The 56,126-nt window shown below is 71.9% G+C and carries 56 protein-coding genes and 1 riboswitch (2 of these 57 only partly in view); of the genes, 36 read left to right on the forward strand and 20 right to left on the reverse strand.

Annotated features, from left to right (window positions below):
* A protein-coding gene (locus tag ACIP4Z_RS20350; protein WP_401309915.1) for an APC family permease crosses the window boundary here: on the reverse strand, positions 1-961 show its 5' portion. 302 nt of this gene lie to the left of the window's left edge; only the first 961 of its 1,263 coding nucleotides appear in the window; its start codon is at positions 959-961; the stop codon falls past the left edge of the window.
* A gap of 215 nt (positions 962-1,176) precedes the next feature.
* Between ACIP4Z_RS20350 and ACIP4Z_RS20355 the strand changes: the two genes are divergently transcribed.
* A complete protein-coding gene (locus ACIP4Z_RS20355; RefSeq protein WP_401309918.1) occupies positions 1,177-2,016 on the forward strand; it encodes a hypothetical protein in 840 nt (279 codons plus the stop codon).
* Between the two features lie 112 nt (positions 2,017-2,128).
* On the opposite strand, the gene ACIP4Z_RS20360 is transcribed toward ACIP4Z_RS20355, so the two are convergent.
* The 3 genes from ACIP4Z_RS20360 to ACIP4Z_RS20370 form a co-directional block, all read right to left on the reverse strand.
* Complete coding sequence (locus ACIP4Z_RS20360; protein ID WP_355336408.1) at positions 2,129-3,169, reverse strand: rod shape-determining protein; 1,041 nt, start codon at positions 3,167-3,169, stop codon at positions 2,129-2,131.
* Positions 3,166-3,681: a hypothetical protein gene (locus ACIP4Z_RS20365; RefSeq protein ID WP_401309921.1), complete on the reverse strand. Its 516-nt coding sequence runs from the start codon at positions 3,679-3,681 to the stop codon at positions 3,166-3,168. The genes ACIP4Z_RS20360 and ACIP4Z_RS20365 overlap by 4 nt, the downstream gene beginning before the upstream one ends.
* 226 nt (positions 3,682-3,907) lie before the next feature.
* A complete protein-coding gene (locus tag ACIP4Z_RS20370; RefSeq protein WP_355336410.1) occupies positions 3,908-4,135 on the reverse strand; it encodes a dodecin in 228 nt (75 codons plus the stop codon).
* Positions 4,136-4,278: 143 nt separating this feature from the next.
* Here ACIP4Z_RS20370 and ACIP4Z_RS20375 point away from each other — a divergent pair, with 143 nt between their 5' ends.
* A complete protein-coding gene (locus ACIP4Z_RS20375) occupies positions 4,279-5,403 on the forward strand; it encodes a PP2C family protein-serine/threonine phosphatase (protein ID WP_401309925.1) in 1,125 nt (374 codons plus the stop codon).
* A 13-nt stretch (positions 5,404-5,416) separates the two neighbouring features.
* Here the strand turns inward: ACIP4Z_RS20375 and ACIP4Z_RS20380 are convergent, their stop codons facing one another.
* From ACIP4Z_RS20380 to ACIP4Z_RS20395, 4 genes are all read right to left on the reverse strand, one after another.
* Complete coding sequence (locus ACIP4Z_RS20380) at positions 5,417-6,817, reverse strand: glutamate decarboxylase (protein ID WP_355336412.1); 1,401 nt, start codon at positions 6,815-6,817, stop codon at positions 5,417-5,419.
* A 134-nt stretch (positions 6,818-6,951) separates the two neighbouring features.
* Positions 6,952-7,509: a DinB family protein gene (locus ACIP4Z_RS20385; RefSeq protein ID WP_401309928.1), complete on the reverse strand. Its 558-nt coding sequence runs from the start codon at positions 7,507-7,509 to the stop codon at positions 6,952-6,954.
* Between the two features lie 77 nt (positions 7,510-7,586).
* The gene (locus tag ACIP4Z_RS20390) at positions 7,587-7,952 is read right to left on the reverse strand and encodes a YbjQ family protein (protein WP_355336414.1); all 366 of its coding nucleotides are present in this window, start codon (positions 7,950-7,952) and stop codon (positions 7,587-7,589) included.
* A 55-nt stretch (positions 7,953-8,007) separates the two neighbouring features.
* The gene (locus ACIP4Z_RS20395; protein ID WP_391043022.1) at positions 8,008-9,414 is read right to left on the reverse strand and encodes an ATP-binding cassette domain-containing protein; all 1,407 of its coding nucleotides are present in this window, start codon (positions 9,412-9,414) and stop codon (positions 8,008-8,010) included.
* A gap of 165 nt (positions 9,415-9,579) precedes the next feature.
* On the opposite strand from ACIP4Z_RS20395, the gene ACIP4Z_RS20400 reads away from it, so the two are divergent.
* Both ACIP4Z_RS20400 and ACIP4Z_RS20405 read left to right on the forward strand, forming a co-directional pair.
* Positions 9,580-10,314 (forward strand): DedA family protein, encoded by a 735-nt coding sequence (locus ACIP4Z_RS20400; RefSeq protein WP_401309932.1) that lies wholly within the window; start codon positions 9,580-9,582, stop codon positions 10,312-10,314.
* A gap of 362 nt (positions 10,315-10,676) precedes the next feature.
* A complete protein-coding gene (locus tag ACIP4Z_RS20405; protein ID WP_391043026.1) occupies positions 10,677-12,095 on the forward strand; it encodes a threonine/serine exporter family protein in 1,419 nt (472 codons plus the stop codon).
* Positions 12,096-12,178: 83 nt separating this feature from the next.
* Here the strand turns inward: ACIP4Z_RS20405 and ACIP4Z_RS20410 are convergent, their stop codons facing one another.
* Entirely contained in the window at positions 12,179-12,673 is a 495-nt protein-coding gene (locus tag ACIP4Z_RS20410; RefSeq protein ID WP_188283474.1) for an inorganic diphosphatase, read from the reverse strand.
* A gap of 87 nt (positions 12,674-12,760) precedes the next feature.
* On the opposite strand from ACIP4Z_RS20410, the gene dacB reads away from it, so the two are divergent.
* The 15 genes from dacB (at position 12,761) to ACIP4Z_RS20485 (ending at position 28,659) form a co-directional block, all read left to right on the forward strand.
* Positions 12,761-14,170 carry a D-alanyl-D-alanine carboxypeptidase/D-alanyl-D-alanine-endopeptidase gene (gene dacB, locus ACIP4Z_RS20415; protein ID WP_401309936.1) on the forward strand — a complete coding sequence of 470 codons (1,410 nt, stop codon included), beginning with the start codon at positions 12,761-12,763 and terminating at the stop codon, positions 14,168-14,170.
* Between the two features lie 370 nt (positions 14,171-14,540).
* Positions 14,541-15,710 (forward strand): zinc-dependent metalloprotease, encoded by a 1,170-nt coding sequence (locus tag ACIP4Z_RS20420; protein ID WP_355337274.1) that lies wholly within the window; start codon positions 14,541-14,543, stop codon positions 15,708-15,710.
* A 173-nt stretch (positions 15,711-15,883) separates the two neighbouring features.
* A complete protein-coding gene (gene tilS / locus ACIP4Z_RS20425) occupies positions 15,884-16,879 on the forward strand; it encodes a tRNA lysidine(34) synthetase TilS (RefSeq protein WP_401309940.1) in 996 nt (331 codons plus the stop codon).
* A gap of 54 nt (positions 16,880-16,933) precedes the next feature.
* A complete protein-coding gene (gene hpt, locus ACIP4Z_RS20430) occupies positions 16,934-17,488 on the forward strand; it encodes a hypoxanthine phosphoribosyltransferase (protein ID WP_355337280.1) in 555 nt (184 codons plus the stop codon).
* A gap of 258 nt (positions 17,489-17,746) precedes the next feature.
* Positions 17,747-19,798, forward strand: a complete 2,052-nt coding sequence (gene ftsH, locus ACIP4Z_RS20435; RefSeq protein WP_355337283.1) for an ATP-dependent zinc metalloprotease FtsH — start codon at positions 17,747-17,749, stop codon at positions 19,796-19,798.
* A 145-nt stretch (positions 19,799-19,943) separates the two neighbouring features.
* Positions 19,944-20,552, forward strand: a complete 609-nt coding sequence (gene folE, locus ACIP4Z_RS20440; RefSeq protein WP_188283469.1) for a GTP cyclohydrolase I FolE — start codon at positions 19,944-19,946, stop codon at positions 20,550-20,552.
* Positions 20,553-20,773: 221 nt separating this feature from the next.
* Positions 20,774-22,618 (forward strand): phosphatidylglycerol lysyltransferase domain-containing protein, encoded by a 1,845-nt coding sequence (locus ACIP4Z_RS20445; protein WP_391162505.1) that lies wholly within the window; start codon positions 20,774-20,776, stop codon positions 22,616-22,618.
* A 23-nt stretch (positions 22,619-22,641) separates the two neighbouring features.
* Positions 22,642-23,511 (forward strand): dihydropteroate synthase, encoded by an 870-nt coding sequence (gene folP, locus ACIP4Z_RS20450; RefSeq protein WP_391043034.1) that lies wholly within the window; start codon positions 22,642-22,644, stop codon positions 23,509-23,511.
* On the forward strand, positions 23,508-24,041 hold the full coding sequence (locus ACIP4Z_RS20455; RefSeq protein WP_355337292.1) for a nuclear transport factor 2 family protein: 534 nt from the start codon (positions 23,508-23,510) through the stop codon (positions 24,039-24,041). Before folP ends, ACIP4Z_RS20455 begins: the two co-directional genes overlap by 4 nt.
* A gap of 136 nt (positions 24,042-24,177) precedes the next feature.
* Positions 24,178-24,537: a dihydroneopterin aldolase gene (folB, locus tag ACIP4Z_RS20460; protein ID WP_355337295.1), complete on the forward strand. Its 360-nt coding sequence runs from the start codon at positions 24,178-24,180 to the stop codon at positions 24,535-24,537.
* The gene (gene folK, locus ACIP4Z_RS20465; protein ID WP_355337298.1) at positions 24,534-25,157 is read left to right on the forward strand and encodes a 2-amino-4-hydroxy-6-hydroxymethyldihydropteridine diphosphokinase; all 624 of its coding nucleotides are present in this window, start codon (positions 24,534-24,536) and stop codon (positions 25,155-25,157) included. The genes folB and folK overlap by 4 nt, the downstream gene beginning before the upstream one ends.
* A gap of 106 nt (positions 25,158-25,263) precedes the next feature.
* Positions 25,264-25,758, forward strand: coding sequence for a DUF3180 domain-containing protein (locus ACIP4Z_RS20470; RefSeq protein ID WP_401309947.1), 495 nt, complete (start codon positions 25,264-25,266; stop codon positions 25,756-25,758).
* A gap of 457 nt (positions 25,759-26,215) precedes the next feature.
* A complete protein-coding gene (locus tag ACIP4Z_RS20475; protein WP_355337304.1) occupies positions 26,216-26,743 on the forward strand; it encodes a cysteine dioxygenase in 528 nt (175 codons plus the stop codon).
* Entirely contained in the window at positions 26,740-27,180 is a 441-nt protein-coding gene (locus ACIP4Z_RS20480; RefSeq protein WP_401309950.1) for a rhodanese-like domain-containing protein, read from the forward strand. The genes ACIP4Z_RS20475 and ACIP4Z_RS20480 overlap by 4 nt, the downstream gene beginning before the upstream one ends.
* A gap of 444 nt (positions 27,181-27,624) precedes the next feature.
* Complete coding sequence (locus tag ACIP4Z_RS20485) at positions 27,625-28,659, forward strand: hypothetical protein (RefSeq protein WP_401309953.1); 1,035 nt, start codon at positions 27,625-27,627, stop codon at positions 28,657-28,659.
* Between the two features lie 13 nt (positions 28,660-28,672).
* Here the strand turns inward: ACIP4Z_RS20485 and ACIP4Z_RS20490 are convergent, their stop codons facing one another.
* From ACIP4Z_RS20490 to ACIP4Z_RS20500, 3 genes are all read right to left on the reverse strand, one after another.
* Positions 28,673-29,653: a sigma-70 family RNA polymerase sigma factor gene (locus ACIP4Z_RS20490; RefSeq protein WP_401309956.1), complete on the reverse strand. Its 981-nt coding sequence runs from the start codon at positions 29,651-29,653 to the stop codon at positions 28,673-28,675.
* An 80-nt stretch (positions 29,654-29,733) separates the two neighbouring features.
* Positions 29,734-30,876, reverse strand: a complete 1,143-nt coding sequence (locus ACIP4Z_RS20495) for an NADH-quinone oxidoreductase subunit D (protein WP_355337313.1) — start codon at positions 30,874-30,876, stop codon at positions 29,734-29,736.
* Between the two features lie 59 nt (positions 30,877-30,935).
* Positions 30,936-31,916, reverse strand: coding sequence for an SAM-dependent methyltransferase (locus ACIP4Z_RS20500; protein WP_401310139.1), 981 nt, complete (start codon positions 31,914-31,916; stop codon positions 30,936-30,938).
* A gap of 224 nt (positions 31,917-32,140) precedes the next feature.
* Here ACIP4Z_RS20500 and ACIP4Z_RS20505 point away from each other — a divergent pair, with 224 nt between their 5' ends.
* Complete coding sequence (locus ACIP4Z_RS20505; RefSeq protein WP_355337316.1) at positions 32,141-33,175, forward strand: carbohydrate-binding protein; 1,035 nt, start codon at positions 32,141-32,143, stop codon at positions 33,173-33,175.
* A gap of 19 nt (positions 33,176-33,194) precedes the next feature.
* Here ACIP4Z_RS20505 and ACIP4Z_RS20510 read toward each other — a convergent pair whose 3' ends face one another.
* The 3 genes from ACIP4Z_RS20510 to ACIP4Z_RS20520 form a co-directional block, all read right to left on the reverse strand.
* On the reverse strand, positions 33,195-34,154 hold the full coding sequence (locus tag ACIP4Z_RS20510) for a 1-phosphofructokinase family hexose kinase (protein WP_355337319.1): 960 nt from the start codon (positions 34,152-34,154) through the stop codon (positions 33,195-33,197).
* 192 nt (positions 34,155-34,346) lie between these two features.
* Positions 34,347-35,510, reverse strand: a complete 1,164-nt coding sequence (gene nagA, locus ACIP4Z_RS20515) for an N-acetylglucosamine-6-phosphate deacetylase (protein ID WP_401309961.1) — start codon at positions 35,508-35,510, stop codon at positions 34,347-34,349.
* On the reverse strand, positions 35,510-36,442 hold the full coding sequence (locus ACIP4Z_RS20520; RefSeq protein WP_401309964.1) for an ROK family protein: 933 nt from the start codon (positions 36,440-36,442) through the stop codon (positions 35,510-35,512). Before ACIP4Z_RS20520 ends, nagA begins: the two co-directional genes overlap by 1 nt.
* Before the next feature lie 418 nt (positions 36,443-36,860).
* Between ACIP4Z_RS20520 and ACIP4Z_RS20525 the strand changes: the two genes are divergently transcribed.
* The 3 genes from ACIP4Z_RS20525 to otsB all read left to right on the forward strand — a co-directional run bounded on the left by ACIP4Z_RS20525 (position 36,861) and on the right by otsB (position 39,336).
* Positions 36,861-38,111, forward strand: a complete 1,251-nt coding sequence (locus ACIP4Z_RS20525; RefSeq protein ID WP_355337328.1) for an extracellular solute-binding protein — start codon at positions 36,861-36,863, stop codon at positions 38,109-38,111.
* A gap of 74 nt (positions 38,112-38,185) precedes the next feature.
* On the forward strand, positions 38,186-38,422 hold the full coding sequence (locus ACIP4Z_RS20530; protein WP_188285385.1) for a DUF3263 domain-containing protein: 237 nt from the start codon (positions 38,186-38,188) through the stop codon (positions 38,420-38,422).
* A 71-nt stretch (positions 38,423-38,493) separates the two neighbouring features.
* Positions 38,494-39,336 (forward strand): trehalose-phosphatase, encoded by an 843-nt coding sequence (otsB, locus tag ACIP4Z_RS20535; RefSeq protein WP_391043051.1) that lies wholly within the window; start codon positions 38,494-38,496, stop codon positions 39,334-39,336.
* A 15-nt stretch (positions 39,337-39,351) separates the two neighbouring features.
* Here the strand turns inward: otsB and ACIP4Z_RS20540 are convergent, their stop codons facing one another.
* Both ACIP4Z_RS20540 and ACIP4Z_RS20545 read right to left on the reverse strand, forming a co-directional pair.
* Positions 39,352-40,773: a trehalose-6-phosphate synthase gene (locus ACIP4Z_RS20540; RefSeq protein ID WP_355337335.1), complete on the reverse strand. Its 1,422-nt coding sequence runs from the start codon at positions 40,771-40,773 to the stop codon at positions 39,352-39,354.
* Positions 40,774-40,889: 116 nt separating this feature from the next.
* The gene (locus ACIP4Z_RS20545) at positions 40,890-41,858 is read right to left on the reverse strand and encodes a glucosyl-3-phosphoglycerate synthase (protein ID WP_355337338.1); all 969 of its coding nucleotides are present in this window, start codon (positions 41,856-41,858) and stop codon (positions 40,890-40,892) included.
* Between the two features lie 205 nt (positions 41,859-42,063).
* Positions 42,064-42,193, forward strand: a riboswitch (SAM riboswitch).
* 17 nt (positions 42,194-42,210) lie between these two features.
* Here ACIP4Z_RS20545 and thrC point away from each other — a divergent pair.
* From thrC to ACIP4Z_RS20600, 11 genes are all read left to right on the forward strand, one after another.
* A complete protein-coding gene (thrC, locus tag ACIP4Z_RS20550; RefSeq protein WP_401309971.1) occupies positions 42,211-43,503 on the forward strand; it encodes a threonine synthase in 1,293 nt (430 codons plus the stop codon).
* Positions 43,500-43,775: a MoaD/ThiS family protein gene (locus ACIP4Z_RS20555; RefSeq protein WP_188285379.1), complete on the forward strand. Its 276-nt coding sequence runs from the start codon at positions 43,500-43,502 to the stop codon at positions 43,773-43,775. The genes thrC and ACIP4Z_RS20555 overlap by 4 nt, the downstream gene beginning before the upstream one ends.
* 476 nt (positions 43,776-44,251) lie before the next feature.
* Positions 44,252-44,458, forward strand: coding sequence for a cold-shock protein (locus ACIP4Z_RS20560; RefSeq protein ID WP_093715500.1), 207 nt, complete (start codon positions 44,252-44,254; stop codon positions 44,456-44,458).
* 308 nt (positions 44,459-44,766) lie between these two features.
* The gene (gene groL, locus ACIP4Z_RS20565; RefSeq protein ID WP_188285378.1) at positions 44,767-46,392 is read left to right on the forward strand and encodes a chaperonin GroEL; all 1,626 of its coding nucleotides are present in this window, start codon (positions 44,767-44,769) and stop codon (positions 46,390-46,392) included.
* A 297-nt stretch (positions 46,393-46,689) separates the two neighbouring features.
* Positions 46,690-47,871, forward strand: coding sequence for an ATP-binding protein (locus tag ACIP4Z_RS20570; protein ID WP_401309976.1), 1,182 nt, complete (start codon positions 46,690-46,692; stop codon positions 47,869-47,871).
* Positions 47,872-47,879: 8 nt separating this feature from the next.
* Positions 47,880-48,284 (forward strand): roadblock/LC7 domain-containing protein, encoded by a 405-nt coding sequence (locus ACIP4Z_RS20575; protein ID WP_355338031.1) that lies wholly within the window; start codon positions 47,880-47,882, stop codon positions 48,282-48,284.
* Positions 48,281-48,655 carry a DUF742 domain-containing protein gene (locus ACIP4Z_RS20580; RefSeq protein ID WP_355337348.1) on the forward strand — a complete coding sequence of 125 codons (375 nt, stop codon included), beginning with the start codon at positions 48,281-48,283 and terminating at the stop codon, positions 48,653-48,655. The genes ACIP4Z_RS20575 and ACIP4Z_RS20580 overlap by 4 nt, the downstream gene beginning before the upstream one ends.
* Positions 48,630-49,247 (forward strand): ATP/GTP-binding protein, encoded by a 618-nt coding sequence (locus ACIP4Z_RS20585; RefSeq protein ID WP_355337351.1) that lies wholly within the window; start codon positions 48,630-48,632, stop codon positions 49,245-49,247. Before ACIP4Z_RS20580 ends, ACIP4Z_RS20585 begins: the two co-directional genes overlap by 26 nt.
* Positions 49,248-49,301: 54 nt before the next feature.
* Positions 49,302-50,651: a cytochrome P450 gene (locus ACIP4Z_RS20590; RefSeq protein WP_355337354.1), complete on the forward strand. Its 1,350-nt coding sequence runs from the start codon at positions 49,302-49,304 to the stop codon at positions 50,649-50,651.
* Between the two features lie 594 nt (positions 50,652-51,245).
* On the forward strand, positions 51,246-52,157 hold the full coding sequence (locus tag ACIP4Z_RS20595) for a cytochrome P450 (protein WP_355337357.1): 912 nt from the start codon (positions 51,246-51,248) through the stop codon (positions 52,155-52,157).
* Between the two features lie 47 nt (positions 52,158-52,204).
* The gene (locus tag ACIP4Z_RS20600; RefSeq protein WP_391043565.1) at positions 52,205-52,969 is read left to right on the forward strand and encodes an enoyl-CoA hydratase-related protein; all 765 of its coding nucleotides are present in this window, start codon (positions 52,205-52,207) and stop codon (positions 52,967-52,969) included.
* Between the two features lie 18 nt (positions 52,970-52,987).
* Here the strand turns inward: ACIP4Z_RS20600 and murQ are convergent, their stop codons facing one another.
* Both murQ and ACIP4Z_RS20610 read right to left on the reverse strand, forming a co-directional pair.
* The gene (gene murQ, locus ACIP4Z_RS20605) at positions 52,988-53,932 is read right to left on the reverse strand and encodes an N-acetylmuramic acid 6-phosphate etherase (RefSeq protein ID WP_355337360.1); all 945 of its coding nucleotides are present in this window, start codon (positions 53,930-53,932) and stop codon (positions 52,988-52,990) included.
* Between the two features lie 40 nt (positions 53,933-53,972).
* Positions 53,973-54,941 (reverse strand): SIS domain-containing protein, encoded by a 969-nt coding sequence (locus ACIP4Z_RS20610; RefSeq protein WP_391043062.1) that lies wholly within the window; start codon positions 54,939-54,941, stop codon positions 53,973-53,975.
* A gap of 89 nt (positions 54,942-55,030) precedes the next feature.
* On the opposite strand from ACIP4Z_RS20610, the gene ACIP4Z_RS20615 reads away from it, so the two are divergent.
* Positions 55,031-55,384, forward strand: a complete 354-nt coding sequence (locus ACIP4Z_RS20615) for a hypothetical protein (RefSeq protein ID WP_391043064.1) — start codon at positions 55,031-55,033, stop codon at positions 55,382-55,384.
* A 25-nt stretch (positions 55,385-55,409) separates the two neighbouring features.
* Positions 55,410-55,676, forward strand: a complete 267-nt coding sequence (locus ACIP4Z_RS20620) for a DUF4031 domain-containing protein (RefSeq protein WP_355337366.1) — start codon at positions 55,410-55,412, stop codon at positions 55,674-55,676.
* Between the two features lie 15 nt (positions 55,677-55,691).
* Here the strand turns inward: ACIP4Z_RS20620 and ACIP4Z_RS20625 are convergent, their stop codons facing one another.
* Positions 55,692-56,126, reverse strand: the 3' portion of a protein-coding gene (locus ACIP4Z_RS20625) for a hypothetical protein (RefSeq protein ID WP_401309983.1). It continues 246 nt past the right edge of the window; only the last 435 of its 681 coding nucleotides appear in the window; the start codon falls outside the window, past its right edge; its stop codon occupies positions 55,692-55,694.

Here is a 56,126-nt window from a genome sequence, read left to right on the forward strand (position 1 = left end):
TGACCGGGGTCCCGTGGCGCGGATGGACGGCGGCGAGCGCGTACGGGAAGTGCCGGTCGCGTGCCATCGCCAGGGTGGTACGGGAGACGCCGAGGATCAGCGCCAGCAGGGAGCCGAGGGCGGCCACGGCCGCGCCGACGCGGACCACCGGGGCCAGACCCGGCACCCCGGCCGTACGGACGGCGTCGGTGAGGGGCGCGGCCGAGCGGGCCAGGGCGTCGGGCCCGAGAACGGTCAGCAGGGCGACGGCGACGGCCGCGTAGACCACGAGGGTCACGCCGAGCGCCAGCGGGATCGCGCGGGGGACGGTCCGCGCCGGGTCCTTCACCTCCTCGCCGAGCGTGGCGATCCTGGCGTACCCCGCGAAGGCGAAGAAGAGCAGACCGGCGGCCTGGAGCAGGCCGTGCGGGCCGGAGGCGGCACCATCCCACGCCAGCCGTCCCGCGTCGGCCCGCGTACTGGTCAGGCACGCGGTGACCGCCGCCGCGAGGACCGCGAGGGTCACCGCCACGATCAGCCGGGTCAGCCAGGCGGCCTTCCGTACGCCCAGGCAGTTCACGGCCGTCAGGGCCACCACGGCCGCGACCGCCACCGCGCGGCGGTGCTCGGGCCACGCGTACGCCCCCACCGTCAGCGCCATCGCCGCGCACGAGGCCGTCTTGCCCGCCACGAAGCTCCACCCGGCCAGGTAGCCCCAGAGGGGGCCGAGCCGCTCCGTGCCGTACACGTACGTCCCGCCGGAGCGCGGGTGGCGGGCCGCCAGACGCGCCGAGGACGTCGCGTTGCAGTACGCCACGACGGCAGCGACCGCCAGGGCTGCGAGGAGCGCGGTGCCCGCGGCGCGGGCCGCGGGAGCGAACGCCGCGAAGACCCCGGCGCCGATCATCGCCCCGAGGCCGATCACCACGGCGTCCCCCACACCGAGGCGCCGCCTCAACTCTCCCGCCGCCGCACCCGTCACGCCCGCATGCTCCCAGCCCCCTGGCGCCCCCCGCGATCCCCGCCGACCACATTTCCGCCCCCGGCCACGCCGTGTTCACCTCCGGCGGCCGCGGCGGCGGGAGCCGCGAGGTCCCGCGCCGGTCAGTGGCGAGCGGCGGGCCCGGCTGCTGCAACTGGCGGGAGGTCGGGGGGCGTCCTGGGGGGAGGGGGCGGGTGGGAACACCGGGGGGTGGCATGGGCCGACGGGTGCCGGACGGGGTGGCGGACTGGCTGCGGGCGAGGGACCCGGCGCCGGGCGGGTCGAGGACGACGGGGCCGAAACCGTGGCTGCGGGCCGACGTACCGGGAGCGTGTCCCGTACCGGACAGAGAGCGCGCCTGGACCGAGCGGTGGCTGCGGTGGTGCGCCGAGGAGTTCGGGCCCGCGACCGCGCACCGCGAGATCGCGCTGCCGGGCTTCGTCCCCGCGGACTTCAGCGGCACGCGGGAGCGGGTCGAGCCGCTGGTGCGGCGGATCGGCGCGGTGATGGGCGCGGACGTCTCCGGCGTCCGTGTGCTGCTGGTGGACTTCCCGGAGCGGGTCCCGGGCAAGAGGCACCAGGTCGGTGAGTACCGCAAGGTGCTCGGCCGGGCGGTGATCGAACTGGACCGCGGTGTGGCCGCGCGGCCCGACGCGTTCGCGGGGCTCGTCGCCCACGAGCTGGCGCACGCCCGGCTGGTCGGCGAGCGGCGGGTGGCCGGGCTGGGCATCTCCCGCGCGGAGGAAGAGCGCCTCACCGACCTGGTGACCGTCCACCTCGGCATGGGCGTCCTGACGGCCAACGCCGCGGACGACTACGTGAAGGCGGCCGGGTACTCGGTGGTGCCGGTCGGCGATCTCACCGACCGGATGCTCACCGGCCGCGGGGACGAGCCCTGGTACCGGATGGGGTACCTGAGCCCGGCGGAGTACGGCTACGCCCTCGCCTGCTGGAGCACGGCGCGCGGCGAGACGGACCCGCCCTGGGCCCGGCAGCTGAGGGCGAGCGTGCGGGACGCCTTCGTACGGGGCCTGGCGTACCGGGCCGCGCGCTGAAGGCGCGTCCTGGGAGGGCACCCGCCATGGGGGAGGGTGCCCTCGGACGGCCCTGGGTGTAGGGACCCGGAGGGTTGTCGACGCGGGTGACCGGGGCTGGTGGTCAAGACACCTAGACCGTCAGGGGGTCGAGGACCATGGGGCGGACCCGGCCCTCGATCATGGCGCCGAGGCCCTGGACGGCGACGGTGTCGGGGCGGGGGGCGATGTGGACGGGCATGCCGGTGGCCTGGCCGAGCATGAGGTCGAGGCCGGGCATGAGGGCGCTGCCGCCCGCCAGCATGATGCCCCGGTCGGCGAGGTCGGCGACCAGGTCGGGCGGGCAGGCGCGCAGCACGGTGGTGATGGCGTCGAGCACGGAGGTGAGCGGGGTGCGCATCGCGTGGCGCACGCCCTCGGTCTCGACGAGGACGGAGCGGGCGAGGCCGCTGACGACGTCGCGGCCGTGGACCTCGGTGGTGACCGTCCCGCCGGTGCCGGGGGAGCCGAGCATCTGGTGCAGCGGCCGTACCGACTGGCTGGGCAGCATCAACTCGTGGTGGTTGCGCAGGTGCTGGACGACCGCGCGGTCGATGGCGTCACCGCCGACCGGCACCGTCTCCGCGGCCACGATGGACCCCAGCGACAGCACGGCGACCTGCGTCGTACCGGCGCCGCACACCACGATCATCGTGGCCTCGGGGTGCTCGACGGGCAGCCCGCAGCCGACCGCCGCGGCGATCAGCGTGTCCACCAGCTCGACCTTGCGCGCGCCGAGCCCGTACAGCGTCTCGATGGCCGCGCGCCGCGCGATCGGCTCGCTGCCGTGCGGCATGCACACCGCGGCGCGCAGCACCGGCATGCGCCGCCACCGCTTGCCGAGCTTGTCGCCGAGCACGTGCTTGAGCATGCGCCGCGCCATCTCGATGTCGACGACCGCGCCGCCCGCGACCGGCCTGGCCACCCGGATGTGCCCGGGGGTGCGCCCGGCCATCTGCTCGGCGCGCTCGCCGACCGCGATCAGCGCGCCGGTGCGTACGTCGACCGCGGCCACGCTCGGCTCGTCGGCGACGACGCCGACGTTGCGGACGTAGACGCGGGTACGGGCGGCGCCGATGTCGACGGCGACCGTGCAGCGGCGGAGCTGTTCCAGTGTGGGGCTCGTGTACGTCACAGCCGGCCCCCGGCGCCCGGGGCGGAGGTGCCGTGCCGCCCGCCGTGCGAGCCGCCGTGCGACCCGTGACCGTGCCCGGCCGGTTCGTACGTGGCCAGCGCCCAGATGATGAAGACGTCGATGGCGATCATGACCACGGCCCAGACCGGCTGGTACGGCAGGAACATGAAGTTCGCCACCAGGTTGAGCCCGGCGATCAGGATGCCGCCCCAGCGCGCCCAGGCGGAACCGGCCAGCAGGCCGAAGCCGACGAGGACGGCGACCACGCCGAGCGCCAGGTGGATCCAGCCCCAGGACGTGACGTCGAACTTGTAGACGTAGTCCCGCGTGGAGACGTACACCGAGTTCTTCCTGATGCCGACGATCCCCTCCAGGATCGCCAGCGCGCCGCCGAACACCAGCATCATCCCGGCGAAGACGGTGCCACCGGCGGCCCACGCGGACTCGCGAGGCGTGGGCGGCGGGGGTGTGTACCCCGGCGTGGGCGGCGGGGTGGGCGTCTCCTGGCTCATACGGGCTCCCGAGAGTGCGTCAGCGTCCACGGCGGGGCCGAATCCGGCTATGACCCGCCTTAATGACAAAAGGATCTGACGCCCTGTCGGATACGGCGACCGGTGATACGCCGAACGGGGGCGGGGCCGCGCCGAGCGGGTGACACCGTACGGCCGACCGGGGCGGTGCCGCAGCGCCCGTCGCGGGCCCGGCGCCCCTGACGGGGCGCACCCCGTGCGGCGGGCGCTACCCGGCGGAGCCGTCCGTGTCCTCCAGACGGAACCCCACCTTCAGCCCCACCTGGTAGTGCTCGACCTCGCCGTCCACGATGTGCCCGCGGACCTCGGTGATCTGGAACCAGTCGAGACCGCGCAGCGTTTGCGCGGCCCGCTTGACGCCGTTCCTGACGGCGGCGTCCACGCCTTCGTGCGAGGTGCCGACGATCTCGGTGACCCGATAGGTGTGCTCGGCCATGACGGACCTTTCCTTCGGAGGTCCCTCCACCGTGCCGCAGACGGGCGCGGCCCGCATCACCGCGGGACGCATCCGTCCCGTTCCGTCCCGGACGGCTCCGCCGGGGCATCCCCTTCACCCCGAATCGGGCATATTATCCTCAAGTGGACGATGTGCGGACTGTGACCCCTTGGCCCACCGCCATGATGCGCTGGGTTCCGGCCGCCATGATCGTCGGCGGACTGGTCTTCGACCTCGTCACGCCCAATCCCTACACCGGCGACACGATGCTGGCCGGAGCCTGTGTACTGGCCGGCGCGATCCAGTCCGCCCGCATCGCGGTCCTCACCTGTCTGGCGTCGCTGGTGGGCGTCTTCGTGCTCACCGTCCACGGCGGCATCATCCGCGAGGGCGTCGGCGTGGCCGAGATCCTGAACGTGGTGCTCTCCGCCGTCATCGGCCTCGCCGTCAACCGGGCGCTGACCCGCTCGGGGCGGCGGCTCGCCACCGTGCGGGACGTCGCCGAGTCGGCCCAGCGCGCCCTGCTGCCCGACCCGCCGCCCCGGATCGGCCCGCTGGACATAGCCGCCCGGTACGAGGCCGCCCAGAGCGGGGCGCGGATCGGCGGTGATGTCTACGCGGCCGAGCAGACCCGCTACGGCGTACGGCTGCTGATCGGGGACGTGCGCGGCAAGGGGATGGGCGCGGTCGCCAGCGTCGCGGTGCTGCTCGGCGCCTTCCGCGAGGCGGCCGACGAGGAACCCGACCTGCCGGGCCTCGCGCGGCGCCTGGACCGGGCGCTGGACCGGGACCGGGAGCGGCGCGGCGGCGGCAGCGGCGAGGAGTACCTGGAGGGCTTCACCACCGGGCTGCTGGCCGAATTCGTCCACCGCCCCGAGGACCCCGAGGAGGTGTGCGACACCCTGCGGCTGCTCAACCGCGGCCACCCGCCGCCGTACCTGCTCGACGGCGGCACCGTACGTACCCTCGAAGCCGCCGCCCCCGACGTGCCGTTCGGCATGAGCGACCTCGGCGGTGTGCGCACGGTGCCCGAAGAGCTGGCCTTCCCGCCGGGCGCCACACTGCTGCTGGTCACCGACGGCGTGACCGAGACCCGCGACCGCGAAGGCGTCTTCTACGACCCCGAGATCCGGCTCTCCGGCCTCGGCCCGGTGACCGGCCCGCAGCACGCCATCGACGTCCTGCTGCGGGACCTGGTCACCTGGACCGGCGGCGCGCCCGTCGCCGACGACCGCGCGGTGCTGGCGGTGAGCCTCAGCCAGCCGTGAGACCCCCGGACAGCTAGTGGTGGAAGGCGGTCGCCACGTTCTCCGGGCGGTTCAGCGGGTGCGGCTGGCGGCGCAGCTCCGGCAGCAGGCGGCCCAGGTCCTCCATCAGCAGGTCCGCCAGGTCCTCGGAGAAGCCGTTGCGGCAGACGATGCGCAGCACCGCGAGATCGGTGCGGTCGGCCGGATAGGTGTACGCCGGGACCAGCCAGCCGCGTTCGCGCAGCCGCCGCGACACGTCGAAGACGTCGTAGTTCTCCACCCCCGGCGCGGTGGTGAAGGCGAAGACCGGCAACTGGTCACCCGCGCTGACCAGCGTGAAGTCCTCCAGCTTCGCGATCCGCGCCGCCAGCGACATCGCCACGTCCCGGCTGGCCTGCTGCACCGCGCGGTAGCCGTCCCAGCCCAGCCGCAGGAAGGAGTAGTACTGCGCCACGACCTGCGCGCCCGGCCGCGAGAAGTTCAGCGCGAAGGTCGGCATGTCACCGCCGAGGTAGTTCACCCGGAAGACCAGCTCCTCCGGCAGCGCCTCGGTGTCCCGCCACAGGGCCCAGCCCACGCCCGGGTACACCAGGCCGTACTTGTGGCCCGAGGTGTTGATCGACGCCACCCGCGGCAGCCGGAAGTCCCACACCAGGTCCTCGTCGAGGAACGGCGCGATCATGGCGCCGGACGCGCCGTCGACATGCACCGGGATGTGCGTACCGGTCCGCTCCTCGTACGCGTCCAGCGCCGCGCAGATCTCCGCGACCGGCTCGTACGACCCGTCGAAGGTCGAGCCCAGCACGGCCACCACACCGATGGTGTTCTCGTCGCACAGGGCGAGCGCCGACTCCGCGTCCAGGTGCAGCCGGTCGCCCTCCATCGGCGCCAGCCGCGCCTCGACCTCCCAGAAGGCGCAGAACTTCTCCCAGCACACCTGCACGTTCGCGCCCATCACCAGATTGGGCCGCGCGGTCGCCGGATAGCCGGGCGTGCGCCGCATCCAGCGGCGCTTGAGCGCCATCCCCGCGAGCATGCACGCCTCGGACGAGCCGGTGGTCGAACAGCCCACCACCGAGCTGGGGTCCGGCGCGTTCCACAGGTCGGCGAGGATCGCCACGCAGCGGCGCTCCAGCTCCGCCGTACGCGGGTACTCGTCCTTGTCGATCATGTTCTTGTCGGCGCACTCCGCCATCAGCACACTGGCCTGCGGCTCCATCCACGTCGTGACGAACGTCGCCAGATTCAGCCGCGAATTGCCGTCCAGCATCAGTTCGTCGTGCACGATCTGGTACGCGGTGTGCGGCGGCATGGGTCCGTCCGCCAGCTTGTGCTTGGGCGGAGCCGTCATCCGGCCGTCGACCGGGTCCGCCTCACCGAAGAACGGGTTGACGGCGATGTTGCGGGCGGAGTCCGTGCCTTTGTGCAGTGACATGTCAGCCTTCCGTGGCGAGCCCGGCAGCGCGTGCGCGGGCGTCTTTCCCGACCCGCCCAGCCTGCACCCGCCCGCCGCCCCGCGCCCGCTCCCGCCCCGGAACTTCCCCCAGGAGACTGGGCCGGGCGTCCGGCTCAGGACTCGGTGAGCACGAGCCACTTCCTGCCGTCGATCAGCTCACGGACGGCGTCCAGGTGACCCGCGTGGCAGGCCGTCTCCACCGTGACGTGCAGGATCGCCTCGCGCAGGTCCAGAATGCCGCCGTCCGGCCCGAAGAGTTCGGTCGGCCACCAGGCCGGGGCGGCGCTCGGCGCCGTCGAGGTGATCACGGCGTCCGCGAGCGCCGTCTCCTGGCGGTAGAGGTCGAGCACGCCCTTGGCCGAAACCTCCGGGCCCACCTTCCAGGCGTCGTCGGGGCCGGTCAGCGCCGCGTCGATCACGGCCTTCTCCCCGGCCACCACCCCGCGGAACCAGAAGCGCTCCACGTCCAGCGCGAGGTGCCGCACCAGCCCCGCGCAGCTCCACCCCGACGGCAGCACCGGCCGGTGCAGCGCCTCCTCGTCCAGCCCCTCCAGAATCCCCAGCACGTGACGCCGCTGGGCGTCCAGGTACGACAGCAGCATCGTGGTCTCGGGGTCCGGGGACGAGGTGTCCTGCACGGCATCCTCCTTGAGGTCGGCGACGCCCAGCATTCCACCGGGGTACGACAGGACCCCGGACCGGGCGCCGCCCCTCAGGTGCCCCGGACCTCATGCGCCCCGCGCGGCGGCTACTCGCGGGCGAGGACCACGGCGGTGCCGTACGCGCAGACCTCGGTGCCGAGGTCCGCGGCGTCGGTGACGTCGAAGCGCATCATGAGGACGGCGTTGGCGCCGCGCGCCTTGGCCTGTTCGACGAGGCGCTCCATGGCCTGGTTACGGGTCTGCACCAGCGTCTTCGTCAGGCCCTTGAGCTCGCCGCCGATCATGGACTTCAGCCCGGCGCCGATCTGACTGCCCAGGTGCCGCGAGCGGACGGTGAGGCCGAAGACCTCACCGATGACCCGCTCGACCCGGAAGCCGGGCACGTCGTTCGTCGTGACGACAATGATCTCGGCGCCCTGCTCCTGGCCGCCGCCGTACTCTTCGATTCCCATATCGGCAGCCTGCCCCGCACCTCCCCGCTCCGCACCCGCGAATACGCCGACGCGGCTATTCCAGGCGGGGGGCCTGGACCGGGGCGGGACAGATGCGCTGGCCCTCGTGGTCGAAGACGTACAGGTGGGCGAGGTCCACCAGCAGGGGCACGCGGTCACCGCGGCGGACGCGGATGTCGGGGCCGGTGCGGACCACGAGGTCGCCGGTCTGGGTCTCGGGCGCGCCCAGGGGGCGGTCCATCACCGTCACCGGAGCGCGGCCGGGCGCGTGGTTGGGCCGCGGCGGGACGCCGCCGCCGTTGGAGCCGCCGTCCCGCGCCGGCACCGACGCCTGGATGCGCCGCGCGGCTTTCTGGGCGAGCTTGCCGAGGCTGGTGCCCGAGCCGTTCGCCGCGCGCCGGGTGCCCGAGCGGGACGGCGCCTGCGCGGGCCGCGGGGCCTCCAGCTCGGGGACGACGGCGGGCCGCGACCCGGTGTTGAGGTGCACCAGCGATTCGTGGCCCTGGTACTCCACATGCTCGACGATCCCGCTCAGCACGACCTCGCCCGCGTGCGCCTGGCTCGGCTGCGCGATGCGGACGGCCTCCGAGCGCAGCCCGACGATGATGCGGCGCCCCTGCTGGATGCGGAGCATCTGGTGGTCGAGGCTGAGCGGTTCCGGCATGCCGAGCCGCTGGCGGCCGAAGTCGATCCACATGCCGCCGCCGAGCGGCGCCAGGACCGTGGCCTGGAGGAGATTGATCCGGGGCGTGCCGACGAAAGCGGCGACGAACACGTTCTCCGGCAGGTGATACGCCTCACGCGGCGTGCTGATCTGCTGGAGGACACCGCTGCGCATGATCGCGACGCGGTCGCCCAGCGACATGGCCTCGGCCTGGTCGTGCGTCACGTACACCGTCGTGACGCCCATGCCGTGGGTCAGCCGGGCGATCTCGGCGCGCAGGTGCGCGCGCAGCTTCGCGTCCAGGTTGGACAGCGGCTCGTCCATGAGGAAGACCGAGGGGTGCCGGGAGATCGCCCGGCCCATCGCGACCCGCTGCCGCTCGCCGCCGGAGAGCTGTCCGGGGTAGCGGTCCAGGATCTCCTCGATGCCGAGGATGCGGGCGGTCTCGTCGACCCGGGGCCCGTGCTCCTCACCGGGCATCTCGAAGCGCAGCGGGAAGCCGATGTTCTCCCGGCTGGTCATGCTGGGGTACAGCGCGAAGTTCTGGAACACCATCGCCATCCGGCGGTCGCCGGGTGCGAGGTCGTTGGAGTACTCCCCGTCGAGCAGCAGCTCGCCGGTGGTGATGTCCTCCAGACCCGCGATCATGCGCAGGACCGTGGACTTGCCGCAGCCGGACGGGCCGAGCAGCACCAGGAACTCTCCGGGTGCGATGTCGAGCGAGAACCGGTCCACAGCAGGCGACGGCTGCTTCGGGTAGTACTTGGAAACTTCGTGCAGTGCGATGGCGCGAGTCATAACGGGAGCCGCCAGGTGGTCGGACGCGGTGACGGGGCACGTGGGGGGAGAGATGCCAGACTTGCGAAACTTAGGGTGGTGCGTGGATGACGCTGCGGAGAAGGTAGTGCACCAACCGCAGGTTGCGGAACGTTTGTATCAACACTGGATTGATAGTTTTGGTCCGTGACGACCATCGCGCTCGGCCCGAGCTGGCTCGACCCGGACCATCTGATCAACACGTACGGCCTGTGGGGCGTACTGCTGATCGTGTTCGCCGAGTCCGGGCTCCTCATCGGTTTCTTCCTGCCCGGAGACTCACTGCTGTTCACGACCGGTCTGCTGGTGGCGACCGGCACGCTGCACCAGCCGCTCGCGCTGGTGGCCGCGCTGATCGCGGTGGCGGCGGTGCTCGGCGAACAGGCGGGATATCTGTTCGGCCGCAAGGTCGGACCCTCGCTGTTCCGCAGGCCCGACTCACGCTTGTTCAAGATGGAGAATATCGAGAAGGCACATGCCTTTTTCGAGCGCCATGGACCCAAGGCGATCGTGATGGCCTGCTTCGTGCCCATCGTACGAACGTTCACCCCAATCGTCGCAGGCGTCAGCCGAATGAACTACCGCACCTTTGTCACCTTCAACCTCATCGGCGCGACACTGTGGGGTGCGGGTGTCACCGTACTCGGATACTGGCTCGGCCAGATCGAATTCGTGCACAAGAACATCGAAGCGATGCTCGTCCTGGTCGTGCTGCTCTCGGTCGTGCCGATCGGCATCGAATACCTGCGGTCGCGCGGCAAGGCGAAAAAGGAGGCCGTGATTCCGGGTACGGGCGCCGGTACGGGCCCGGCGGCGGGCGGCCCCGAGCCGGTTCCCGCCGCGCCGCGCACCCCCGGCCGGCACCGCGCGCAAAAGCGCTGACCTGCGGGAACCGACGCCGTAACGGGGGAACGGGGGCGTCGGCGGGATTCCCGTGATTCACAGGATTCACAGAAACGCGGATTGCGGAAAGGAGAGCACGACCGGTGTCCGACGACGGAAAACCTGAGTCGGACGAGGTCCGCTCCGAATTCACACCCCCCACAGGCACCACATTCCCCCCGGTCGTCACGGGCAGCGCATTCGCCCCGCCCGGCGGAACGGCGGGAACAGCGGGAACAGCGGGAACAGCGGGAACAGCGGGAACGCCCGGAGCAACAGGAGCACCGGGAACAGCCGGAGCTTCCGGAACAACGGGTACGACGGGCCCGACAAGCCTCACCGGCACCACCGGGAGCATTCCGATGGTCGTCCTGCCGCCCACCGACGCGCGGTGGCAGGACCGGATGCGGGCCATGGTCCGTATCCCCGTCACCGAGCGCCCCGCACCCGAGACCCCCGCGGACCGCCAGGAAACCGCGCACCTGGTCCCCGTACCGCGCGTCCTCGACCTGACCCTGCGCATCGGCGAACTGCTGCTCGCGGGCGGCGAGGGCGCCGAGGACGTCGAGGCGGCGATGCTCGGCGTCAGCTACGCGTACGGACTGGCCCGCGTCGAGCCGAACGTCACCTTCACGCTGCTGGGCATCTCCTTCCAGCCCTCGCTCACCGACCCGCCGCTGACCATGAGCCGCACGGTGCGCCGCCGCGGCACCGACTACACCCGGCTCGCCGCGGTCTTCCAGCTCGTCGAGGAGATCACCGCGCACGAGGCGACGCTGGAGGACGCGTACCGCCGGCTCGCCGAGATCCGCCGCAACCGGCACCCGTACAGCTCCTGGGCGCTCACCGGCGCCGCCGGGCTGCTCGCGGGCGCGGCCAGCGTCCTGGTCGGCGGCGGCCCGGTCATCTTCGCCGCCGCCGCGCTGGCCGCGATGCTCGGCGACCGGCTCGCGTGGCTGCTCGCCGGGCGCGGGCTGCCGGAGTTCTACCAGTTCGCGGCGGCGGCGATGCCCGCCGCCGCGATGGGCGTCCTCATCGACCGGTACGCGCACTGGATCCCCGGCGCCAACGGCGTCCAGGCGTCGGCGGTGATCACCGGCGGGCTCTTCGCGCTGCTGCCGGGCCGCGCGCTGGTCGCCGCCGTCCAGGACGGCCTCACCGGCTTCTACATCACCGCCTCCGCCCGGCTGCTGGAGGTGATGTACCTCGTCGTCGGCATCGTCATCGGCGTCACCGTCATCCTCTACGCGGGCTTCACCACCCTCGGCGCCGACCTCAACCCCGACCAGGCGCTGCGCGCGTACGACCACCCGTGGGTGCAGCTGCTGGCCGCGATGGTGCTGACCCTCGCCTTCGCGGTGCTGCTCCAGTGCGAGCGCGGCGTCCTGCCGCTGGTCACCCTCAACGGCGGCATCGCCTGGACGGTCTACGGCGTCCTGCACCAGCAGGCGGGCGGCAACCAGGTCGCGGCCACCGCCGCCGCGGCCGGACTCGTCGGCCTCTTCGGCCAGTTGATGGCCCGCTACCGGTACGTGTCCGTGCTGCCGTACGTCACCGCCGCCATCGGCCCGCTGCTGCCCGGATCCGCCACGTACTTCGGGCTGCTCGCCCTCACCAACAACCACTCCGACCAGGCGTTCACCCTGCTCACCCGGGCCGCCGCCCTCGCCCTGGCCATCGCCATCGGCGTCAACCTCGGCGGCGAGCTGGCCCGCCTGGTCCTCAAGCCGCCGGGCCCCGCCGCCCCGCGCGGCGCGGCCAAACGCACCCGCGGCTTCTGACCCCGCTCGGGCACGGAAACGCCGGGCGGCCGACACGTCGCTGATGACGTGTCGGCCGCCCGGCGTTCAGGTGCGGCGGGGCTTCAGTGGCCCGGGCCCTGCTCCTTCAGACGGCGGAAGGACTCCTCGATCTCCGTCTCGGCCTCGGTGCGGCCGACCCAGTTGGCGCCCTCGACGGACTTGCCGGGCTCGAGGTCCTTGTAGACCTCGAAGAAGTGCTGGATCTCCAGCCGGTCGAACTCGCTGACGTGGTGAATGTCACGCAGGTGCTCCACACGCGGGTCCGACGCGGGCACGCACAGCACCTTGTCGTCGCCGCCGGCCTCGTCCGTCATGCGGAACATGCCGATCGCCCGGCACGTGATGAGGCAGCCGGGGAAGGTCGGCTCGTCCAGGATGACCAGCGCGTCCAGCGGGTCGCCGTCCTGGCCGAGGGTGTTCTCGATGAAGCCGTAGTCGGCCGGGTAACTGGTCGAGGTGAAGAGCCTGCGGTCCAGGCGGATACGACCGGTCTCGTGGTCCACCTCGTACTTGTTCCGCGAACCCTTCGGGATCTCGATCGTGACGTCGAACTCCAAGGCCCTACTCCTCCATGATCAGCGCATACTGCGGGTGATTAAGTGTCTCCCACGCATGTGGGTGGTCGCGAAAGGGGCTGGTCGGGGGTGCCGCACGGCAAGACGTGGCAGGTCGTGGCGGGGTCGGCCGCGATAGGTCTGGCGGTGGCGGCCGGGGCGGTGGCCGCGGCAGGCCCGTGGGACGCAGGCCAGCGTACGGCCGAGCGCGAGCACGCGGCCGGCCGGGACCACGTCGTGGCCTCGGGACCGCGCACCGCCGTGCCCACGCCCCGGATCACCCCGCCCGCGCCGTCCGCCGCCCCCGTACTGGCCCCGGTGCCCGCCGCCGCGCCCGGTACGGGCAAGGGCTCGTCCGCCGGTACGCCGCCGGACCCGGCCGCCCTCAAGGCCCTCCTCGACCCGCTGATGAACGCCGACGGGCTCGGCACCGTACGCACCGGGACCGTCATCGACGTGGCCACCGGGACCGTCGTGTACGACCACCGGGCCGGTACGCCGTCCACCCCCGCCTCCACCACCAAGCTCGCCACCGCGACGGCCGCGCTCGGCACGCTCGGGCCCGGCCGCCGCCTCACCACGACCGTGGTGGTCACCGCGGCCGGCCGGGTCGTCCTGGTCGGCGGCGGCGACCCGACCCTCGAACTCGGCGGGCTCGCCGACGACACCGCCGCCGCGCTCAAGGCGCGCGGCACCACGTCCGTACGGCTCGGCTACGACACGTCCCTGTTCAGCGGCACCGCGCTCCACCCCATCGGGCCCAACGAGAACCTCGCGCCGGTCACCGCGCTCATGGTCCGCGAGGGGCGGCTCGACCACAGTTCGAGCGGGCCCGCGCAACGCGCCGACGATCCGGCCGAGTCGGCCGCCGACGCCTTCGCGGACCTGCTGCGGGAGCGGGGGATCAGGGTCAAGGGCGAGGCGGCGCCCGCCGGCGGGCACGGGGGTACGCGGCTGGCGGCCCATCAGTCCGCGCCGCTGTCGGAGCTGGTGGAGCGGATGCTGACCGACAGCGACAACGACGTGGCCGAGGCGCTGGCCCGGCATGTGGCCCGCGCGCTCGGGCGGCCCGCCAGTTTCGCCGGGGCGGCGAGCGCCATTCCCGACGCCTTGCGGCGGCTCGGGGTGCCGCTCGCCGGTGCCGCCTTCCACGACGGGAGCGGACTCGACGGGGACGACGCGCTGTCGGCCACCACGCTGGCCCGGATTCTCGCGCTCGCGGCGAGTCCCGCGCATCCCGAGATGCGGTCGGTCCTGACCGGGCTGCCGGTCGCCGGTTTCACCGGCACGCTCGCCGACCGCTTCCGGGGCGGTGGGGGCGCCGGGGTGGTCCACGCCAAGACCGGGACGCTCACCGGGACCAACACGATCGCCGGCACCGCCGTGTCCCCCGCGGGGCGCCTCCTCGCCTTCGCGTTCCTCACCCACGGCACGGATTCGCCTGGCGGCGCGCAGAAAGCCCTCGACCACCTGGCCGCCGCCCTCACCACCCACCCCTAGCCCGCACCCCCGATGTCCTCAATCGCCGGACGGGCTCGAAGAAACGGGGTTGGGGCACTGGCGGGAGTCCTCAATCGCCGGACGGGCTCGAAGAAACGGGCTTGGGCCACGGGCTGGTGTCCTCAATCGCCGGACGGGCTGGATCGGTGTTTTTGGCGCGACCGCCAGGCGCTGGCGTCGGCCTTGAACGCCGTCTCCGGCTGGGGTGCCCCCCCGGCAGGGGGAAGGGCGGGTGGGTGGGGGGAACAGCCCCGCCGGCGTTTGAGGCGGCGTTAGCCGGAGGGGCTGAAGCCGTATTTCGGGGGGCGGCCGGAGGGGGAACCTGTTGGTGGGGGAGCCCAAAGGGGGAGCGGCAACGTACCGTGAAGGCATGACGAGCATCGGTGGAAGCGAGATGGTCGACTGGAACCTCGCCGTGGCGACCGCGCAGCGGTTGACGCGGCCGGGGCCTGAGGTGAGCCGGGACGAGGCTCGGGCCATCGTGGCGGAGCTGCGGGCGCACGCGCAGGAGTCGGAGGCGCACGTCAGGGAGTTCACCCGGATGTACGGGGACGCGGAGGTGCCACCGCACGGCACCCCGGTGCTCATCGTGGACCGGGCGGGCTGGGTGAAGGCCAACGTGGCCGGGTTCCGGGAGGTGATGAAGCCCCTGCTCGGAAAGATGCAGGCGCGCCGCCCCGGCGGCCCCGGCGGAGTCGTGCTCGGCACGGTCGGCGGCAAGGTGACCGGCGTCGAGGTCGGCATGCTGCTGAGCTTCCTGTCCTCGCGGGTGCTCGGCCAGTACGAGACCTTCGCGCCGCCGAGCCGCGACATGCCCGCGGGACCGGTCAAGCCGGGCCCCGGCGAGTCCCGTGCCGGACGGCTGCTGCTGGTCGCGCCGAACATCGTGCACGTCGAGCGCGAGCTGGACGTCGACCCGCACGACTTCCGCCTGTGGGTGTGCCTGCACGAGGAGACGCACCGCACCCAGTTCTCCGCGGTGCCGTGGCTGCGCGACCACATCGAGGGCGAGATCCAGGCGTTCCTCGGCGAGACCGAACTGGACGCCTCGACGGTGATCGAGCGGGTCAGGGAGGCCGTGCAGTCCTTCACCGGCTCCGGCGGCGGCAAGGAAGAAGACGCCGACAAGGACCGCGACGAGGACCGCAGCCTGGTCGACCTGGTGCAGACCCCCTCCCAGCGGGAGATCCTGGCCCGGCTGACCGCCGTGATGTCGCTGCTCGAAGGCCACGCGGACTTCGTGATGGACGGCGTGGGACCCGAGGTCGTGGCGACCGTCGCCGAGATCCGGGAGAAGTTCAGCCAGCGCAGGGCCAGCGGCGCGGGCCGCCTGGACCAGGCGCTGCGCAAGCTCCTCGGCCTGGACGCCAAGCTCCGCCAGTACCGCGACGGCGAGCGCTTCGTCCGGGCGGTCGTCGACGAGGTCGGCATGGACGGCTTCAACCGGGTGTGGACCTCGCCCAACACGCTGCCCACCAAGGCGGAGATCGCCAAACCCGCCGAGTGGGTCGCGCGGGTGCACAGCCGTAGCGAATCGTGAGGGCGTAACCGCTCATGAAGGCCGTGTCCGCCCTCGGGTTCACCCGTCCGAGGGACCGTAGGCGCAGGGTAGCGCGTGCGATGCTCGGGTAAGCCCCGAGCTTCTGTCACCATCTGGATACCCTGCGTCACTTCGGCGCTTTCCTCATAGCCTCCTCAGGAGGGAAACCGGACATGGGACCCCACCCCACGGTCGCGGCGATACGCCTGGCGGTCCGCCGCGTCCTGCACGACGTCCTCACCGCGTCCACCGACCCGCACCCGTTGGTGCTCGCCGCGTGCAGCGGCGGAGCCGACTCCATGGCGCTGGCCGCCGCCCTCGCTTTCGAAGCACCCCGGCTCGGCGTGCGCGCCGGAGCCGTCACCGTCGACCACGGCCTCCAGGCGGGCTCCGCCGGCCGCGCCCAAGAGGTCGCCGGGCGGCTGCGCGGCCTCGGCCTCGACCCGGTCGACGCGATCGGCGTCACCGTCGGCCGCCAGGGCGGTCCCGAAGCCGCCGCCAGAGACGCCCGGTACGCGGCGCTCGACTCCGCCGCCGAATCGCACGCCGCCGCCGCCGTCCTGCTCGGCCACACACGTGACGACCAGGCAGAAACGGTGCTCCTGGGCCTCGCCCGCGGCTCCGGCACCCGCTCGCTGGCCGGAATGGCCGCGGTCTCCGGTACCGGCGGCCGGTACCGGCGCCCCTTCCTGCTGCTGGACCGCGACACCGTACGCAAGGGCTGTCTCGCCCAGGGCATCACCGTGTGGGAGGACCCGCACAACCACGACCCCGCGTACACCCGCTCCCGCGTCAGACACGAAGCCCTGCCCGTCCTGGAGAAGTCCCTCGGCAAAGGCGTCGTCGAGGCGCTGGCCCGCACCGCGCAGCTCTCCAGGGACGACGCCGACGCGCTGGACCAGTGGGCCGCGGACGCCGAGGCCGACGCGGCGGGCGACGACGGCAGCCTGGACGCGCTGCGGCTGCACGGCCTGCCCGCCGCCGTACGCCGCCGCGTCCTGCGCCGCGCCGCCATCGCCGCCGGCTCGCCCCCCGGCTTCCTCTTCGCCCGGCACATCGAGGAGGTCGACCGGCTGGTCACCGGCTGGCACGGACAGAAAGCCCTCAACCTGCCGGGCGGCGTCGCCGTTCTCAGGGCCAATGGCAGACTGGTGTTCTCGCCGTCGTAGAGCTGCCGTCGCCCAGCGACCAGGGAGCCGACTACTTGAGGGACATACCGCGCAGTGAACGAGAACGACATGGGCGCCGATCTTGAGAAAGTGCTCATCTCCAAGCCAGAGATCGACGCGAAGCTCAGCGAGCTCGCCGCGCAGATCGACCGGGACTACGCGGGCAAGGACCTGCTGATCGTCGGTGTCCTCAAGGGCGCCGTGATGGTGATGGCGGACCTCGCACGGGCGCTGTCGAGCAACGTGACGATGGACTGGATGGCGGTGTCCTCCTACGGCGCCGGCACCAAGTCCTCGGGTGTGGTGCGCATCCTCAAGGACCTGGACACCGACATCGCGGGCCGTGACGTCCTGATCGTCGAGGACATCATCGACTCCGGGCTGACGCTGTCCTGGCTGATCAGCAACCTGGGCTCGCGCGGCCCCGCCTCCCTGGAGGTCTGCACACTGCTGCGCAAGCCCGAGGCGGCCAAGGTCCAGCTCGACGTGAAGTACACCGGGTTCGACATCCCCAACGAGTTCGTGGTCGGATACGGCCTGGACTATGCGGAGAAGTACCGCAATCTCCCGTTCGTGGGCACACTCGCCCCGCACGTATACGGTGGCTGACTCCCGTCGGCCCGCCGCCGGCGGTCCGGCGCGGCACAGTCATGACGTCGGCCACACCCCGTTCGGCCCCGGGAACCCCAGTCGGTTTCCCGCCGTTGGAGCAGGGGAAGGCGGGATTGTTAACGGTCGGCGGCAACCTCGGGTGACAATGCTGGGGTACCGTCCGAAGGTCGGGTCATACACCGGCATGCACGCGCGGCCAGCAGGCGGCGGTGCCTCACTGTGGCAGGAGGGACGGGGCGACTTCGCCCCGCATGGATGGACGTGAAGCGCTATTTCCGTGGGCCAGTCATGTGGATCGTGCTGGCTGTCCTCGCCGTGGTCGTGTTGATGCAGGTCGTCGGGTCCGGCGGCGGCTACAAGACGGTGGATACCGGCGAGGTTCTACATGCGATCGAATCAAACCAGGCCAAGTCCGCCGAGCTGACGACAGGCGACGACAACTCCATCAAGATCCAGCTCAGGGACGGATCCAAGGTCGAGGGCAGCTCCAAGGTCCGCGCCAGCTACATCGGCAACCAGGGCTCGGCCATCGCCGCGGAGCTGCAGAACATCGTCGACGGCAAGGTGAAGGGGACCACCCTTCCCGACGGTTACACCGTCTCGCCGTCGAAGCAGAACGCTTTCGTCGGCATTCTGCTGTCGCTGCTCCCGTTCGTCCTCATCGTCGTGGTCTTCCTGTTCCTGATGAACCAGATGCAGGGCGGCGGCTCGCGCGTCATGCAGTTCGGCAAGTCCAAGGCGAAGCTGATCACCAAGGACACGCCGAAGACGACGTTCTCCGACGTGGCCGGCTGCGACGAGGCGGTGGAGGAGCTCCAGGAGATCAAGGAATTCCTCCAGGAGCCCGCGAAGTTCCAGGCCGTCGGCGCCAAGATCCCCAAGGGCGTGCTGCTGTACGGCCGTCCGGGTACCGGCAAGACCCTGCTGGCCCGCGCTGTCGCGGGTGAGGCGGGCGTGCCGTTCTACTCGATCTCCGGCTCCGACTTCGTCGAGATGTTCGTGGGTGTCGGCGCCAGCCGCGTCCGCGACCTGTTCGAGCAGGCCAAGGCGAACGCCCCGGCCATCGTCTTCGTCGACGAGATCGACGCCGTCGGCCGGCACCGCGGTGCGGGTCTGGGCGGCGGTCACGACGAGCGCGAGCAGACCCTCAACCAGCTCCTGGTCGAGATGGACGGCTTCGACGTGAAGGGCGGCGTGATCCTCATCGCCGCCACGAACCGGCCCGACATCCTGGACCCGGCGCTGCTGCGTCCCGGCCGTTTCGACCGGCAGATCGCGGTCGACCCGCCGGACCTCCAGGGGCGCGTGGAGATCCTCAGCGTGCACCAGAAGGGCAAGCCGGTCGCACCGGACGTCGACCTCATGGCCGTCGCCCGCCGCACCCCCGGCTTCACCGGCGCCGACCTGAGCAATGTGCTCAACGAGGCGGCGCTGCTGACCGCGCGCAGCAACAAGAAGGTCATCGACAACGCCACGCTGGACGAGGCGATCGACCGCGTCGTGGCCGGTCCGCAGAAGCGCACCCGGATCATGTCGGACAAGGAGAAGAAGATCACCGCGTACCACGAGGGCGGACACGCCCTGGTCGCGGCGGCCTCGCCGAACTCCGACCCGGTCCACAAGGTGACGATCCTGTCCCGCGGCCGCGCGCTGGGCTACACGATGGTGCTGCCCGACGAGGACAAGTACTCCACGACGCGCAACGAGATGCTCGACCAGCTCGCCTACATGATGGGCGGCCGGGCGGCGGAGGAACTGGTCTTCCACGACCCGACCACCGGCGCGTCGAACGACATCGAGAAGGCCACCGCGACCGCCCGTGCCATGGTCACGCAGTACGGCATGACCGAGCGGCTGGGCGCGATCAAGTTCGGTTCCAGCGACTCGGAGCCGTTCCTCGGCCGTGAGATGGGTCACCAGCGCGACTACTCGGAAGAGGTCGCCGGGCTGGTGGACGAGGAAGTCAAGAAGCTCATCGAGACGGCGCACAACGAGGCGTGGGAGATCCTGGTCGAGAACCGGGACGTCCTGGACAACCTCGTTCTGAACCTGCTGGAGAAGGAGACCCTGAACAAGGAGCAGATCGCCGAGATCTTCGCTCCGATCGTCAGGCGTCCCCCGCGTCCGGCCTGGACGGGCTCCGCCCGTCGTACGCCGTCCACCCGGCCGCCGGTGCTCTCTCCCAAGGAGCTGGCACTGACCAACGGCTCGCAGCCGGCCAACGGCATCACGACGGGTTCGGTCAGCACGACCAAGCCCGTCGCGGAGCCGGTCGACCGTCCCGAGGACGGCACGCCGGAGAGCTGACCGGCGCGAGCCGGTCAGGCACGAGAACAGGCAGTCCGGGCCGGACCCGGAATGCAGGCAGTGGCCCCAGGGTTTTAACCTTGGGGCCATTGCCGTTTTTGGGCCAGCTTTCCCACTTCGCCGAACTTCGGAGGAACGAGGCATCATGACCGACCCCGTGACGATCGACGGCGAGGGTTCGATCGGCGAGTTCGACGAGAAGCGGGCCGAGGCCGCGGTGCGCGAGCTGCTGTACGCGGTCGGCGAGGACCCCGACCGGGAGGGCCTGCGGGAGACCCCGGCGCGGGTGGCGCGCGCGTACAAGGAGATATTCGCCGGGCTCTGGCAGACGCCGGAGGACGTGCTGACCACCACCTTCGACCTCGGGCACGACGAGATGGTGCTGGTGAAGGACATCGAGGTGATGTCGTCCTGCGAGCACCACCTGGTGCCGTTCGTCGGCGTCGCGCACGTCGGCTACATCCCGGCCGTCAGCGGCAAGATCACCGGCCTGTCCAAGCTGGCCCGGCTGGTCGACGTGTACGCCCGCCGCCCGCAGGTGCAGGAGCGGCTGACCACGCAGGTCGCCGACGCCCTGATGCGCATCCTGGAACCGCGCGGGGTGATCGTGGTCATCGAGTGCGAGCACATGTGCATGACGATGCGCGGGGTCCGCAAGCAGGGCGCGAAGACCATCACCTCCGCCGTACGCGGCCAGCTCCGCGACCCCGCGACCCGCGCGGAGGCGATGAGCCTGATCCTCGGGCGCGGCTGACCGGGCACGCGGCTGACCGGGCACGGGCTGCCTCCGAGCGCGGGCCTGCTCGGGCACTGGCCTGGCGGCCCCGGTAGGCACGGTGCGGTACGGGGCCGCCGTAGCCGTTACGTAGACGCGCCGTAGCTGTCACAGTTGCGTTGCCCGCGAAGGAACCCACAGACAGGGTTTCGCGTCCTACTGGGCGCCACTCACTCGCTCGTACTGGACCCTGGTGAAGCATGTCCGCTGACCGTGCCTGTGCCCCGCGTTCGCGCCGCTGGCGGCTGCGACCCTCCGCCGTCCCGGGGATCATCGGCAGCGCCGCCGCGGTCATCGGGCTGCTGGACGTGGTCTCCGCGGTCTTCCCGGCCTTCCGCAACGGCCGGATGCACCACATGGCCGCGGTCTTCCCCGGCACCGTCAGCTCGCTCGCCGCCGCCACCGCGGTCGTCACCGGCGTCCTGCTGCTGATGCTCGCGCACGCGCTCAAGCGCGGGAAGGTCCGCGCCTGGTGGGCGGCCGTCGTGCTGCTGCCGGTCGGCGCGGCCACCCAGCTCGTCTACCGGCACTCGATCTTCGGGGCCCTGGTCTCGCTCGGCCTGCTGTGGGTGCTGATCTCCTACCGCGACGAGTTCACCGCGCTGTCCGACCCGCGCACCCGCTGGCGGGCCCTGCTGAACTTCGTCGGCCTCAGCACCGTCGCCTTCTCCCTCGGCCTGGTCATCACCAGCGCCCACCCGTCCTCCGAGCGCGGCAACCCCGGCTTCCTCGACCGCTGCGAGCACGTCCTGCTCGGCCTGTTCGGCTTCGAGGGACCCGTCACGTACACCAGCGACCGGGTCAACGACCTGGTCGGCTACTCGCTGGGCGGCCTCGGCCTGCTCATCGCGATCTCCACCGCCTTCCTCGCGCTGCGCCCCGGACGCCCGGTCGCCGAGCTGAGCGAGGCCGACGAGGACCGGCTGCGCGCCCTGCTGGCCCGGCACGGCGCCCGCGACTCGCTCGGCCACTTCGCGCTGCGCCGCGACAAGTCCGTGGTCTTCTCGCCCAGCGGCAAGGCCGCCGTCTGCTACCGCGTGGTGTCCGGCGTCATGCTCGCCAGCGGCGACCCGATCGGCGACGTCGAGGCGTGGCCCGGCGCCATCGAGCAGTACATGGAGCTGGCCCGCGCGCACGCCTGGCTGCCCGCCGTCGTCGGGTGCAGCGAGACCGGCGGCGAGGTGTGGACCCGCGAGACCGGCCTGGACGCCCTGGAGCTGGGCGACGAGGCGATCGTCACCACCTCCGCCTTCACCCTCCAGGGCCGCGCCATGCGCAATGTCCGCCAGATGGTCAAGCGCATCGAGCGGTCCGGATACGTGTGCCGGGTACGCCGGGTGCGGGACCTCAGCGAGGACGAGAAGCACCGCGTACGGCTGGCCGCGGACGCCTGGCGCGGCACCGACACCGAGCGCGGCTTCTCCATGGCGCTCGGCCGCTTCGGCGAGGAGCTGGACGGGGACTGCGTGGTCGTCACCGCGCACAAGGACCGCGAGCCCGGCGCCCCGCACCCCGAACTGGGCGATCTGCGGGCCGTGCTGCACTTCGTGCCCTGGGGCGCGGACGGCATGTCCCTGGAGCTGATGCGCCGCGACCGGGCCGCCGACCCCGGCCTGAACGAACTGCTGATCGTCGCCGCGCTCCAGGAGGCGCCCGCCCTCGGGATCGCCCGCGTGTCGCTGAACTTCGCGATGTTCCGCTCCGCGCTGGCCCGCGGCGAGCGGATCGGCGCGGGCCCGGTGCTGCGCGGATGGCGCGGTCTGCTGGTGTTCCTGTCCCGCTGGTTCCAGATCGAGTCGCTGTACAAGTTCAACGCGAAGTTCCAGCCCGAGTGGGTGCCGCGCTTCCTGGTCTTCCCCAACTCCCGTGACCTGCCCAGGATCGGCTTCGCCATCATGCAGGCCGAGGGCTTCGTCACGCTGTCCCTTCCGCTGCCCGACGCCGTCCAGCGTTTCCTGCCCGGGCGCGCCACCCGCCCCCCGCACCGGCACAAGCCCGGCTACGCGACGTCGGTGGACGCGACCGAGCGGAGTGCGGTGGCGTAGGGCGTAGCCCCTACGCTGGGCGCATGAGTACGTTGCTGGGCCGCGTCAGGCCCGTCGGACTGCCGGAGTGGGACCGCTGCGCGGTCATGGGCGTGGTGAACGTCACGCCCGACTCGTTCTCCGACGGCGGGCGGTGGTTCGACCCGGAGCTGGCCGTCAAGCACGGCCTCGATCTCGTGGCGCAGGGCGCCGACATGGTGGACGTGGGCGGCGAGTCCACCCGGCCCGGCGCCAAGCGGGTCGACGAGGCGGAGGAGTTGCGCCGGGTCGTGCCGGTGGTGCGGGAGCTGGCCGCGGCCGGGGTGCTGGTCAGCGTCGACACGATGCGCGGCTCGGTCGCCGAGCAGGCGGTCGCCGCGGGCGCCCGGCTGGTCAACGACGTGAGCGGCGGCCTCGCCGACCCCGCGATGGTCCCCGCGGTCGCCGCCGCCGGGGTGCCGTTCGTCGTCATGCACTGGCGCGGCCAGAGCATCGACATGAACAACCGGGCCGTCTACACCGACGTGCTCGGCGAGGTCGTCACCGAACTGCGCGCGGGCCTGGACCGGGCGGTGGCCGGCGGTATCGACCCCGGCCTGGTGATCCTCGACCCGGGCCTGGGCTTCGCGAAGACCGCGGACCACGACCTGACGCTGCTGGCCCACCTGAGCGCGCTGCGCGAACTGGGCCGTCCGCTGCTGGTCGCCGCCTCCCGCAAGCGGTTCCTCGGCCGCATCCTGGCCGGTGACAACGGCGAACCGCCGCCCGCCAGGGAACGCGACGCGGCCACCGCGGCCGTCACCGCCATCGCCGCCCGCGAGGGCGCCTGGGCGGTCCGCGTCCACGAGGTGCACGCCAGCGCCGACGCCGTCCGCGTCGCCCGCGCCATCGAGATCGGGGGGGTCCGCGCATGACGCCGCGCACCGCGGAGGCCCGCGCCGTCGAGCGGGCCAACCAGGCGTTCTACGACGCCGTGGAGACCTCGGACCTGGACGCGCTGGAGTCGGTGGTCCTGGACGGGCCGCTGGCCGAGTCGGTGGCCGTCGTGCACCCCGGCTGGCCGGTGCTGCGCGGACGCCGCGAGGTCATGCGGTCGTACGCGCTGATCATGGCCAACACGGACTACATCCAGTTCTTCCTGACCGACGTGGAGGTCGCCGTCGACGGCGACAGCGCGGTGGTCACCTGCACCGAGAACATCCTGACCGGCGGCCCCGCCGAGGAGGACGGCTCCGCGGGCTCGCTCGTCGGCGGCCTGGTGGTGGCCACCAACGTCTTCCGACGCACCGCCGACGGCTGGCGGATGTGGGTCCACCACGGCTCGCCGGTGCTGGCCGAGGACGACGACGAGGACGACGAGGACGGCGAGGGCCCCGGCGGATCCGGCGGTCCCGGCGACGATCTGCTGGACGACGAGGGCTTCGACGGGACGGCGGGAGCGTGACCGCGGGCCGCCCGTGACCGGCTCTGTCGGTGACCGACGGTAGATTCGGAGCAGACCACGGGGCGGACCGCCCCGTCCGCCGCCGGCCGGGACACCCCGGACGGCGGCCGTCCGACCGACCGGCGGGAGAGAGTTCGTGGATCGTGTCACGCTGCGGGGCCTGAAGGCCCTGGGCCACCACGGTGTGTTCGAGCACGAGCGCGAGGACGGCCAGGTCTTCGTCGTGGACCTCGTGCTGGGCCTCGACACGGCCCCCGCGGCGGCCGATGACGACCTCACCAGAACCGTGCATTACGGTGTGGTCGCCGAAGAGGTCACGGCCGTCGTCTCCGGCGAACCGGTCGACCTCATCGAAACCCTCGCCCAGCGCATCGCCGACACGTGCCTGGCGCACGACGTCGTGCAAGAGGTCGAGGTGACCGTGCACAAACCGGACGCGCCGATCACCGTGCCCTTCGACGACGTGACCGTGACCATCACCCGGAGGCGCCCGTGAACTCCCCCCGTCGGGAGCACGCCCACAAGCCCGCGTTCGACCCGACCGTGCAGCCCGTACCGGCCTCCGTGGTCGCGCAGGTCGACGCGGCGGACTTCACCCTGAACAACCCCAAGACCGCGGTGATCGCCCTCGGCGGCAACCTCGGCAACCGGCTGGAGACCCTGCAAGGCGCGGTCGACGCGCTGGAGGACACCCCCGGCGTCCGGGTCAAGGCCGTCTCGCACGTGTACGAGACCGAGCCCTGGGGCGTTCCCGAGGGCTCCCAGGCCACGTACTTCAACGCGGTGGCGCTGGTGCGCACCACGCTGCCGCCCGAGTCGCTGCTGGAGCGCGCCCAGGCCATCGAGGAGGCGTTCCTGCGGGTGCGCACCGAGCGCTGGGGGCCGCGCACCATCGACGTCGACATCATCGCGTACCAGGACGTGGCCTCCGACGACCCGGCGCTGACACTTCCGCACCCGCGCGCCCACGAGCGTGCCTTCGTGCTCGTGCCGTGGTACGACGTGGACCCGGCGGCCGAACTGCCGGGGCACGGCCCGGTCGCGGAACTGATCGGGGCGGTCGGCTCCGCGGGGGTGCGACGGCGCACGGACGTGGAACTCCGGCTGCCCGAATAATCGTTGGGACCTGCGTACCGCGCATCCGCCACGGGCGGCCGCGGGCGGACGAGCGCACACAGGCGCGCGGACGGCGCACTGCACAGAAAGTGGAGGCGGGCACTCGGTGAGGACGCTGCGGATCAGGACGCTGGCGGGGCTCTTCGCGGTGGCGGGCGTGCTCTCATGGGCCGCCGCGCGGCTGTGGGACCACGTCGGGACGCTGCCGGGCGTGCCGGTCGCCGCGCCGATCGTGCTCGCGCTGATCGCCGTCGCGCTCCTGGCCACCGCGCTGTCGCTGCGCTCCCGGCTCAAGGCGCAGCGCGAACGGCACCCGGGCGCCAAGGGCGTCGACCCGCTGGCCGCCGCCCGCGCGGTCGTCTTCGGCCAGGCCAGCGCCCTCGTCGCGGCCCTCGTCGTCGGCATGTACGCGGGCACCGGGCTCTACCTGGTGATGTACGACCTCGACATGGACCCGCGCCGCCAGCAGGCCATCTACGCGGGCCTGGCCGTCGTCGCCGGGATCGCGGTGATCGCCGCCGCGATCTTCCTGGAGCGGGTCTGCCGCCTCCCCGAGGACGACGACACGGTGCCGCACGGCACGACCCCGCACCGCCGCTGACCCGCGCCCGAGGCGCGCGCGTCCCGGCCGCACCTCCCGCCCCCGGGTACGTATCCCGCATCCTGAGACGTATCCGACACCCGTGGTCCCCGCCGTTGCGGGGCCGACGCCACCACTCGGACGTCCGGCTTGACCGGCGGGCGGGTGGCGTGGTTCAGTCCGCTACGTGAGCGAACCCGGATGGCATCTGCACCGGAAGGTCCACCTGGACCTCGTCCGGTACGCGGGCTGCATCTGTACGACCGCGCGCTGACGCGCGCCTCCGACGTCCTTCGTTCATCTTTCGCGTCGTAGCCGCAGCCCCGGCCTGATTTTCGTACGAACCCGGCACGCTTCATTCTCAAGGGATCTCTCGTACGCACGCCCCCGCTGCCCGCCGACGCGGCGTATCCCCGGGTGGTGTCCCTTGAATTCCGCTGCTCCCTCGTCCGAACCCGCCGCCGCTTCCGCCTCCGCCGTGTCCACTGTCTCCACCGCGCCCTCGACCGCTCCCGCCGCGCCCACCGCCGCCGATCTGCTCGACTTCGCCCGCAAGGTGGCCGCCGACCCCGCCGTCGTCGGCGATCTGCCGCTCGACCCCGAAGGCCGCACCTGGGTACGGCTGGAGGGCCCCGGCGGCGCGGAGGCGTGGCTGATCGGCTGGCCGCCCGGCGCCGAGACCGGCTGGCACGACCACGGCGGCTCGTACGGCGTCTTCGTCACCGCCGCCGGTGAGCTGACCGAGCAGTCGCTGTCCGTGCCGCTGCCCTCCGAGGGCTGGCGCTCCCTGGAACTGGCCGAGGGCCTGGACCGCAGGCGCGTGCTGCCGGAAGGCGTCGGCCGCGCCTTCGGCCGCAACCACGTCCACCAGGTCACCAACAGCTCCCCGTCCTCGCACGCCGTCTCGGTGCACGCCTACTACCCGCCGCTGCCGCTGATCCGCCGCTACAGCCGCAAGGGCAGCACGCTGCGCCTGGAGCTGGTCGAGCGCCCGGAGGAGTGGTGACCGCGCTCGACGCGCGCCTGGCGGCCGTACGGGCCCGGCTGGACCGGCTGGGCCCCGAGGCCGCCGCCCGCGCCGCGGAACACGACGGCGCCCTGCTGGTCGACATCCGCTACGGCGCGCTGCGCGACCGCGACGGCACGATCCCCGGCGCCGTCATCGTCGAGCGCAACGAACTCGAATGGCGGCTGGACCCCGAGGGCGCCCACCGCCTCCCGCAGGCGACGGGCCCCGGCCTGACCGTCGTGGTGATCTGCAACGAGGGGTACGCGTCCTCGCTCGCCGCCGCCTCCCTCCAGGACCTCGGGCTGCGCGCGGCCACCGACCTGGACGGCGGTTTCCAGGCGTGGCGCGCGGCGGGCCTGCCGGTCACCGCGCCGGACGGCACCCCGACGGTCCCCACCGCGCACATCGCGGCACAGGCCGAAGGCGCTTTCTGATCCCGCTACTGATCCCGCTACCGATCGCGACTCTGATCGCGGCACTGATCGCGGCTCTGATCCCGTCGCGGGGAAGCTCAAGATCAAATTCCCGGAGTGCGTCGGGGAATACCCCAACAACCCCTTCCGCGAACCGGAGTTGACGTCGCACCCAGGTCGCCGAACCTGGGTATCGGCGCCGCCGTAATCGCCCGCGCGGGCCCGGCACCGGACCCCGCGCCGGGCCCAACGGGGGCGGCCCCGGGGCCCGGTGGGGCGGCGCGGGCGGGCCTCGGCGCCGCCGCGGCGGCACATGAGGACGGCATTGGCCGACGGCACATGGGGGGACACATCGTGCAGCGCCGAATGCCCTCCGTATTCGCCGGGCGAATCGCCGTGAGAATCCGCCCAGATATTCGGGACCCGCCTCCCCACGATCCCTTCACACACGCTAAATTTCTGGCCATGCCCCGTGGACGTCACCGCCATTCGCAGCCGCTGCACCGGATGCTGCCGCCGCTGACCGTCGTCGGCAGCGCCGCGGTCCTCGCCGCCGCCGCCCTGTTCTCCGGCGATACGGGCGTGATCCGGGTGCTCACCGTCGCCACCGCGCTGACCGCGTGCGCGGGCGCCGCCCTCGCCCGCACCTGGGACCGCTCCGCCGGCCGTACGGTCGCCGAACTCGAAGCGGCGCGCGTCCGCGAGGAGTGGCGGACCGACGAGCGGGCCGCCGAGTTGGAGACGGACCTGGAGGAGTCCCGCGAGATACGCGGGCGCCTGGAGAAGAAACTCCGGGCCAAGCGCGGGGAATTGGCCAGGCTCCGCACCGAGCACGCCGACCTGCTCCGCCGGTACGCCACTGCCGAGAGCGAGCGCGCCCAGGTGCTGGAGAGCCGCCGTCAGCTCCAACTGGACTCCGCCCCGCGGCAGCTCGCCCTCACCGGCGGTGCCTCGCCGGTCGGCCCCGCCGCCTTCCTCAAGGCCGATCAGGCGCTGCGGGACCTCGGCCGCAACGCCGCCCGCCAGCAGGCCAGGCGCACCGTCGAGGACGCCCGCCGCCGCGACACCGCGGGCCCCGAGGACGAGCCGCAGGGCCGCCACGCGGCGGAGGCCGAGAGCCACACCCGGACCGCCGCGCCCGCCACGTCACCGGCCGGACTGCCGGTCCGCGAACACCGCCTCGTCCCGGCCGTCGCCGCCGCCGTCCTGCCCTACGCGCAGCCCCAGCGCTCGCCGGGCGCCCCCGGCGGCAACGGCAGCCGGGCCATCGGCGGCTTCGACTTCTTCGGCACGCAGAAGCCCGCGGGCGGTGCGGACCCGGAGGACGTCTCCGAGGTGGACGCGCTGGACGACGTGGCCGACCTGGACGACGTCGTGGGGGACGAGGCCGTCGCGGAACACGCCCAGGCCGTCGCGGAGTCGGGCCCCGAGGTCATCGACCTCACGGCCCACGACGAGACCGAACAGCTCGACATGTCGGAACTGCGCGCCCAGGCCTGACGGCGCGGGGGATTCACGCCAGCGGTCGCACGTCCAGCGCGGCCAGCCGCCCCGGCTCGGTGACGATGTCGACGGCCGTGATCCGCCCGTCCGCCGCCGAGACCGCGAAGGTCAGGACCCGCGCGTCCGCGGTGTCCAGGTCCACCGCCGCCGCCACGAGTCCGTCGACCAGCACCAGCCGCGCCGTGGAGGCCATCGCGGCGTAACTGACCGCGCCGCGCGCGACGTTGGCCGCGCCCCGGCGGGTGGAGGTGACGCCGGGCCGCCCGGGGACGTCGGAGCGGACGGTGACCTCGGGGTCCAGGACCGCCAGGAGCGCGTCGAAGTCCCCGTCGCGCGCCGCGGCGAGGAATGCCTCGACGGCCGCGCGCCGCAGCGCCGGGTCGGGGTCGGAGACCTCGGTGCCGCCCTGGACGCGGCGCCGGGCGCGGCTGGCGAGCTGGCGGGCGGCGGCGGGGGTGCGCTCCACGATGGGCGCGATGTCGTCGAAGGGCACGGCGAACATGTCGTGCAGCACGAAGGCGAGCCGTTCGGCCGGGTCCAGGGTCTCCAGGACGACGAGCAGGGCGAGCCCCACCGAGTCGGCCAGCAGGGCCTGCTGCTCGGGCCCCGGCGCGGGCAGCGTCACCGCGCCCACGTACCCGTACTCGTATCCGTCCGGCGCGGTGATCGGCTCCTCGCGGCGGGTGCGGCGCGAGCGCAGCATGTCCAGGCAGATCCGGCCGACCACCGTGGTCAGCCAGCCGCCGAGGTTGCGGACTTCGGCGGCGTCGGTGCGGTTCAGCCGCAGCCACGCCTCCTGGACGGCGTCGTCCGCCTCGTCGGCCGAGCCGAGCATCCGGTAGGCCACGGCCCGCAGATGGGCGCGGTTCGCCTCGAACCGCGCCGCCAGCAGCTCTCTGTCGTCCTTGCCGTCGTGCCTGCCGTCTTCCAGGCCGTCGCGCACGCCGTCGTGCCCACCGTCGTCCAAGCCGTCGTCCATGGGTGCGTCCATCGGTCGGTCCTCCGTCACATGCCGTCACTCTCCTGACGGACCAGTGACCCCGAATGTGACGCGCGGACCGCCCGGCGGCGCTACTTGTCGACGTCGCCGACCACGAAGAACATCGACCCGAGGATCGCGACCATGTCCGACACCAGCGTGCCCGGCAGCAGCACCGCCAGCGCCTGGATGTTGTTGTACGACGCGGAGCGCAGCTTCAGCCGGTACGGCGTCTTCTCGCCCTTCGACACCAGGTAGTAGCCGTTGATGCCGAGCGGATTCTCGGTCCACGCGTAGGTGTGCCCCTCGGGGGCCTTGAGCACCTTCGGCAGCCGCTGGTTGATCGGCCCCGGCGGCAGCTCCGCCAGCCGGTCCAGGCACGCGTCCGCGAGGTCCAGCGCGTTGTGCGTCTGCTCCAGCAGCACCTCGAAGCGCGCCAGGCAGTCGCCCTCGGTCCTGGTGACCACCCTCAGGGTGTCGCCCAGCTCCCCGTACGCCAGATACGGCTCGTCGCGCCGCAGGTCGAAGTCGACGCCGGAGCCGCGCGCGATCGGCCCGCTGACGCCGTACGCGTGCACGGCCTCGCGGGACAGGACGCCGACACCGCGGGTCCTGCCGCGGAAGATCTCGTTGCCGAGCACCAGGTCGTCGAAGCGGCCCATCCGCGACCGCACCCCGGCGACCGCCTGGCGCACCCGCCCCTGCCAGCCGTTGGGCAGGTCCTCCTTCAGGCCGCCGACCCGGTTGAACATGTAGTGCATGCGGCCGCCGGAGACCTCCTCCATCACGTGCTGGAGGTTCTCCCGCTCGGAGAAGGCGTAGAAGATCGGCGTGATCCCGCCCAGCTCCAGCGGGTACGAGCCCAGGAACATCAGGTGGTTCAGCACCCGGTTCAGCTCCGCGAGCAGCGTCCGCGTCCACACCGCGCGCTCCGGCACCTCCATGCCGAGCATCCGCTCGACCGACAGCACCACACCCAGCTCGTTCGCGAACGCCGACAGCCAGTCGTGCCGGTTCGCCAGCATCACGATCTGCCGGTAGTCCCGCGCCTCGAACAGCTTCTCCGCGCCCCGGTGCATGTATCCGACGATCGGCTCCGCGCTGCGGATCCGCTCCCCGTCCAGCACCAGCCGCAAGCGCAGCACCCCATGCGTGGACGGGTGCTGCGGCCCGATGTTCAGCACCATGTCGGTGCCCTCGGCCGCCCCGCCGACTCCGATCGTGGTCTCCGTCATGCCGCCATCCTCTCAGGACTCCCCGCCCGTATCCCACGGGCGGTGCCGGGCCCGCGGGCTCAGCGCGCCCGCGGCGACCGCCGTGCCTCCGCCGAGTCCTGAACCGCCGCCAGGACGCCGGTCACGCCGACCTCCGTCACCAGCCAGGTGAAGTCGCCGAGGCCGCCGCGGGCGGTCAGTTCGGCGGCCTCGCCCGCGGCGGCGAGGCCGCGGACGTAGGCGGCCGGGTCGGCGGCGGCCAGGGCGAGCGGGGGGCGGGCGGCGGAGAGGCCGAGGGAGCGCAGGGCGGCGCGTTGGGGGAGCGCCGTGCCCGGCAGGGCGTCGAGGGCGACATGGGCGGTGAGGTCGCGGGAGCCGTCGGGGACGGGCTCCACCTGGCGGCCGTCGCGGTAGCCGGTGAGCGTGCCGTACGGGGGCCGCGCCGCGCGCGTGTGGGCGTAGTCGACGGCGACGGCCGCCCCGGCGTCCAGCGAGCCGACCGCCTCGGCCCAGGCGGCCTCGCGCGGCAGCCCGATCTCGGCGCGGGCGCCGGGCTCCGGCGACGGCGGCCACCACCGCTCCAGCCACCGCGCGTCGGCGCCGCGCACCGGCTCGCCGAGGCGCTCCGCGCCGTCGGCCGGGCGGACCAGCACCTGGCGGGGCACGCCCGCCCCGTCCGTCTCGGCGACGTCGAGCGGCACATTGTCCAGCCACTCGTTGGCGAAGAGCAGGCCGCGCACACCGCGCGGCGGCCGGTCGCTCCAGGTGATCCGCGGGTCGAGGCCCGGCGGGCGCGGTGCGCGTTCGACGGCGTGGACGCGTACGCGGCCGGCGACCGGCGCGGGGAGCGCGGCCAGCACCCCGGAGCACAGCTCCGCGCGGCCCGCGCCCATGTCGGTGAAGGCCAGCTCGGCCGGGTGCCCGAGGGCCGCGTCGACCCGGACCAGCAGCTCGGCGACGGCCCCCGCGAAGAGCGCGGAGGCGTGCACGGAGGTACGGAAATGCGCCGCGGGCCGCTCCCGTACGAAGAAGCCCTCGGGGCCGTACAGGGCGCGGTCCATGGCCTCCCGCCAGGGCACCCACCGCTCCCGCCACTCGCTGTCCACGGGGTTAACGGTACGTGTCCGGTGAAGTGTGCCTGCTCACAGGGGAACCTTCCTGACCTGGAGATGCGTCGAAGGCTTGAGCGGGGTGTCTCTCGGGGCCGGTAGTGTTCCGGAGATACCACAGGCGCCGCGACGGCGTGTGCAGCGTGTGTGCAGTGCAGTGAGGGAGTGGACAGCGGATGACTGCCGGAAACGACGGCGCCCCTGAGAACGACGACCCGTTCGGTTATCTCTACCGGTCGGAGGGCGGCGAGCAGCAGCCCGAGCAGGCCCCGGTGCAGCAGCCGGGCATGCCGCGTACCTCGCACCACCAGATCCAGCGGGTCGGTGAGCGTCGTCCGCAGCCGCCGCAGACACCCTCGGGCTACGGCTACCCGCAGCAGCAGTCGCCCTCCGGTTACGGCTATCCGCAGCAGACCCAGCAGCAGACGCAGGCGTACGGCCAGCAGCCCGGCCAGCAGCAGTACGGCGGCCAGCAAGGGCAGCAGGGCCAGCAGGGATACCCGGGCCAGCAGGGTTATCCCGGCCAGCAGCCTCCCGCGCAGCCCCCGCACACCCGTCGCGCGGGCGGCGGCGGCCAGCAGGGCGGCGGCGCGCCCAACCGCAAGGGCCTGCTGATCGCGGCGGTCGCCGTGGTCGCGGCCGTGGCCATCGGCATCGCCTTCGCGATGACCAACGGCTCGGGCGACGGCGACAAGAAGGCCAGCGACAAGCCCTCCAGCCCGGCGGTCACCTCGGCCGCGCCCACCGAGACGACGCCGTCGGCCTCCGCGGAGCCGACCCCGTACGACTCGAAGAAGACCGACGCCTCGACGCTCGTCCTGACGGGCGGCGCGCAGACGAGCACCGAGCACCCGGGCGCGAGCGCGGCGGGCGGCACCTATGTCGACCACCTGACGCAGGTCGGCGCGACCGTGACGTGGACGGTGACGGTGCCGAAGGACGGCCCGTACACGCTCTTCACGTACTACGGGAACGCGGGCGACGACGCGACGCTCACCCTCGGGGTGAACGGCAAGGCGCGCAGCGGCCCCGTCAATCTGAAGAACTACGGCCACTACACGGACTGGGCGAAGGCATGGAACAACCACACCTACTCCTGGATCGACCTCAAGGAGGGCTCCAACACCGTGACGCTGAGCTGCCAGCAGGGCAATCAGTGCGCGGTCAACCTGGACCAGTTCGAACTCAAGCAGGGCCAGGTCACCGAGTAGCCGCCGCCGGGGCCCGCCCTCACACCGCCGCGCCGGGCTCCGCGGGCACCACCGTCACCTGGGGCAGCAGCTCCGCGTAGACCGCCGCGTCGAATTCGCCCGCCGCGGGCGCCGCGACCGTGGCCGCCGACAGCGCGACCGCCCGCGCCAGCCGCCGCGGCCACGTCAGGCCCTCCGCGAGCCCGGACAGCAGCCCCGCCACCGCCGAGTCGCCCGCGCCCGTCGGATTGCCCGCCAGGCGCGCGGGCGGCAGCGCCTGCCAGCCGCCCTCCTCGGTCAGCGCCAGCATCCCGTCCTCGCCGAGCGAGGCGGCCACCGCGCGGGCGCCGCGCCGCCGGGCGTCACCGGCCGCGCGGGCGGGTTCGGAGAAGCCGGTCAGGCCGGTCAGCTCCACCGCGTTCGGCTTGATCAGGTCGGGGCGCGCGGCCAGCCCGCGGCGCAGCGGCTCCCCGCTGGTGTCCAGCAGCACGAACACCCCGGCGGCCCGCGCCTCGCGCACCAGCTCCGCGTACGCGCCCACCGGCAGCCCCGGCGGCAGGCTGCCGCACAGCGCCACGGCCGTCGCGCGGCCGTCGGCGAGCAGCGCGCGGTAGCGCTCCAGGAACCCGCCCCACTCGCGCGGGGTGACCGTGGGCCCCGGTTCGTTGAACATCGTCGTGTCGCCGGTCGTGTCGTCCACGACGCCCACCGTGCGGCGGGTGGTGCCCGCGATGGGCACCAGCGCGTCGGTCAGCAGCCCGTCGTCGTACTCGGCGGCCCGCTCGGCGAGCCGTTCGCGCAGCTCGGCGCCGACCGGGCCGCCGACGAAGCCGGTGACGACGGCGGGGCGGCCGAGCGCGGCCAGCACGCGGGCGACGTTGAGTCCCTTGCCACCGGGGCGTTCCGCGGTGTGGGTGACCCGGTGGGTGGAGTGCGGTCGGAGCGACGGGACCCGGTAGGTCACATCGAGGGCGGCGTTCAGTGTGACGGTGATGATCACCTGACGATGATGACAAAAGTACGGCGGTCGGCCCAGTGCGCGCCGACCGCCGTTACGCAGCTTTTAGCGAGAATCCGCGAAAATCGGGTGAACTCACCGCCCGGGCGCCCCCGAACACGCCTGCCGGACACCCCCGAACACACCGCCCGGGCGCCCCCGAACACACCTCCCGGGCGCACCCTCCGGCGACGGCTAGTCGGGCCGGACGACCCACTCGCCCTTGCGCATGACGCCCACCAGGTCGTACGCCGCGTCCAGCACCACCAGGTCCGCGTCTTTGCCGGGCTCCAGCGTGCCGATGCGGTCGTCCAGGCCGAGCAGCCGCGCCGGGTTGGTGGAGATGGCGCGTACGGCGTCGGTCAGCGACAGCCCGTCCAGCGTGACGGCCCGCTTGAAGGCGGTGTCCAGGGTGAGCGTCGACCCGGCGATCGAGCCGCCCTCGACCAGCCGCGCGACCCCGTCGAGCACCTCGACCTTCATCGGGCCCAGGTCGTAGTGGCCGTCGCCGAAACCGGCCGCGTCCATCGCGTCGGTGATGAAGGCGACCCGCCCGGCGCCCGCGCTCCCGAAGGCCAGCTCCAGGACGGCCGGGTGCAGATGCGTACCGTCGTTGATCAGCTCGACGGTCACCCGCTCGTCCTCCAGCAGCGCCGCGATCGGGCCGGGCGCGCGGTGCTGGAGCGGCGGCATCGCGTTGAACAGGTGGGTGGCCACGGTCGCGCCCGCGTCGATGGCCTCCAGCGTCTGCTCGTACGTGGCGTCGGTGTGGCCGATCGCCGCGATCACGCCGAGGTCGGCCAGCAGCCGTACGGAATCGATTCCGCCGGGCAGTTCGGCCGCCAGGGTGACCATCCGGACGGCCCCGCGGCCCGCCTCGACCAGCTTGCGCACATCGGCCGGGTCGGGGTCGCGCAGCAGCGCCTCGTCGTGCGCGCCCTTGCGGCACGGCGAGATGAACGGGCCCTCGTAGTGGATTCCGGCGAGGTCGCCCTGCTCCACCAGCTCGGACAGCAGCCCGGCCTGCTGGGCCAGGACGTCCAGCGCGTTGGTGACGGTCGAGGCGACCACCGTGGTCGTGCCGTGCGCGCGGTGGGTGCGCACACCGGTGAGGATGTCGTCGGCGGTGCCCGAGGTGAAGGACGCGCCGCCGCCGCCGTGGTTGTGGATGTCCACGAAGCCGGGCACGACGGTGTGGCCCGCGAGGTCCACGGTGGCCGTCGAGACGTGCTCGTCGGCCTCGTTCGCCGCGATCCGGGTGCCCTCGACGGTCAGCCGGCCGCCTTCCACCACACCTGACGGCAGGACCACACGGGCACCCGCCAGCACCGTGCGCTGCGTTGTCGTTACGGGGGCCATCAGGCGGTTACCTCCACGGAGAGTAGATCCCAGGCGAGCAGGCCGGCGCCCAGGCATCCAGCGGTGTCCCCCAGCGCGGCGGGGACGATGAGGGGGAGTTTCTGGAAGGTGATACGTGCCTCCACGGCCGCGCGCAGCGGCCCGAAGAGGGTGTCCCCGGCCTCCGCGAGCCCGCCGCCGATGATCAGCACGCGCGGGTCCAGAAGGGTGAGCCCGGTGACCAGGCCGTCGGCCAGCGCGCCGATCGCCTCGCCCCACACCGCGAGCGCCCGCGGGTCGCCGGCCTCGACGGCGCGCGCGCAGTCCGCGGCGTCCGCGTCCGGGTCGCCGCTCGCCTCGGCCCAGGCGCGCGAGACCGCGCCCGCCGAGGCCAGCGCCTCGAGACAGCCGCGCTGCCCGCAGCCGCACTCCGGGCCGCCGGGGCGGACCACGATGTGCCCGATCTCGCCCGCGTAGCCGTGCGCGCCCGCCTCGATCCGGCCCTCGATGCCGATGGCGCCCGCGATTCCGGTGCCCAGCGGGAGGAAGAGGAAGCGGTCGGCGCCGTTGCCCGCGCCGATCCGGCCCTCGGCGAGGCCGCCGGTGCGGACGTCGTGGCCGAGCGCGACCGGTACGCCGTCCAGCCGCTCGGACATCAACGCCCGCAGCGGGACGTCCTTCCAGCGGAGGTTCGCGGCGTAGACGGCGATCCCGTTGACGTCGTCGACGATGCCGGGCACCGCGACCCCGGCCGCGGCGGCGGGTTCGCCGTACTCGCGCACGCCGTGGTCGCGCAGTTCGGCCGCGAAGTCGAGGATCGCGGCGACCACGGCGTCGGGGCCGCGTTCTCTGCCGGTCGGACGGCGCGCCTGGTGCAGGAGCGTTCCGTCCGCGCCGACCAGCGCGGCCTTCATTCCGGTGCCGCCCACATCGAGAGCGATGACATGTCTCACGGGGACAGTGTCGCGGCTAACACCTAAAAAGGTCTAGTCCACTCCGTGAGGAAAGATCACGCGTCAGGCGGCGTTTGCGGAGCAACGGGACACTCGGGCGCGCCGCGACGGGACATCCGGGGGACACACGACGGACGCCCGCCGGACGTACGCCGGTTCCGTGCCGCTTTCCGTGGCGCTTTCCGGGCCGGTCCCGCGCAGGTCGCGTGCCGCTCTCCCGCCGGTCCCGGAGCGCGCCCGTCGCCGGTCCGCGCGCGGACCCGTCGCCGGTCCGCGCGCGGACCCGTTGCGCAAGCGATACCACTCATGGTGTAGACCTTGGGCAAAGGTGTGGGGAAGACTCGACGCTTCCGTAGCGGTACGCGAGCAAGTGTGCAAGAAGGCGGTAGGAACGGTGCAGCGGCGACGACTTCACGGCTTGGCGGCGATCGGCATCACGTCGGCCCTGGCGATCACCACTCTTACGGCGTGCGGCAACAGTTCACCGCTGAACAGCGACGTCACCCTGCACTTCGTCGCCGCCGACTACGGCGACCCGAAGACGAACAACAGCTCCAAGACGTACTGGGACGACCTCGCGCGCTCCTTCGAGGCGCGCAACCCGCACATCAAGATCAACGTCGAGATCATCGACTGGGACCACGTGGACGACAAGGTCGCCCAGATGGTCAAGGCGAACAAGGCCCCCGACGTCGCGCAGATCGGCTCCTACGCGGCCTACGCCGCCGGCAAGCAGCTCTACAGCGCCGACGAGCTGTTCCCGATCAGCATGCAGTCGGACTTCATCCCCTCGATGGTCAACGCCGGTTCCGTGGACCGCACCCAGTACGGCATACCCTTCGTCTCCAGCTCGCGCATGTTCTTCTACAACAAGAAGCTCTTCAAGAGCGCGGGCATCAAGCACGCCCCCGAGACCTGGGACGAGCTCAAGGCCGACGCGGTCAAGCTCAAGGCCGACGGCGTGAAGGTGCCCTACGGACTGCCGCTGGCCCCCGAGGAGGCGCAGGCCGAGTCCCTGATGTGGATGCTCGGCGCGCAGGGCGGCTACACCGACACCGTCGGCAGCTACACCTTCGACTCCGCGCCCAACGTCGAGGCGTTCGCCTGGGTCAAGAAGAACCTCGTCCAGACGGGCCTGGTCGGCCCGACCGACCCCGCCAAGACCAACCGCCGCGACACCTTCGCCGCCTTCCTGGCCGGCAAGGCGGGCATGGTCATGGGCCACCCCACCCTGCTCACCCAGGCCAAGGCCGCCGGTATCGACGTCGGCGTCGTCCCGCTGCCCGGCCAGAGCGGCCCCAGCAGCGACACCCTCGGCGTCGCCGACTGGATGATGGCGTTCAAGCAGAACGGCAACCGGGACGCGGACGGCAAATTCCTCCAGTTCGTCTTCAACGAGCAGAATTCGCTGAAGTTCCTCAACCAGTACGGGCTGCTGCCGGTGACCATCACCGCGTCCCAGGCGATGCGGAAGAACCCGGCCAACAAGGACCTGGTCCAGTTCCTGAACCTGCTGCCCGACGCCGTGTTCTACCCGGTCAACAAGACCTCGTGGGGCCCGGTCAGCGACGAGGTCAAGAAGAACATCGGCCAGGCCGTGCACGGCGACCCGAAGACGGTCCTGTCCGACCTCCAGCGCTTCGCGCTCACGACGGACTCCGGCAAGTAGCGGCCCGCGGCGGTACGGTGACGGCCGTCGGGTACGCCGACGGCCCGACCGCACCGACAGGGGAGAGGGGCGCCATGACACGGGAAGAACCGCTCTCCGCGCGCGACATCGCCGTCCTGGCCATCGCCGCCCGCACCTGGACCGGACCGGGACCGCGCGAACGGGCCATACGCGAACGCCTCGGTATGTCCCCGACCGCGTACTTCCAGCTCCTCAACGCCCTGCTGGACGACCCCCGGGCCGTCGCCCACGACCCGGTGACGGTCAACCGGCTGCGCAAGGAGCGCGACGCCCGCCGCGACCTGCGCTGACGGCCCGCGCGGGGCGCGCGTGCCACCGTACGCCGGGCATGCGCCCGGGGGACGCGGGTAGGGTCGGCTGCATGGCCTCCGCCGACATCCCCGCCCCCACCACGCCCGAGGGAAAGGAAGGTCTCGCGGCGCTGCTCGCGCGGCCGGAACGCGCCGTCGTCGCCCTTGACTTCGACGGCACCCTCGCCCCGATCGTGCCCGACCCCGAGCAGGCCCGCGCCCACCCCGGCGCCGTCCCCGCCCTCGTCAGGCTCGCCCCGCACCTCGCCGCCGTCGCCGTCGTCACCGGCCGCCCGGCGGGCGTCGCCGTACGCTACGGCGGCTTCGCCGGGGTCGCGGGACTCGAACACCTCGTCGTGCTCGGCCACTACGGCGCCGAGCGCTGGGACGCGCCCACCGGCTCCGTCCACACCCCCGGCGACCACCCCGGCGTCACCTCGGTCCGCGCCGAGCTGCCCGGCTTCCTCGACCGCAACGGCGCCTGGCGCGGCACCTGGGTGGAGGACAAGGGCCGCGCGGTCGCCGTCCACACCCGCCGCGCCGAGGACCCCGACGCCGCCTTCGAGGCGCTGCGCGGTCCGCTGGCCGAACTCGCCGCCCGGCACGGCCTCATGGTCGAGCCCGGCCGCTTCGTCCTCGAACTGCGCCCGCCCGGCGTGGACAAGGGCGTCGCCCTGGCCGCCTACCTCCGCGAGGTCGGCGCCGGCTCGGTGCTCTACGCGGGCGACGACCTCGGCGACCTCGCCGCCTTCGCCGCCGTCCAGGCCCTGCGCGAGGACGGCCTGCCCGGCCTGCTCGTCGCCAGCGCCGCGCCCGAGACGCCCGAGGAAGTCCTCCGCGCCGCCGACCTCGCCGTCCCCGGCCCCGAGGGCGTCGTCTCCCTCCTCGACGCCCTCGCGGACGCCCTGGACTGAGCCCGGACCCGGTGCTCAGCCGTCCAGGGCGTGCAGCTGGTCCAGGAACCAGCGGGACGGGGGAAGCGCGGTGGCCGCGTCGGCGAGGCGCTTGGTGCGCTCGGCGCGGTCCGCCTCCGGGAGGGTGAGGGCCGTGTGCAGGGCGGCGGCGGTCTCGCGGATGTCGTACGGGTTGACGACGATCGCGTCGTCGCCCAGCTCGGCGAAGGCGCCCGCCTCGCGGGACAGCACCAGGGCCACCCCGTTGTCGGAGACGACGGGGACCTCCTTGGCGACGAGGTTCATGCCGTCCCTGATCGGGTTGACCAGGGCCACGTCGGCGAGCCGGTAGGCGGCCAGGGAGCGGGCGAAGTCGTCGTCGACCTTGAGCAGCACCGGCTGCCAGTCGGGCGTGCCGAATTCGGCGTTGATCTCCTCGGCCAGCCGGGCGACCCCCTCGGTGTACTCGCGGTAGACCGCGAGATCCTGCCGGGAGGGGTAGGCGAAGGCGACGTGGACGACCCGGCTGAGCCATTCGGGGTGCTCCTGGAGGAGCTGCCGGTAGGCGAGCAGGCCGCGCACGATGTTCTTGGACAGTTCCGTACGGTCCACGCGCACGATCAGTTTGCGGTCGGCACCCGTCTCCGACCGCAGCCGGGTGATGCGCTCGGCGACGTCCGGGCGGTGCGAGCGCTCGCGCAGGAAGTCGCCGTCGGCGCCGAGGCCGTGCACGCCGAGCCGGGTCGTACGGCCGCGGTGGGTGACCGCCCGGCCGTCGTCGCCGAGCGTGGCGCCCAGCACGCTGACGCAGCACGCGGCGAAGGCGTCGGCCCAGCGGCGGGTCAGGAACGCGGCGCGGTCCGCGCCGAGGATGCCTTCGAGCAGTTCTGCGGCGATGTCGTCGGGCAGCAGCCGGAAGTAGTCCGGCGGCGCCCACGGGGTGTGCGTGAAGTGGCCGATCCGCAGGTCGGGGCGGCGGGCCCGGAGCAGCGCCGGGACCAGCGACAGGTGGTAGTCCTGCACCAGGACGTGCGCGCCGTCCGCCGCCTCCTCCGCCAGCGCCTCGGCGAACGCCTCGTTGTACGCCTGGTACGCCGCCCACTGGCCGCGGAAGTCCTCGTCGAAGAGCGGCTCGAACGGCGTCTGGTAGAGCAGGTGGTGGACGAACCACAGCACCGAGTTGGCGATGTCGTTGTACGCGGCCTCGAAGACGCTCTCCTCGACGGCGATCATCCGGGCGCCCGGCTCGCCGACCCCGCGCCGTACCGCCTCACGGTCGCCCTCGCCCAGGGCCGCGCACACCCACACCGCGTCCGCCTCGGGGCCGATCGCGCTCAGGCCCGACACCAGGCCGCCGCCGCCGCGTCTGCTGCTCAGCTCCCCGTCGTCCCCCAGCGCATACGAAACCGGCCCCCGATTCGAAGCGACCAGAATCCGTGCCGCACGCGTTTCGACCATGCCGCCAGCCTAGCCGCGCGGGCTCCGCCCCAAACGTCGTGGACCCTCCTGCTCCGTAGGAGACCGCGCCGGTCAGCCCCGCGGCCCCGGCGGCGCGGGGGCCTGCGGGGGAGCCGTCAGGCGGCGCGGCGGGCGAGGTATTCGGGGAGGTGGGCCATGGGCGGGCGTTCGTCGACGTCGACGGGGTGGGTGAGCGGGGTGAACCCCCCGGAGGGGTCCCGGTGGAACTGGGTGAGGCGGGGGCGGACCAGGGGCGCCCGGGACAGCCGCAGGCTCGCCGTGCGATAGATGGCGGCCGACATCCGCCCGAGCGCCTGCCCGTCCTGATGCCGGTGGTGCCGGACGCCCACGTCCACCTGCCCGAGCGCGTCGAGCCCCGCCAGGGACAGGGCGTCGATGAGCATGCCCAGCTCCACGCCGTACCCGACGGGGAACGGCAGCCGCTCCAGCAGCGAGCGCCGCGCCGCGTACTCCCCGCCCAGCGGCTGGACGAAGCCCGCCAGCCGAGGCCAGTGCAGATTGAGCAGCGGCCGGGCGACCAGCTCGGTGACCCGGCCGCCGCCCGCCGGCACCACCGCGCCGCCGGTCTCCAGCGGCCGGTCGTACATCGCCTTGACCAGCTCCACGTCCGGCTCGGTGAGCAGCGGCCCGACGATCCCCGACACGAAGCGCGAGTCGAACGAGCGCAGGTCCGCGTCCACGAAACAGACGATCTCGCCGCGGGTGACCAGCAGCGACCGCCACAGCACCTCGCCCTTGCCGGGCAGCGCGGGCAGCCGCGGCAGGATCGCGTCGCGCTGCACCACCCGCGCCCCGGCCCGCGCCGCGACCTGCGCCGTACGGTCGCGGGAGCCGGAGTCGACCACGATCAGCTCGTCGACCAGCGGCACCTCGTCGGTCATCAGGTCGCGGCGGATCGCCGCGACGATCTCGCCGACCGTCGCCTCCTCGTCGAGCGCGGGCAGCACCACGCTGACCGTGCCCTGCGGTCCCGCGGCCCGCTTCGCGGCGAGCAGCAGGTCGAGCGGCCGGTCGGCGGCGGACCAGGACCGCCGCTCCAGCCACCGCTCCACCTCATCGAGCACGATCCCGTCCCCTTTTCGTACGGTGGGAGCCCTCAGAAACCAGCCGGACGGCCGCCCCAGCGGCCATCTCGCCGTTCGGACGACTATCTCAACTGTCACGCTTGTCGGTTACAGTCTTGAACAACGCGTATGACCGCCGCATGCCGGGGGTCGTAGCGCGGGACAAACGCGTCGCCGCCGCACAGAAGGCGGGCAGGCGCCATACCGCTCATCCAGAGGGGCAGAGGGAACGGCCCGTTGAAGCCCCGGCAACCCTCCCGCCGACCGCGAGGTCACACGGTGGGGAAGGTGCCAATTCCGTCTTGTGGCGACGTACGTCACAAGGAAGATGAGGAGAAAGGGCCTCGCCATCATGGCTGTGCAGACCGTCGCCAGCACCCACGACAGCACCAGCACTCCCCCCTTCGGACCCGCCTCCGCGCTGTCCTGCCGGGAGTGCGGCACCCGCTTCCCGCTGAGCCCGGTCTTCGCCTGCGAGGAGTGTTTCGGGCCCCTCGAAGTCGCGTACGACCTGCCGCTCGGCGACCCCGAGTCGCTGCGCAAGCGGATCGAGGCGGGACCCACCAGCATCTGGCGGTACGCGCCGCTGCTGCCGGTCCCCGCCGACGTCACCGACAAGCCCAACCTCCACCCGGGCTGGACCAAGCTCGTCAAGGCCGACAACCTCGCCCGTGAACTGGGCATCACCGGCGGCCTGCACATCAAGGACGACTCCGGCAACCCGACGCACTCCTTCAAGGACCGCGTCGTCGCCATCGCCCTGGAGGCCGCTCGCACCTTCGGCCTCACCACGCTCTCCTGCTCCTCCACCGGCAACCTCGCGGGCGCCGTCGGCGCCGCCGCCGCGCGCGCCGGTTTCCGCTCCTGCGTGTTCATCCCGCACGACCTGGAGGCGGGCAAGGTCGTCATGGCCGCGGTCTACGGCGGCGAACTGGTCGGCATCGAGGGCTCGTACGACGACGTGAACCGCTTCTGCTCCGAGCTGATCGGCGACCCGATCGGCGAGGGCTGGGGCTTCGTCAACGTCAATCTGCGGCCCTACTACGGCGAGGGCTCCAAGACCCTGGCGTACGAGATCTGCGAACAGCTCGGCTGGCGCATCCCCGACAACCTGGTGATCCCGATCGCGTCCGGCTCCCAGCTCACCAAGATCGACAAGGGCCTGCGCGAGCTGATCGCGCTCGGCCTGGTCGAGGACAAGCCGTACAAGATCTACGGCGCCCAGGCCGAGGGCTGCTCGCCGGTCTCGGCGGCGTTCAAGGCGGGGCACGACGTGGTGCGGCCGGTGAAGCCGGACACCATCGCCAAGTCGCTGGCGATCGGCAACCCGGCGGACGGCCCGTACGTGCTGGACATCGCCCGGCGGACCGGCGGCGCGGTCGACGACGTGAACGACGAGCAGGTCGTGGACGCGATCAAGCTGCTCGCGCGCACCGAGGGGATCTTCGCGGAGACCGCGGGCGGGGTGACCGTGGGGGTGCTGAAGAAGCTGATCGAGACCGGGCAGCTCGACCCGGCCGCCGAGACCGTCGTCCTCAACACCGGCGACGGACTGAAGACTTTGGACGCGGTGGCACCGACCACCGGCCCGACCGCCACCATCCGCCCGACCCTTGACGCGTTCCGAGAGGCTGGCCTCGCATGAGTGCTTCTGTTCGTATCCCCACCATTCTCCGCACCTACACCGGCGGCCAGGCCGAGGTTCCGGCCGAGGGCGGCACGCTGGCCGAGGTGATCGACTCGCTGGAGAAGAATCACGCGGGCATTTCGGCGCGCGTTCTCGACGACACCGGAAAACTCCGTCGTTTCGTGAACGTCTATGTCAACGACGACGATGTTCGCTTTTCCGACGGTCTCGCCACCGCTGTCCCCGACGGCGCGAGCGTTTCGATCATTCCGGCGGTAGCGGGCGGCTGATCAACTTCCCGTAACGGCCCGGCTACACCTGCCGTTTTGTGCCCCATACACCCTTTTGCGGTGGATGGGGCACAGTGCTGTAGGGGGGCCGGACCGGGCCGAACGGCCGTGTCCGGGGCGGTAGTTGAAAGGTTGTACTGTTGCCACGGGCAAGTTGCCGCCGCGAACGGTCAGTGCGGCGATTTATCGCCAAATTCACGTGTGGATTGTCGCATAGGCGACGTATGTCCGGTCCGAGATGCCCCGCCATAGCGCCCTATTCTGGTGTATTTCCGATCGGTCGCTCCCCGAATTCTCGTCCGATTGACCTGTTGCAGAGGGCATCCGTGCAGATACATTCAGCCGCGGTCGACGCGTTCCGGCGCACACCACCAGGGATCCCCTGTCGCTCAGACAACGGCTTCCCCGGCGGTGAGGTCTGACCCGGACCCGCGGAGTGCGGGGCCGCGATAGGGCCAGTAATAGGGGAGTTAGGAATGGCTCAGGGCACCGTCAAGTGGTTCAACGCGGAGAAGGGCTACGGCTTCATCGCGGTCGACGGTGGTGCGGATGTCTTCGTCCACTACAGCGCGATTCAGATGGACGGTTACCGCACCCTCGAAGAAGGCCAGCGGGTCGAGTTCGAGATCTCGCAGGGTCAGAAGGGGCCGCAGGCGGACATGGTCCGGCTGGCCACCGCCTGACGGCCCGGCGCGCTCGGCGACCGACACGACGCACTCACGCACCAAGGGTCCGTACCTCTCAGGGGGGACGGGCCCTTCGTGCGTGGCCCGGAGTTGTCCACAGGCGCTTGCACTCGATGGGGTCGAGTGCTAATCATTGGCGTTAGCACTCTCCTAGTGAGAGTGCTGAAGGACCGGGTCGGTGAGGCCCGCCCGGCCGCCGGGAAGGAACCGGCGACCAGGTCGGCCGTCCGTCGCGGGCACCACACGGTCCGAGCCGTCGCCCCCTGCTCCGGTGGGGGAACCCCAGTCCGCGGAGGACACTTCACATGGCAAAGATCATCGCGTTCGACGAGGAGGCACGGCGCGGTCTCGAGCGCGGGATGAACCAGCTCGCCGACGCCGTCAAGGTCACCCTCGGCCCGAAGGGCCGCAACGTCGTCCTCGAGAAGAAGTGGGGCGCCCCCACGATCACCAACGATGGTGTGTCCATCGCCAAGGAGATCGAGCTCGAGGACCCGTACGAGAAGATCGGCGCGGAGCTGGTCAAGGAGGTCGCGAAGAAGACCGACGACGTCGCGGGTGACGGCACCACCACCGCGACCGTCCTGGCCCAGGCCCTGGTCAAGGAAGGTCTGCGCAACGTCGCGGCCGGCGCCAACCCGATGGCCCTCAAGCGCGGCATCGAGAAGGCCGTCGAGGCCGTCTCCGCCGCTCTGCTGGAGCAGGCCAAGGACGTGGAGACCAAGGAGCAGATCGCTTCGACCGCCTCCATCTCCGCCGCCGACACCCAGATCGGCGAGCTGATCGCCGAGGCCATGGACAAGGTCGGCAAGGAAGGCGTCATCACCGTCGAGGAGTCGCAGACCTTCGGGCTCGAGCTCGAGCTCACCGAGGGCATGCGCTTCGACAAGGGCTTCATCTCCGCCTACTTCGCGACCGACCTGGAGCGTATGGAGGCGTCGCTCGACGACCCGTACATCCTGATCGTCAACTCCAAGATCTCCTCGGTGAAGGACCTGCTCCCGCTGCTGGAGAAGGTCATGCAGTCCGGCAAGCCGCTGCTGATCATCGCCGAGGACGTCGAGGGCGAGGCCCTGTCGACCCTGGTGGTCAACAAGATCCGCGGCACCTTCAAGTCCGTCGCCGTCAAGGCGCCCGGCTTCGGTGACCGTCGCAAGGCCATGCTCGGCGACATCGCCATCCTCACCGGTGGCACCGTCATCTCCGAAGAGGTCGGCCTCAAGCTGGAGAACGCGGGCCTGGACCTGCTCGGCCGCGCCCGTACCGTCGTCATCACCAAGGACGAGACCACCATCGTCGACGGTGCCGGTGACAGCGACCAGGTCGCCGGGCGGGTCAACCAGATCCGCGCCGAGATCGACAACAGCGACTCGGACTACGACCGCGAGAAGCTCCAGGAGCGCCTGGCGAAGCTGGCCGGCGGCGTGGCCGTCATCAAGGCCGGTGCCGCCACCGAGGTCGAGCTCAAGGAGCGCAAGCACCGCATCGAGGACGCGGTGCGCAACGCGAAGGCCGCCGTGGAAGAGGGCATCGTCGCCGGTGGCGGCGTGGCCCTGCTCCAGGCGACCGCGGTCTTCGAGAAGCTGGAGCTCGAGGGCGACGAGGCGACCGGTGCCAACGCCGTGAAGCTCGCGCTGGAGGCCCCGCTGAAGCAGATCGCCGTCAACGGTGGTCTCGAAGGCGGCGTCATCGTCGAGAAGGTGCGCAACCTGCCCGTCGGCCACGGCCTCAACGCCGCGACCGGTGAGTACGTCGACATGATCGCCGAGGGCATCATCGACCCGGCGAAGGTCACGCGCTCCGCGCTCCAGAACGCGGCCTCCATCGCCGCGCTGTTCCTCACCACCGAGGCCGTCATCGCCGACAAGCCGGAGAAGGCCGCCCCCGGCGGCGCTCCGGGCGGCATGCCCGGCGGTGACATGGACTTCTGATCCACGGGGCGCGAGCCCGGATCAGCAGGACCGCACGACGGCACCCCCCGGTCACCCGGGGGGTGCCGTCTTTGTGTCCGGCGCATTGTTCGGAACAATTCACCAAGACTGTCCCAAAACGGGGCAATTTTGAATTACCGTCAGATGCCGGTAGCAGGACAAGTACGGGGGGTACCGGGGTCAAACCTGCTGCTAGGCTCTCATTGCTTGGCAAGTGTCATGCGCAAGTGTTCCGCATTTTTGTTCGGATTTGAAAGAGATTCCGCAAATGGCGGCCCCTCGCCTGAAGAGAGCCTCATGACGTCCTACTTACATGATCCAGCACTTTGGGGCCTGATCGCAGGTACTCCTGTCGCCGCGACCGCGATTGCGCTCAGCCGGAAAACTAATGCGAAGCTCCGTGCCGCGCTCGCCGAGCAGTCGGCGCGCCGCGCCTCCCTGGAAGTCGGCCGCGAGCAGATCGTGGATGAGGCCAGACGCCGGGCCGAGGAGGGCACCAAGAGCGTGCTCAAGGCCGCCATGCGCACCCTCCAGGGTCTGGCGGGCGAGCAGCAGGTCGCCATCGCGAAGCTCCAGCGGGAGAACGGCGAGCACGCGGCGCTCCAGGGCCTGTTGGACGTGGACCACGGCAACGCGCAGTTCACCCGGCGCGCCCAGTCCATAGCCGTGCTCTGCGACGGCTGGCTCGGCCGCCGCAAGAACGCGGCGTCCGTCTACGACGTGGTCCGCAGCGCCAAGGGCCGCATCCGGCATTTCACGCGCGTGGAAATCCGTTCGCAGAGCAATTTCGCGGTGGTGAGCCGCGCGGTCGAACCGGTCGCACTCGCCCTTTCCGAACTGCTCGACAACGCCACGAGTTATTCGGCCCCTGAAACGTCCATCGAAATCAATATCCAGCCCGTGCCCAAGGGCGTCTGCATCGTCGTCGACGACGCGGGTGTCGGCATGAGCGACGAAGAGAAGACGCTGGCGGGAGAACTCCTCACCGGCCAGCGCACTCCGGGTGTCTCCGGCCTCGGAAATCCGCCGCAATTCGGTTTCGCGGTGATCGGCGTACTCGCCAACCGTTACGGATTCAGCGTCTCGGTGGATTCCACCTCGCCGTACGGCGGAGTGCGCGCCGTGCTGCTGCTCCCCGACGAACTCCTCACCACCACCATCGAGCCCGAGGAGACTCCCGTCGTGGGTGAAGCGTCCGAGCCGGTGGAGCAGAGCGCGCCCGAGCCGGTGGTGCCCGCCACCACCTTCGGCGGCCTGCCCAAGCGGCGGCGCTTCCGGCACCCGATCTCGATAGTGCCCACGGCCGAGGAGCGCTCCGACGACAGAGTCGGTGACAGAGCCGGGGACAGAGTCGAGCGGGCGCCCGAGCCGGTGCGCGACAGCCACGAAGTCGCCTCCCGCATGGGCGCGTTCCAGCGGGGCACTCAGTCCGGCCGCCGTTCCATCGGCGCGAGCAGCGAAGGGCAGGACGCCCAATGAGCCCAATGATCGGAAGAGATCTGTCGTGGATGCTCGACAGCGCCCTTGAGGTGCCCGAGGCCCGGCACGCGATCCTGGTGTCGGCCGACGGCCTGCTGATGGCCCGCTCCAACGAGGTCGGCAGGGACCACGCCGACACCGTCGCGGCGGCGATGAGCGGCATGCAGTCGCTGAGCCGTACGGTGTCCGACTTCGTCGGCGGCGACGACCGCCGCCAGGAGTGGCGGCAGACCCTGGTGGAGTTCGACCACGGCTGGGTCTTCCTCATCTCGGCAGGTGAAGGCGCCTATCTCGCGGTCTCCGCGTCCCCGGACGCGGACCTCGCGGAGATCACCTTCCGGATGCAGCAGCTCGTCGGCCAACTCGGCAAGGTGCTGACCACACCTCCTCGCGAGAACGCTGACGTCAATTGACGGGCGAACCTGAGCTGGAGTTAGAAGCCACGGAATTAGTACGCCCGTATGTGATCACCAACGGTCGCGAGCTTCCGGTCGACGGCGGCTTCACGATGATCACACTGGTCGCCGTATCCGAAAACGCGCCCCGGACAAGGGTTCTTGATCCCGAGAAGCTGCGGGTGATGGAACTGTGCTCGGGCGGTTATCTCGCGGTCGCGGAGATCGCCGCGCACACCGGGCTGCCGATGGGCGTGGTCAAGATCCTTCTGTCGGATCTGGTGGAGGACGGGTATCTGCTCGCGCGGGCACCCGTTCCCCGCGCGCAGTTGGTCGAGAGGGAACTGCTGGAGGAGGTGCTGCATGGGCTCCGGGCTCGCTTCGGATAGGGACAGTGCTCCCCAGACGCCGCGCGAGAACGTCTATCTGCCCAGTTCGGTACGGACGGTCGCCAAGATCCTCGTGGTCGGGCACTTCGCCGTGGGCAAGACGACGTTCATCGGCACCATGTCGGAGATCCCGCCGCTGCGCACCGAGGAAGTGATGACGCAGGCCAGCGCGGACATCGACGACCTCAGGGGCGCGCCCAACAAGACCACCACCACGGTCGCGATGGACTTCGGCCGGCTGACCCTCAGCGACGAACTGGTGCTGTACATGTTCGGTACGCCGGGCCAGCAGCGGTTCGTGCGGCTGTGGGAGGACCTGTCGCGCGGCGCGCTCGGCGCGCTCGTGCTGGTCGACCCGCTGCGGCTCCAGGAGTCCTTCCCCGTGATGGACCTCGTGGAGCGGCACGGTCTGCCGTACGCCATCGCCGTGAACCGCTTCGACGGTGCGCCCCCGCACTCGCTCGAAGAGGTGCGCGAGGCGCTGGATCTGCTTCCCGAGACCCCGGTGGTCTCGTGCGACGCACGCGACGAGCGGTCATCGGCGGGTTCACTGATCGCTCTGGTGCAGTATTTGCAGTCTCGCCTCAACTAGTAGGTCACCGCAGGTAGTTCAGGTAGCTCAGGTATTTCAACGAGGAGCACAGGCATGCAGACCCCTCCGGACTTCCAGGCCCCGCCGCCCGGCTGCCCCGCGCACGACAGCGGCCAGAGTGTGCCGCTGTACGGCCCGGAGTTCGCCGCCGCTCCGGAGGCGTTCTACTCCTACATGCGGCAGTTCGGCCCGAGCGCTCCGGTGGAGCTGGCGCCGGGCGTGGAGGCCGAACTCGTCACGGACTACACCGAGGCGCTGCGGGTCCTCCAGAACCCGGGTACCTTCGCCCGCGACTCGCGCCGCTGGCGCGCGATGAACGAGGGTCAGATACCGGCGGACAGCCCGGTGATGGGGATGATGGCCTACCGGCCGAATCTGCTGTTCTCCGACGGCGCCGAGCACATGCGGCTGCGGCAGGCGGCGACCGACAGCCTGGCCATGGTCGACTCGCACCGGCTGAGCCGGCACGTCGACCAGGTCGCCTCGTATCTGATCAGCCAGTTCAGCGCCAAGGGGCGGGCCGACCTGGTCGCCGACTACGCGCAGCAGGTGCCGCTGCTGGTCTTCAACGACCTCTTCGGCTGCACCGAGGACATCGGCAACCGGCTGGTGTTCGGGATCTCCGGCATCTTCGATGGCATCGATGTCGAGAAGTCGCTGGAGGTGCTGACCGGGGCGCTGGTCGAACTGGTCGAGCTGAAGCGGACCACGCCGGGCGAGGACATCACCTCCTGGATGATGCAGCACCGCTCCGCGCTGACCACCGAGGAGATGATCCACCAGCTCTTCCCGATGATCGCCGCGGGTACCGAGCCGGTGCAGAACATGATCTCCAGCGCGCTGCGGCTGCTGCTGTCCGACGACAAGTACGCCGACAGCCAGCACATGGCGGGCCTGCTGGTCGAGGACGCACTCAACGACGTGCTGTGGAACTACCCGCCGATGGCCAACTACGGCGTGCACTACCCGGTGCACGACGTGGACCTCGCCGGGATCACGCTGCGCGCGGGCGACCCCGTGGTGATCAGTTACGCGGCGGCCAACACCGACCCGAGCCTGGGCGGCGGCGGCCAGACGATGAGCAAGCGGGCGCACCTGGGCTGGGGCGCGGGTCCCCATGTCTGCCCGGCCAAGGACCCGGCCACGCTGATCTCGCTGCGGGCCATCGAGAAGCTGCTCAACACGCTGCCGGACATCGACCTGGCGGTGCCGGTGGAGAGCCTGACCTGGCGTCCGGGCCCCTTCCACCGCGCGCTCACCTCGCTGCCCGCCCGGTTCACCCCGGCGCGGCAGCCGGTCCGCTCGCAAGAGAGCCAGTCGGCTCAGGCTCCGGCCGACCACACGCAGGGCAAGCCGAAGGCGGCCAGCCGCTGGAGCTCGTTCCTCAACTGGCTCAAGGCGTAACACCCGGCGACGCACAAGTCGAAAACCGGCCGACCGCGGCTTCGCGGTCGGCCGGTTTCGATAAAGAACGGACCTGGCCGGAAATCATCGCCGACGGTGTGACGCTTGCCACAATTACGAGCAGTGTCCGATCGGATACGCATCTCGTGCCCAGGGTATGCAGGACAGGTCAATCCGGCCTGGCATTGAGGACCAAGGAGAAATGCCGCCATGGTCACACCGTATTCGGTCGCCCCCACCGACCGGCGAAGAGTTGTATCACTTTTTTCCCGACTCCGTAAGCCCGGCGGACAGGAAAGTCCGCTGCCTCTTTACGACGAGCTTCGCTCGATGGGGGATGTCGTCCCAGCGCCCTGGGGCGGCCACCTGATCACGTCGTTCGGCCTCAGTGACCAGGTGCTGAGGGACCGGGCCTGGCGTGTGACCGACAACGAATGGGCCGCCAGGCAAGGCCAGGGAACGCGCTGGAGCACGCCTTCCTCACGGCAGATCGGTCAGACTCTGGTCCGGCTCAATCCACCGCATCACACATTGATGCGCCGCTCGGTCGGAAATATGTTCGACCGGAGGGCGCTCGGTGACATTCGGATATCGGTGGAAAAGACAACGGACCGCCTGGTCGGCCGGCTCGCGGAACGCCTGCGCGACGGAGTGGCCGATTTTGTCTCACTGGTGAGCGAGGAGCTGCCGGTGCGCGCGATAGGGGAGTGGATGGGTTTGCCCTCCGCTGACTTCCCCCTTTTGCGGGACTTGACCCACGCCCAGGTGTTCACCCAGGAGCTGCTGCCCACCCCGAGCCAGCTCGCGATCTCCGACGAAGCCACCGTGACACTGCACCAGTACTTCGCCGCGCTGGTGCGCGAAAGGCGCAGGTCACCGGGGGACGACCCGGTCTCGCAGTGGCTGCGCACCTGGGACGGGCTGGAGCCGGACCGCGACCGCGCCGACGAGGCCGTCTACTACCTCGCGCTGCTGGTGGTGCTCGCCGCCCTGGAGACCACCTCCAATCTGCTGTCCACCATGACGTGGCTGATCGCCGAGCACCCCCGCCAGATGGGCTGGCTGCGCGCCCACCCGCAGGACATCCCCGGCGCCGTCGAGGAGGTGCTGCGCTACGACCCGCCGATACACGTCGTGACGCGGGTCGCGGGCGACGACATGACGCTCGCGGGCATCGAGGTGCCCAAGGACGAGACCGTCCACCTGATGCTCGCCGCCGCCAACCACGACCCCGCGCAGTACGCCGACCCGCACATCTTCGACATCCGCCGCAAGGTCAGCCACCTCAGCTTCGGCGGCGGCATCCACTACTGCGTCGGCGCCCCGCTGGCCAGGATGGAGGCCACCGCGCTGCTGACCGCGCTGCTCAGGAAGCTGCCGGGACTGAGCGTCCACCGCGACCCCGAGTGGGCGCCGCGGGTCGCCTTCCGGCGGATGACGACACTGACGGTGTCCGACTCCGCGTCCGCCCGCGTCCCCGAACAGGCGGGCCCCAGAGACCTGTAGGCCGCACGCGGCACGACCGTACGAGAGAACCGGTGGCGAACGACAGCATGATGAACTACTTCAAGGTCCTGCGCGTCAGCCAGGAAGGAGCGCTGCTGCGCGTACGGCTGAACACCCCGGAGACCGGGAACGCCGTCACCGGCCCGGTCCTGGACGAACTGCTGGCCGTACTGCGCTCGGTGCAGGACCACCCCGGCATACGGGTGCTCGAACTCTCCGGCGCCGGCGAGCACTTCTGCCTCGGCGGCGACCGCAGGGAATTCGCCGAGTCGCTGGCCGCCGACCCCACGGGGTCCGGCCTGCGGACCATGGGCAACAAGGCGCGGCAGGTGTGCGAGGCGCTCGCCACGCTCGGCGCCGTCACCGTCGCGCGGGTGCACGGCGACGTGATCGGCGCGGGCGTGGCGCTCGCGATGTTCTGCGACCTGCGGGTCGGCGCCGACACCAGCCGGTTCCGGCTGCCCGAGCTGGCGTTGGGCCTGCCGCCCGCCTGGGGCGGCATCCTGCCCCGGCTGCTCAACGAGGTGGGAGCCGCCCGCATCCGCGAACTCGTCCTCACCGGCGAGGCGTTCGACGCGGCCAGGGCCGTCGAGCTGTCCGTCCTGCACAAGGCCGTGCCCGAGGCCGGGCTGGACGCCGCCGTCGACCAGTGGGCGCGGCCCATGCTCCGCCGCTCCCCGGCCGCGCTGCGCGCCGCCAAGACGATGCTCAACGCGTACGGCGGCGCCCACCGCCTGGCGGACGCCACCCTTTTCGACGGCGAATGGCTGGCCTCGGTGATGATGGCGGCCGAGTCCGCCAAGCGCCAGTGAACTCCCGCTCCCGCGCGGCTACTTCGGCGCGGCCTCCAGCGCCTGCCGCAGGTGGCCGCCCGACTCCGTCAGCAGCCGGGCCGCCGTGGCCGCGTCCACATGGGCGAGCAGCGTCAAGATGGCGTGCTTGACCTCGCCGTCGGTGGCGGTCAGCGCGTCCTCGATCGCCTCCTCGTCCGCGCCGGTGGCCAGCGCGACGATCCGCCGCGAGCGCGCCCGCAGCTTCTCGTTGGAGGCCCGCACGTCGACCATGAGGTTCCCGTACGTCTTGCCGAGCCGGATCATCGTGATGGTCGAAAGCATGTTGAGCACGAGCTTCTGCGCGGTGCCGGACTTCAACCGGGTGGAACCGGCGATCAGTTCGGGCCCGACGACGACCTCGATGCCGTGGTCGGCCGCCGCCGCGAGCGGCGAGTCCGCGTTGCAGGACAGGCCCACGGTGAGCGCCCCCGTGGCGCGCGCGTACTCCACCGCGCCGACCGCGTAGGGAGTGCGCCCGGAGGCGGAGACGCCGACGACGCTGTCGGCCGGGGTCAGTCCGAGCGCGGCGAGGTCGGCGGCGGCCAGCTCCTTGCTGTCCTCCGCGCCCTCGATGGAGGTGATCATCGCGGACGGGCCGCCCGCGATCAGTCCGAGCACCTCGCGTCCCGGCGTGGTGTTGAAGGTCGGCGGGCACTCGCTCGCGTCGAGCACGCCGAGCCTGCCCGCCGTACCGGCGCCCGCGTAGATCAGCCGTCCGCCGCGTTCCATCCGGGCGGCGATCCCGTCGATGGCGGCGGCGATCACGGGCAACTGCCCGGCGACCGCGGCCGGAACGGTGGCGTCCTCACCGTTCATGGTCCGCGCGATCTCCAGGGTGGGCATCCGGTCGATCTCGGCGAGCTCGGGCCGGAACGCCTCGGTGGTGAGGGTCTCCAGCTCGCGGCGCAGCTCGGTGTAGTGCGACATATGCGGCTCGTTCATCCTTCTGCTGTGGGGGTCGTGGAGTGGTGCGGACCGGCCGTCAGGCGCGGCCCGAGCGGGGACTGTGCCGGTGCGCGAGCGCTTCGTACGAGGCGGACAGCGCCGGGGCCGCGGTCTCGTAGGTGCGCTGCGCGACGCCGATGAACAGACAGTCGACGACGAGGAGCTGACTCGTACGACTGGACATCGCGGCGGGCCGCAGCTCGCTCTCGCGGGAGGTGGACGTGGTCAGGACCAGATCGGCGTACTGCGTGACCGCGCCGTCCGCCCGGCCGGTGATGGCGATGGTCGTCGCCCCCCGGTCGAACGCGGCCCGCAGCGGCTCGATGACGTCGTGCGTACTGCCCGAGTGCGTGATGGCCAGGGCCACATCGCCCGGCTTGAGCTGTACGGCGTTGGTGACCGCCAGGTGCGGGTCGGCGTGCGCGTGCGCGATCAGGCCGATCCGCAGCAGCTTCTGCGCCAGGTCCTGGCCGACCAGCGCGGACGCGGCTATCCCGTAGATGTCGGTCCGCCGGGCGGCGGCCAACGCGGCGACGGCGGCCTCCAGTTGGCCCATGTCGAGCTGGGCGGCGGTGTCGGCGAGGGTCTGCTGCTCCTCCATGGCCAGCTTGGTGACCACGTCGGCGAGCGGGTCGTCGACGGCGATGTCGGCGGTGACGGCGGGCGGCGCCCCGGTGGCCTGCTGGGCGGCGAGCGCGGCCAGCGCCAGCCGCAGATCGCGGTAGCCGGGGTAGCCCAGCAGCCGGGCGGTGCGGACGACGGTCGCCTCGCTGGTGCCGGTACGCACCGCGAGCGCCGTGACGGTCAGATGGGCACAGCCCGCCGGATCACCCGCGACGGCTTCCGCGACCCGGTGCATGGACCGGGTCATCGACGGCGCGAGGGTGCGGACCTTGGCGGCGAGGGCCCCCGGGTCGGGGGGCGTGACGGGGAGGACGGGCGCGCCGGACACGCCGCGGAGGGCGCGGACGCTCGGGGAGAAAGTTTCCTTCACGCTATAGGTCACCTTCTGAAAGGTATTTTCAGAGACGGCCGTACGTCAAGGCACCCGACGATCACGGCGTCCGCGTCCGCCGGGCTTGCGACAATGGAGGGATGGAAGGTGAAACCGTGCTGCATGGTGCCCGCGCTCTCGTGCTGTCCGACCTCAGCGCCCGCGGTGTCGCGGAGGCCGACATCGTCTCGCTGGTCGAGGACGCCGTCAGCAAGCGCCGCTGGTGGCTGGAGCAGTGGCCGGACGGCGCGGAGTACATCCCCGGGCTGCTCGCCCAGGACGTCCAGGACGCCCTGCTCGAACGCTACGGGCGCTGGCCGCTGTGCCCCGACTGCGACGACCCGCACGCCCTGGCCGTCGAACCCGAACTCGGCCCCGACCCGCACTGGGTCTGCGAGGCCCGCGGCGCCGTCGTCGCCCCTGTCGGCGCCCTGACCCCGGTGAACCCGGTATGACCCACGACACCGAGTCGGACCCCTCATGACCCTCTACATCGACCCGCCGACCTGGCCCGGCCACGGCCGCCACTGGTCCCACCTGGTCAGCGACGTCTCCTACGCCGAACTGCACGCCTTCGCCGCCCGCCTCGGCGCCCCGTCCCGCGCCTTCGAACGCGACCACTACGACATCCCCTCCGAGCGGTACGCCGACGCGGTCGCCCTCGGCGCGGTCGAGACCGGCAGCAAGGAGATCGTCCGCCTGCTGACCGCCGCGGGCCTGCGGCGGCGCAAATACGTCAGGCCGTGAGCAGGTCCGGCTCCGTCAGGCTGTGAGCAGTTCCAGTTCCGTCGTCAGATTGCGGCGGGCCGTGCGCTCCCACTGGTCCTTGCCGTAAGGGGTGCGGAACAGGGCGGGGAGGGCGAGGAGTTGGCGCAGGACGGCGGCGCGGCCGGCGCGGAAGGCGTCGTCGGGGACGAAGCCGTACTCGGAGCGGACGGCGGCGGCGTAGGCCGCGTAGGCGGCGGGGTCGCCGGCCAGGACGGCGAGGTCGGCGTCGCAGAGGACCGCGCCGTTGTGGTCGCCCTCGGCCGGGTCGTGGGTGACCGTCAGACGCACCAGGCGGGCGACCTCGGCGGTGCGGTCGGCGGCCACGCCCGCCTCGGGCAGGGCGCGTTCGGCGAGGTGGGCGCTGCGCTCCTCGTTCTCCGAGCGGTCGGGGCGGTAGACCGCGTCGTGGAACCAGGCGGCGAGGGCCAC

The sequence above is a fragment of the Streptomyces sp. NPDC088910 genome (genome assembly GCF_044749865.1).
Lineage (GTDB): Bacteria > Actinomycetota > Actinomycetes > Streptomycetales > Streptomycetaceae > Actinacidiphila.

Coding starts and splice junctions, on each gene's coding strand:
- ACIP4Z_RS20355 (WP_401309918.1), top strand. CDS start 1,177: ATGGGCCGACGGGTGCCGGACGGGGTGGCGGACTGGCTGCGGGCGAGG.
- ACIP4Z_RS20365 (WP_401309921.1), bottom strand. CDS start 3,681: ATGAGCCAGGAGACGCCCACCCCGCCGCCCACGCCGGGGTACACACCC.
- ACIP4Z_RS20370 (WP_355336410.1), bottom strand. CDS start 4,135: ATGGCCGAGCACACCTATCGGGTCACCGAGATCGTCGGCACCTCGCAC.
- ACIP4Z_RS20380 (WP_355336412.1), bottom strand. CDS start 6,817: ATGTCACTGCACAAAGGCACGGACTCCGCCCGCAACATCGCCGTCAAC.
- ACIP4Z_RS20385 (WP_401309928.1), bottom strand. CDS start 7,509: ATGCTGGGCGTCGCCGACCTCAAGGAGGATGCCGTGCAGGACACCTCG.
- ACIP4Z_RS20390 (WP_355336414.1), bottom strand. CDS start 7,952: ATGGGAATCGAAGAGTACGGCGGCGGCCAGGAGCAGGGCGCCGAGATC.
- ACIP4Z_RS20395 (WP_391043022.1), bottom strand. CDS start 9,414: ATGACTCGCGCCATCGCACTGCACGAAGTTTCCAAGTACTACCCGAAG.
- ACIP4Z_RS20405 (WP_391043026.1), top strand. CDS start 10,677: ATGGTCGTCCTGCCGCCCACCGACGCGCGGTGGCAGGACCGGATGCGG.
- ACIP4Z_RS20420 (WP_355337274.1), top strand. CDS start 14,541: ATGACGAGCATCGGTGGAAGCGAGATGGTCGACTGGAACCTCGCCGTG.
- tilS (WP_401309940.1), top strand. CDS start 15,884: ATGGGACCCCACCCCACGGTCGCGGCGATACGCCTGGCGGTCCGCCGC.
- ftsH (WP_355337283.1), top strand. CDS start 17,747: ATGGACGTGAAGCGCTATTTCCGTGGGCCAGTCATGTGGATCGTGCTG.
- folE (WP_188283469.1), top strand. CDS start 19,944: ATGACCGACCCCGTGACGATCGACGGCGAGGGTTCGATCGGCGAGTTC.
- ACIP4Z_RS20445 (WP_391162505.1), top strand. CDS start 20,774: ATGTCCGCTGACCGTGCCTGTGCCCCGCGTTCGCGCCGCTGGCGGCTG.
- folP (WP_391043034.1), top strand. CDS start 22,642: ATGAGTACGTTGCTGGGCCGCGTCAGGCCCGTCGGACTGCCGGAGTGG.
- ACIP4Z_RS20455 (WP_355337292.1), top strand. CDS start 23,508: ATGACGCCGCGCACCGCGGAGGCCCGCGCCGTCGAGCGGGCCAACCAG.
- ACIP4Z_RS20485 (WP_401309953.1), top strand. CDS start 27,625: ATGCCCCGTGGACGTCACCGCCATTCGCAGCCGCTGCACCGGATGCTG.
- ACIP4Z_RS20490 (WP_401309956.1), bottom strand. CDS start 29,653: ATGGACGCACCCATGGACGACGGCTTGGACGACGGTGGGCACGACGGC.
- ACIP4Z_RS20495 (WP_355337313.1), bottom strand. CDS start 30,876: ATGACGGAGACCACGATCGGAGTCGGCGGGGCGGCCGAGGGCACCGAC.
- ACIP4Z_RS20500 (WP_401310139.1), bottom strand. CDS start 31,916: ATGGACCGCGCCCTGTACGGCCCCGAGGGCTTCTTCGTACGGGAGCGG.
- ACIP4Z_RS20505 (WP_355337316.1), top strand. CDS start 32,141: ATGACTGCCGGAAACGACGGCGCCCCTGAGAACGACGACCCGTTCGGT.
- nagA (WP_401309961.1), bottom strand. CDS start 35,510: ATGGCCCCCGTAACGACAACGCAGCGCACGGTGCTGGCGGGTGCCCGT.
- ACIP4Z_RS20530 (WP_188285385.1), top strand. CDS start 38,186: ATGACACGGGAAGAACCGCTCTCCGCGCGCGACATCGCCGTCCTGGCC.
- otsB (WP_391043051.1), top strand. CDS start 38,494: ATGGCCTCCGCCGACATCCCCGCCCCCACCACGCCCGAGGGAAAGGAA.
- ACIP4Z_RS20540 (WP_355337335.1), bottom strand. CDS start 40,773: ATGGTCGAAACGCGTGCGGCACGGATTCTGGTCGCTTCGAATCGGGGG.
- thrC (WP_401309971.1), top strand. CDS start 42,211: ATGGCTGTGCAGACCGTCGCCAGCACCCACGACAGCACCAGCACTCCC.
- ACIP4Z_RS20555 (WP_188285379.1), top strand. CDS start 43,500: ATGAGTGCTTCTGTTCGTATCCCCACCATTCTCCGCACCTACACCGGC.
- ACIP4Z_RS20560 (WP_093715500.1), top strand. CDS start 44,252: ATGGCTCAGGGCACCGTCAAGTGGTTCAACGCGGAGAAGGGCTACGGC.
- groL (WP_188285378.1), top strand. CDS start 44,767: ATGGCAAAGATCATCGCGTTCGACGAGGAGGCACGGCGCGGTCTCGAG.
- ACIP4Z_RS20570 (WP_401309976.1), top strand. CDS start 46,690: ATGACGTCCTACTTACATGATCCAGCACTTTGGGGCCTGATCGCAGGT.
- ACIP4Z_RS20585 (WP_355337351.1), top strand. CDS start 48,630: ATGGGCTCCGGGCTCGCTTCGGATAGGGACAGTGCTCCCCAGACGCCG.
- ACIP4Z_RS20590 (WP_355337354.1), top strand. CDS start 49,302: ATGCAGACCCCTCCGGACTTCCAGGCCCCGCCGCCCGGCTGCCCCGCG.
- ACIP4Z_RS20600 (WP_391043565.1), top strand. CDS start 52,205: ATGATGAACTACTTCAAGGTCCTGCGCGTCAGCCAGGAAGGAGCGCTG.
- murQ (WP_355337360.1), bottom strand. CDS start 53,932: ATGAACGAGCCGCATATGTCGCACTACACCGAGCTGCGCCGCGAGCTG.
- ACIP4Z_RS20615 (WP_391043064.1), top strand. CDS start 55,031: ATGGAAGGTGAAACCGTGCTGCATGGTGCCCGCGCTCTCGTGCTGTCC.
- ACIP4Z_RS20620 (WP_355337366.1), top strand. CDS start 55,410: ATGACCCTCTACATCGACCCGCCGACCTGGCCCGGCCACGGCCGCCAC.